Annotated in this window: 58 protein-coding genes, 1 tRNA gene and 2 pseudogenes (2 of these 61 cut by a window edge); 46 read left to right on the plus strand and 15 right to left on the minus strand. The window is 69.8% G+C overall.

The annotated features are described in order from the left end of the window. Window positions 1–5, minus strand: partial view of a polysaccharide deacetylase family protein gene (locus IE178_RS13190; protein ID WP_193512385.1) — the start only. Its footprint begins 769 nt before the window's first position; 5 of the gene's 774 nt are visible here — the first part of the coding sequence; its start codon is at window positions 3–5; its stop codon lies off the left edge, out of view. A 468-nt stretch (window positions 6–473) separates the two neighbouring features. Here IE178_RS13190 and IE178_RS13195 point away from each other — a divergent pair, with 468 nt between their 5' ends. From IE178_RS13195 to IE178_RS13230, 8 genes are all read left to right on the plus strand, one after another. Then, complete coding sequence (locus IE178_RS13195; RefSeq protein WP_184766224.1) at window positions 474–2516, plus strand: flavin monoamine oxidase family protein; 2043 nt, start codon at window positions 474–476, stop codon at window positions 2514–2516. After that, window positions 2513–4348: an alpha-keto acid decarboxylase family protein gene (locus IE178_RS13200; protein ID WP_193512386.1), complete on the plus strand. Its 1836-nt coding sequence runs from the start codon at window positions 2513–2515 to the stop codon at window positions 4346–4348. Before IE178_RS13195 ends, IE178_RS13200 begins: the two co-directional genes overlap by 4 nt. A 55-nt stretch (window positions 4349–4403) precedes the next feature. Beyond that, window positions 4404–4913 (plus strand): inclusion body family protein, encoded by a 510-nt coding sequence (locus IE178_RS13205; protein ID WP_193512387.1) that lies wholly within the window; start codon window positions 4404–4406, stop codon window positions 4911–4913. A gap of 629 nt (window positions 4914–5542) precedes the next feature. Beyond that, the gene (locus IE178_RS13210; protein WP_193512388.1) at window positions 5543–7603 is read left to right on the plus strand and encodes a flavin monoamine oxidase family protein; all 2061 of its coding nucleotides are present in this window, start codon (window positions 5543–5545) and stop codon (window positions 7601–7603) included. 364 nt (window positions 7604–7967) lie between these two features. Next, window positions 7968–8405, plus strand: a complete 438-nt coding sequence (locus IE178_RS13215) for an NfeD family protein (RefSeq protein ID WP_184766265.1) — start codon at window positions 7968–7970, stop codon at window positions 8403–8405. Between the two features lie 29 nt (window positions 8406–8434). Continuing rightward, on the plus strand, window positions 8435–9547 hold the full coding sequence (locus IE178_RS13220) for an SPFH domain-containing protein (protein ID WP_193512389.1): 1113 nt from the start codon (window positions 8435–8437) through the stop codon (window positions 9545–9547). A gap of 583 nt (window positions 9548–10130) precedes the next feature. After that, the gene (locus tag IE178_RS13225) at window positions 10131–10793 is read left to right on the plus strand and encodes a fascin domain-containing protein (RefSeq protein WP_193512390.1); all 663 of its coding nucleotides are present in this window, start codon (window positions 10131–10133) and stop codon (window positions 10791–10793) included. 329 nt (window positions 10794–11122) lie between these two features. Next, window positions 11123–11854 carry a flavodoxin family protein gene (locus IE178_RS13230; RefSeq protein ID WP_193512391.1) on the plus strand — a complete coding sequence of 244 codons (732 nt, stop codon included), beginning with the start codon at window positions 11123–11125 and terminating at the stop codon, window positions 11852–11854. A 241-nt stretch (window positions 11855–12095) separates the two neighbouring features. Here the strand turns inward: IE178_RS13230 and IE178_RS13235 are convergent, their stop codons facing one another. After that, window positions 12096–12401: a hypothetical protein gene (locus IE178_RS13235; protein WP_193512392.1), complete on the minus strand. Its 306-nt coding sequence runs from the start codon at window positions 12399–12401 to the stop codon at window positions 12096–12098. A gap of 268 nt (window positions 12402–12669) precedes the next feature. On the opposite strand from IE178_RS13235, the gene IE178_RS13240 reads away from it, so the two are divergent. Next, window positions 12670–13017 carry a DUF1330 domain-containing protein gene (locus IE178_RS13240; RefSeq protein ID WP_193512393.1) on the plus strand — a complete coding sequence of 116 codons (348 nt, stop codon included), beginning with the start codon at window positions 12670–12672 and terminating at the stop codon, window positions 13015–13017. A 217-nt stretch (window positions 13018–13234) separates the two neighbouring features. Here IE178_RS13240 and IE178_RS13245 read toward each other — a convergent pair whose 3' ends face one another. Continuing rightward, window positions 13235–14851: a serine hydrolase domain-containing protein gene (locus tag IE178_RS13245; protein WP_193512394.1), complete on the minus strand. Its 1617-nt coding sequence runs from the start codon at window positions 14849–14851 to the stop codon at window positions 13235–13237. A gap of 109 nt (window positions 14852–14960) precedes the next feature. Here IE178_RS13245 and IE178_RS13250 point away from each other — a divergent pair, with 109 nt between their 5' ends. The 4 genes from IE178_RS13250 (at window position 14961) to IE178_RS13265 (ending at window position 17999) form a co-directional block, all read left to right on the plus strand. Then, a complete protein-coding gene (locus IE178_RS13250) occupies window positions 14961–16181 on the plus strand; it encodes a sensor histidine kinase (RefSeq protein WP_193512395.1) in 1221 nt (406 codons plus the stop codon). Next, on the plus strand, window positions 16172–16819 hold the full coding sequence (locus IE178_RS13255; RefSeq protein WP_193512396.1) for a response regulator: 648 nt from the start codon (window positions 16172–16174) through the stop codon (window positions 16817–16819). The genes IE178_RS13250 and IE178_RS13255 overlap by 10 nt, the downstream gene beginning before the upstream one ends. Window positions 16820–16842: 23 nt before the next feature. Beyond that, the gene (locus IE178_RS13260; protein WP_438874370.1) at window positions 16843–17070 is read left to right on the plus strand and encodes a hypothetical protein; all 228 of its coding nucleotides are present in this window, start codon (window positions 16843–16845) and stop codon (window positions 17068–17070) included. Between the two features lie 182 nt (window positions 17071–17252). Beyond that, entirely contained in the window at window positions 17253–17999 is a 747-nt protein-coding gene (locus tag IE178_RS13265; protein ID WP_193512397.1) for a hypothetical protein, read from the plus strand. A 177-nt stretch (window positions 18000–18176) separates the two neighbouring features. Here the strand turns inward: IE178_RS13265 and IE178_RS13270 are convergent, their stop codons facing one another. Together IE178_RS13270 and IE178_RS13275 are read right to left on the minus strand one after the other, a co-directional pair. Further along, the gene (locus IE178_RS13270) at window positions 18177–18602 is read right to left on the minus strand and encodes a hypothetical protein (RefSeq protein WP_193512398.1); all 426 of its coding nucleotides are present in this window, start codon (window positions 18600–18602) and stop codon (window positions 18177–18179) included. Window positions 18603–19282: 680 nt separating this feature from the next. Next, window positions 19283–20043 (minus strand): annotated as a pseudogene (locus IE178_RS13275) (GntR family transcriptional regulator). A 391-nt stretch (window positions 20044–20434) separates the two neighbouring features. On the opposite strand from IE178_RS13275, the gene IE178_RS13280 reads away from it, so the two are divergent. The 16 genes and pseudogenes from IE178_RS13280 to IE178_RS13355 all read left to right on the plus strand — a co-directional run bounded on the left by IE178_RS13280 (window position 20435) and on the right by IE178_RS13355 (window position 29121). Beyond that, window positions 20435–20737 (plus strand): hypothetical protein, encoded by a 303-nt coding sequence (locus tag IE178_RS13280; protein WP_193512399.1) that lies wholly within the window; start codon window positions 20435–20437, stop codon window positions 20735–20737. Window positions 20738–20909: 172 nt separating this feature from the next. Beyond that, the gene (locus tag IE178_RS13285) at window positions 20910–21203 is read left to right on the plus strand and encodes a hypothetical protein (RefSeq protein WP_318280018.1); all 294 of its coding nucleotides are present in this window, start codon (window positions 20910–20912) and stop codon (window positions 21201–21203) included. Beyond that, window positions 21160–21366 (plus strand): annotated as a pseudogene (locus IE178_RS13290) (winged helix-turn-helix domain-containing protein); the annotation flags it as partial. The gene IE178_RS13285 and the pseudogene IE178_RS13290, both read left to right, overlap by 44 nt. Window positions 21367–21412: 46 nt before the next feature. Next, window positions 21413–21850, plus strand: a complete 438-nt coding sequence (locus IE178_RS13295; RefSeq protein ID WP_193512400.1) for an ATP-binding protein — start codon at window positions 21413–21415, stop codon at window positions 21848–21850. An 87-nt stretch (window positions 21851–21937) separates the two neighbouring features. Beyond that, on the plus strand, window positions 21938–22666 hold the full coding sequence (locus tag IE178_RS13300) for a GntR family transcriptional regulator (RefSeq protein WP_193512401.1): 729 nt from the start codon (window positions 21938–21940) through the stop codon (window positions 22664–22666). Window positions 22667–22794: 128 nt separating this feature from the next. Beyond that, the gene (locus IE178_RS13305) at window positions 22795–23145 is read left to right on the plus strand and encodes an SCO3933 family regulatory protein (RefSeq protein WP_142194138.1); all 351 of its coding nucleotides are present in this window, start codon (window positions 22795–22797) and stop codon (window positions 23143–23145) included. 5 nt (window positions 23146–23150) lie between these two features. Further along, the gene (locus tag IE178_RS13310) at window positions 23151–24530 is read left to right on the plus strand and encodes an FtsK/SpoIIIE domain-containing protein (RefSeq protein WP_193512402.1); all 1380 of its coding nucleotides are present in this window, start codon (window positions 23151–23153) and stop codon (window positions 24528–24530) included. A gap of 90 nt (window positions 24531–24620) precedes the next feature. Continuing rightward, window positions 24621–24830, plus strand: a complete 210-nt coding sequence (locus tag IE178_RS13315; RefSeq protein ID WP_193512403.1) for a hypothetical protein — start codon at window positions 24621–24623, stop codon at window positions 24828–24830. Next, window positions 24830–25441, plus strand: a complete 612-nt coding sequence (locus tag IE178_RS13320) for a DUF2637 domain-containing protein (RefSeq protein ID WP_193512404.1) — start codon at window positions 24830–24832, stop codon at window positions 25439–25441. Before IE178_RS13315 ends, IE178_RS13320 begins: the two co-directional genes overlap by 1 nt. 20 nt (window positions 25442–25461) lie before the next feature. Beyond that, entirely contained in the window at window positions 25462–25662 is a 201-nt protein-coding gene (locus IE178_RS13325; RefSeq protein WP_053216615.1) for a hypothetical protein, read from the plus strand. Further along, window positions 25662–25853: a mobile element transfer protein gene (locus tag IE178_RS13330; protein ID WP_193512405.1), complete on the plus strand. Its 192-nt coding sequence runs from the start codon at window positions 25662–25664 to the stop codon at window positions 25851–25853. Before IE178_RS13325 ends, IE178_RS13330 begins: the two co-directional genes overlap by 1 nt. A 9-nt stretch (window positions 25854–25862) precedes the next feature. Next, window positions 25863–26057 carry a hypothetical protein gene (locus IE178_RS13335; RefSeq protein WP_193512406.1) on the plus strand — a complete coding sequence of 65 codons (195 nt, stop codon included), beginning with the start codon at window positions 25863–25865 and terminating at the stop codon, window positions 26055–26057. A 14-nt stretch (window positions 26058–26071) separates the two neighbouring features. Further along, a complete protein-coding gene (locus tag IE178_RS13340; RefSeq protein ID WP_193512407.1) occupies window positions 26072–26311 on the plus strand; it encodes a SpdD protein in 240 nt (79 codons plus the stop codon). A 134-nt stretch (window positions 26312–26445) separates the two neighbouring features. Further along, the gene (locus IE178_RS13345) at window positions 26446–27759 is read left to right on the plus strand and encodes a replication initiator (protein ID WP_193512493.1); all 1314 of its coding nucleotides are present in this window, start codon (window positions 26446–26448) and stop codon (window positions 27757–27759) included. Further along, entirely contained in the window at window positions 27752–27964 is a 213-nt protein-coding gene (locus IE178_RS13350) for an excisionase family DNA-binding protein (RefSeq protein WP_193512408.1), read from the plus strand. The genes IE178_RS13345 and IE178_RS13350 overlap by 8 nt, the downstream gene beginning before the upstream one ends. Then, the gene (locus IE178_RS13355; RefSeq protein WP_193512409.1) at window positions 27964–29121 is read left to right on the plus strand and encodes a tyrosine-type recombinase/integrase; all 1158 of its coding nucleotides are present in this window, start codon (window positions 27964–27966) and stop codon (window positions 29119–29121) included. The genes IE178_RS13350 and IE178_RS13355 overlap by 1 nt, the downstream gene beginning before the upstream one ends. 45 nt (window positions 29122–29166) lie before the next feature. Here the strand turns inward: IE178_RS13355 and IE178_RS13360 are convergent, their stop codons facing one another. Next, window positions 29167–29478: a hypothetical protein gene (locus IE178_RS13360; RefSeq protein ID WP_193512410.1), complete on the minus strand. Its 312-nt coding sequence runs from the start codon at window positions 29476–29478 to the stop codon at window positions 29167–29169. A 110-nt stretch (window positions 29479–29588) separates the two neighbouring features. Beyond that, window positions 29589–29662: transfer RNA gene (locus tag IE178_RS13365), tRNA-Gly, on the minus strand. Between the two features lie 530 nt (window positions 29663–30192). Between IE178_RS13365 and dcd the strand changes: the two genes are divergently transcribed. Then, window positions 30193–30768: a dCTP deaminase gene (gene dcd / locus IE178_RS13370; protein ID WP_184766198.1), complete on the plus strand. Its 576-nt coding sequence runs from the start codon at window positions 30193–30195 to the stop codon at window positions 30766–30768. Between the two features lie 5 nt (window positions 30769–30773). After that, the gene (locus IE178_RS13375; protein ID WP_184766197.1) at window positions 30774–31262 is read left to right on the plus strand and encodes a phosphoribosyltransferase; all 489 of its coding nucleotides are present in this window, start codon (window positions 30774–30776) and stop codon (window positions 31260–31262) included. A gap of 74 nt (window positions 31263–31336) precedes the next feature. Here the strand turns inward: IE178_RS13375 and IE178_RS13380 are convergent, their stop codons facing one another. Continuing rightward, window positions 31337–31945: a TetR/AcrR family transcriptional regulator gene (locus IE178_RS13380; RefSeq protein ID WP_184766196.1), complete on the minus strand. Its 609-nt coding sequence runs from the start codon at window positions 31943–31945 to the stop codon at window positions 31337–31339. A gap of 92 nt (window positions 31946–32037) precedes the next feature. Between IE178_RS13380 and IE178_RS13385 the strand changes: the two genes are divergently transcribed. Next, window positions 32038–32784, plus strand: coding sequence for an SDR family oxidoreductase (locus tag IE178_RS13385; protein WP_184766195.1), 747 nt, complete (start codon window positions 32038–32040; stop codon window positions 32782–32784). A 90-nt stretch (window positions 32785–32874) separates the two neighbouring features. Here the strand turns inward: IE178_RS13385 and IE178_RS13390 are convergent, their stop codons facing one another. The 4 genes from IE178_RS13390 to IE178_RS13405 all read right to left on the minus strand — a co-directional run bounded on the left by IE178_RS13390 (window position 32875) and on the right by IE178_RS13405 (window position 39844). After that, the gene (locus IE178_RS13390) at window positions 32875–33894 is read right to left on the minus strand and encodes a Yip1 family protein (protein ID WP_193512411.1); all 1020 of its coding nucleotides are present in this window, start codon (window positions 33892–33894) and stop codon (window positions 32875–32877) included. A gap of 50 nt (window positions 33895–33944) precedes the next feature. Continuing rightward, complete coding sequence (locus IE178_RS13395) at window positions 33945–35396, minus strand: FG-GAP-like repeat-containing protein (RefSeq protein WP_193512412.1); 1452 nt, start codon at window positions 35394–35396, stop codon at window positions 33945–33947. 417 nt (window positions 35397–35813) lie between these two features. Next, window positions 35814–37268 (minus strand): FG-GAP-like repeat-containing protein, encoded by a 1455-nt coding sequence (locus tag IE178_RS13400; RefSeq protein WP_193512413.1) that lies wholly within the window; start codon window positions 37266–37268, stop codon window positions 35814–35816. A 293-nt stretch (window positions 37269–37561) separates the two neighbouring features. Further along, window positions 37562–39844, minus strand: coding sequence for a (Fe-S)-binding protein (locus IE178_RS13405; RefSeq protein WP_193512414.1), 2283 nt, complete (start codon window positions 39842–39844; stop codon window positions 37562–37564). A gap of 250 nt (window positions 39845–40094) precedes the next feature. On the opposite strand from IE178_RS13405, the gene IE178_RS13410 reads away from it, so the two are divergent. From IE178_RS13410 to IE178_RS13440, 7 genes are all read left to right on the plus strand, one after another. Next, entirely contained in the window at window positions 40095–41132 is a 1038-nt protein-coding gene (locus tag IE178_RS13410) for an MraY family glycosyltransferase (RefSeq protein WP_193512415.1), read from the plus strand. A 93-nt stretch (window positions 41133–41225) separates the two neighbouring features. Then, window positions 41226–43076: a molecular chaperone DnaK gene (gene dnaK / locus IE178_RS13415; protein ID WP_184766188.1), complete on the plus strand. Its 1851-nt coding sequence runs from the start codon at window positions 41226–41228 to the stop codon at window positions 43074–43076. Next, a complete protein-coding gene (gene grpE, locus IE178_RS13420; RefSeq protein ID WP_184766187.1) occupies window positions 43073–43759 on the plus strand; it encodes a nucleotide exchange factor GrpE in 687 nt (228 codons plus the stop codon). Before dnaK ends, grpE begins: the two co-directional genes overlap by 4 nt. Before the next feature lie 36 nt (window positions 43760–43795). Beyond that, window positions 43796–44974, plus strand: coding sequence for a molecular chaperone DnaJ (dnaJ, locus tag IE178_RS13425; RefSeq protein WP_184766186.1), 1179 nt, complete (start codon window positions 43796–43798; stop codon window positions 44972–44974). A gap of 6 nt (window positions 44975–44980) precedes the next feature. Further along, a complete protein-coding gene (locus tag IE178_RS13430; protein ID WP_145868172.1) occupies window positions 44981–45430 on the plus strand; it encodes a heat shock protein transcriptional repressor HspR in 450 nt (149 codons plus the stop codon). A gap of 277 nt (window positions 45431–45707) precedes the next feature. Further along, the gene (locus tag IE178_RS13435) at window positions 45708–46814 is read left to right on the plus strand and encodes a sugar ABC transporter substrate-binding protein (protein WP_318280019.1); all 1107 of its coding nucleotides are present in this window, start codon (window positions 45708–45710) and stop codon (window positions 46812–46814) included. Between the two features lie 129 nt (window positions 46815–46943). Continuing rightward, window positions 46944–47984 (plus strand): helix-turn-helix transcriptional regulator, encoded by a 1041-nt coding sequence (locus tag IE178_RS13440; RefSeq protein WP_184766263.1) that lies wholly within the window; start codon window positions 46944–46946, stop codon window positions 47982–47984. A 644-nt stretch (window positions 47985–48628) separates the two neighbouring features. Here the strand turns inward: IE178_RS13440 and IE178_RS13445 are convergent. Next, window positions 48629–49642, minus strand: coding sequence for a helix-turn-helix domain-containing protein (locus tag IE178_RS13445; RefSeq protein ID WP_184766184.1), 1014 nt, complete (start codon window positions 49640–49642; stop codon window positions 48629–48631). 105 nt (window positions 49643–49747) lie between these two features. Here IE178_RS13445 and IE178_RS13450 point away from each other — a divergent pair, with 105 nt between their 5' ends. Together IE178_RS13450 and IE178_RS13455 are read left to right on the plus strand one after the other, a co-directional pair. Continuing rightward, window positions 49748–49894, plus strand: coding sequence for a hypothetical protein (locus tag IE178_RS13450; protein WP_167531775.1), 147 nt, complete (start codon window positions 49748–49750; stop codon window positions 49892–49894). Between the two features lies 1 nt (window position 49895). After that, the gene (locus IE178_RS13455) at window positions 49896–50231 is read left to right on the plus strand and encodes a Rieske (2Fe-2S) protein (RefSeq protein ID WP_184766183.1); all 336 of its coding nucleotides are present in this window, start codon (window positions 49896–49898) and stop codon (window positions 50229–50231) included. Between the two features lie 169 nt (window positions 50232–50400). Here the strand turns inward: IE178_RS13455 and IE178_RS13460 are convergent, their stop codons facing one another. Continuing rightward, on the minus strand, window positions 50401–50817 hold the full coding sequence (locus IE178_RS13460) for a pyridoxamine 5'-phosphate oxidase family protein (RefSeq protein ID WP_193512417.1): 417 nt from the start codon (window positions 50815–50817) through the stop codon (window positions 50401–50403). A 126-nt stretch (window positions 50818–50943) separates the two neighbouring features. Here IE178_RS13460 and clpB point away from each other — a divergent pair, with 126 nt between their 5' ends. Together clpB and IE178_RS13470 are read left to right on the plus strand one after the other, a co-directional pair. Then, window positions 50944–53565: an ATP-dependent chaperone ClpB gene (gene clpB / locus IE178_RS13465; RefSeq protein WP_193512418.1), complete on the plus strand. Its 2622-nt coding sequence runs from the start codon at window positions 50944–50946 to the stop codon at window positions 53563–53565. A 175-nt stretch (window positions 53566–53740) separates the two neighbouring features. Beyond that, entirely contained in the window at window positions 53741–54268 is a 528-nt protein-coding gene (locus tag IE178_RS13470; protein ID WP_184766180.1) for a YbjN domain-containing protein, read from the plus strand. Window positions 54269–54408: 140 nt separating this feature from the next. Here the strand turns inward: IE178_RS13470 and IE178_RS13475 are convergent, their stop codons facing one another. Beyond that, window positions 54409–54888, minus strand: coding sequence for an ATP-binding protein (locus IE178_RS13475; RefSeq protein ID WP_318280020.1), 480 nt, complete (start codon window positions 54886–54888; stop codon window positions 54409–54411). 175 nt (window positions 54889–55063) lie between these two features. On the opposite strand from IE178_RS13475, the gene IE178_RS13480 reads away from it, so the two are divergent. From IE178_RS13480 to IE178_RS13485, 3 genes are all read left to right on the plus strand, one after another. After that, entirely contained in the window at window positions 55064–55978 is a 915-nt protein-coding gene (locus IE178_RS13480; RefSeq protein WP_193512420.1) for a helix-turn-helix domain-containing protein, read from the plus strand. Next, a complete protein-coding gene (locus tag IE178_RS35890) occupies window positions 55890–56072 on the plus strand; it encodes a DUF397 domain-containing protein (protein WP_318280021.1) in 183 nt (60 codons plus the stop codon). Before IE178_RS13480 ends, IE178_RS35890 begins: the two co-directional genes overlap by 89 nt. A 280-nt stretch (window positions 56073–56352) precedes the next feature. Further along, window positions 56353–56541, plus strand: partial view of a hypothetical protein gene (locus IE178_RS13485; protein ID WP_193512421.1) — the start only. Its footprint extends 678 nt past the window's final position; only the first 189 of its 867 coding nucleotides appear in the window; the start codon lies at window positions 56353–56355; its stop codon lies off the right edge, out of view.

Raw genomic sequence — 56541 nt, forward strand, 5'->3', positions numbered from 1 at the left:
GCCATGTCCGCCCCGCTTCCACGCAAGTTCCTCGTCGGTGCTCGGTCACTTCGAGACCACCTGGCAGGACGAAGGACAGGGGCCACGGGATGCGTCCGTTACCGATCACGGACAATCCCGGGGGCGTTCGCGGACAACTCGGCGAGCCGCGGCCGGCGGTTCCCGCGGCGGCATCGACGCCACCCGCGGTGTCGGCGGCGTCGGGCGGGGCGGAAAATCGCCGTCCCGGTGCTCTTTCCGCCCCGGCCGGATGGCGGGACCACCACCGTTGAGAACCAGGAATTCTCCACTCCATAAGCGGATTATCGATTCGGCGTCGTTCCTCTTTCCCCATCCGTCCCTGGCGGATCTGCCGTACGGCAAGGGGAATCCGGGCAAGTCGAATTCGCGTCAAGCAGTGCGATCAGTGTTTTTTGGACTTTGTCTTCCGGAGAAATCGAGAAACCGTTTCTCCATCTCTACGATCGCAAGCTATGACCGACATTTCACAAGAGAACTCGGCCATCCGTGCGCGCTGGCAGACCTGCCTGAAACTCGCCCGCGAACTCCTTCTCGTCGGACCGGACGACAAGGACCTCAAGCTCGGCTATCTCCACACCCTGATCGACACGGGCCACCTCGGCCCCACCCGCCACCCGCGCAAGAAGATCCTCGTCATCGGCGCCGGCATCACCGGCCTCGTCACCGGCCGCCTGCTCAAGGACGCCGGCCACGACGTCACCGTCCTCGAGGCCAACGCCGGCCGCGTCGGCGGACGCATCAAGACCTTCCGCACCACCGAGCACCAGCAGCCCTTCGCCGACCCCGCCCAATACGCCGAGGCCGGCGCCATGCGGCTGCCCGACTTCCACCCGCTCGTCCTCGCCCTCGTCGACAAACTCGGGCTCGGCCGCCGCCAGTTCTACAACGTGGACGTGGACCCCTCCACCGGCAGCGGCCCCGACGTCCCCGTCCCCCCGGTGACGTACACCTCCTTCACCGGCCGGACCTGGACCTACGGCGACGACAGCCCTGACTTCCGCGAGCCGGACAAACGCGGCAACTCCTGGATCCGCGCCAACCGCGTCCAGGTGCGGCGGGCCGACTACACCACCGGTCCCGAACGGATCAACGAGGAATTCCACCTCACCGACGACGAGGTCCGCGCCCCCGTGGTGAAGATGGTCGACGACGCGCTGGAGAGCGTGCGCGACTACTACTCCGACATCGTCGACGGAAAGCGTGTCAACAAACCGTTCGACGAGTGGGTCGAGGGCTGGGCCCGGGTGATCCGCGACTTCGACGGCTACTCGATGGGCGGCTTCCTGCGCGACCACGCAGGGCTCAGCGACGAGGCGATCGAGGCCGTCGGAACGCTGGAGAACATGTCCTCACGGCTGCACCTCTCCTTCTTCCACAGCTTCCTGAGCCGCAGCGACATCAACCCCGCCGTCCGCTACTGGGAGATCCCCGGCGGCAGTTGGCGCCTGCCGCACGCGCTCCACCAGGGCCTGCGCGACGAGGTGCGCTTCGGCCAGCGCATGATCCGCCTCGAATACCACGACCCCAGCCGCGACACCGACCCCGAGGGCACCGGCGCCGTCGGTCCCGACGGCTGGGGCGTGGCCGTACAGACCGTCGCCGAGGACGACCCGCAGGCCCCGCCGCGGCTGTGGACCGCGGACCTGGCGATCGTCACCATCCCGTTCTCCGCGCTGCGCTTCGTGGAGATCGTCCCCTCGATGTCGTACAAGAAGCGCCGCGCGATCATCGAGACGCACTACGACCAGGCCACCAAGGTGCTGCTGGAGTTCAGCCACCGGTGGTGGGAGTTCACCGAGGACGACTGGCGCAGCGAGCTGGAGAACATCGCGCCGGGCCTGTACGAGTACTACCGGCTCGGCGCCGACGCGGACGCCGGGCCGACCCGCGTCACGCTCCCCCAGCCGGAGGCCGGCCTGCTCGGCGCCGCGGTCAAGGACAGCGGCGTCACCGAGGAGATGCGGCGGCTCAACAGCACCCTGCCGCTGCGCGGCCCCGCCGTCCGCCCCGCCACCCACTGCTTCGGCGGGGGCTCCGCCGCCGACAACCCCAACCGGTTCATGTACTACCCCTCGCACCGGGTCGAGGGCAGCACCGGCGGCGTCGTCCTCGCCTCGTACTGCTGGTCCGACGACGCCGCGCGCTGGGACGCCATGCCCGACGCCGAACGCTACGTCTACGCCCTGCGCAACCTGCAGGCCCTGCACGGCCGCCGCATCGAGGTGTTCTTCAGCGGCCGGGGCGCCACCCAGAGCTGGGCCCGCGACCCGTACGCCTTCGGCGAGGCCGCCATCTACACCGCGCACCAGATGACCAGCTTCCACCTGGACGTCTCGCGGCCCGAAGGCCCCGTGCACTTCGCCGGGGAGCACACCTCCCTCAAGCATGCCTGGATCGAGGGCGCCCTGGAGAGCGCCGTCCGCGCCGCCGTCGCCGTCCACCAGGCCCCGCCGGTCACCACCCCGGGCCCTGACCGCAAGGAGTACGCGTCGTGATCGCGGTCGACCCCGGGTGCACGGTCGCCCGCTACCTCGCCCTGCGCCTGGCCGAGCTGGGCATCACCCATCTGTTCGGCGTCCCCGGCAACCACCTCGGCCCGTTCCTGACCACCCTGCGCGCCGAGGGCGACATCGAGTGGGTCGGCACCCCCACCGAGGGCGGTGCCGGCCAGGCCGCCGACGCCTACGCCCGCATCCACGGCATCGGCGCGGCCGCCGTCACCTACAGCGTCGGCGCCTTCAACCTGCTCAACGCCTGCGGCGGCGCCTACGTCGAGCGGGTCCCGCTCGTCGCCGTCAACGCCTCCCCGCCCTACGAGCAGTGGCAGAACCAGCGTGCCCTCGGCCTGCTCACCTCCCACATGAGCCCCCGCACGGAGAGCAACCTGGACGTCTACCGCCAGGTCACCGTGGACGCGCAGGTCATCTCCCACCCGGGCCTCGCCCCCGGCCAGATCGACGCCGCGCTCACCGCCTGCCTGACCGAGCGCAGGCCGGTCTACCTGGAGGTCATGGAGGACCTGTGGGACGAGCCCTGCGCCGAACCCGAGGCGCCGATCGTCCGCCGCGAACGGCCCTTCAGCGCCCGCAACCGCACGATGCTCGACAACGCCGTGCACGCGATCCTCACCCTGATCGAGGAACACCCCGGCCCGGACGGCAGGCCCCGCCCGATCGTGTGGGCCGGCGAGGAGACCGACCGGTTCCGCCTCGGCGGGCAGCTCACCGATCTGGTCGAGGCCACCGGTGTGCCGTTCTGCACCACCGTCGGCGCCAAGGCCGTCGTCGACGAGGACCAGCCGCAGTTCCACGGCGTCTACAACGGCCACGCCAGCCACCCGGACGTGCACTGGGTCTTCCGGGAGTGGGCCACCTGCCGGATCGGGCTCGGTGCCTGGTCCACGTCGAAGAACCTCGGCGGCGAGCAGTCCGTCGGCACCGACTGGGTGATGGCCGCGAACGGCGGCGTCAGCGTCGGCACCTCCTACTTCCCCGACGTCCAGCTCGAACAGCTGCTGCCCGCCCTCCAGGACGCGCTGGTCAAGACGTACGGCTCCGGTGGACTGACCGCCGACTACTACGCCGAGGCCCACGCCCACCACGGCGCGCCCGAACACCGTCCCGCCGCCCTGGAACACCTCCGGGCCTCACTCCGCGTCTCCCGCTCGGCGTCCCGGCACCCCGAACACCTCACCTACGACGGGGTGTTCGACCGGATCAACCACTTCCTGGGGCACGAGACCCGGGAGGACTGGACGGTCGTGTCCGACGCCGCGTTCTCCCTCATCGGCTCGATGAACCTGTCCCTGCCCGCGGGCGGGTTCCTCTCCCAGGTCAGCTGGCTGTCCATCGGCTGGTCGGTCGGCGCGGCCACCGGCGCCGCGCTCGCCCCCGAGCGCGCACCCGCCCGTCCGATGGTGTTCGTCGGCGACGGCGCCTTCCAGGAGACCTGCCAGGAGATCTCCACCCACACCCGGCTCGGACTGCCGTCGGTGGTGTTCGTCATGGACAACGGACACTTCTACGGCATCGAGCAGATGCTGGTCCACCCGTCCTACTACGCCGAACAGGACCGGGCCGACCCGGACTTCTACAACGTCCTCCACCCGTGGCACTACGACCGCCTCGCGGCCGTCTTCGCCGGCAAGGACACCCCGGCGAACGGGGTCCATGTCACGGACACCGCCGAGCTGGACGCCCTGCTGGCCCGCCTCGCCGACCCCGCCGACCCGGTCAACGCCGGACCGCTGCTGGTCCGCGTCCGCCTGCGCCGGCACGACTACCCGCGGGCGATGGCGTACAAGGTGCCGAACCCCACCACCACCTGACGGGCCTCCCGGCCCGGCAGGAGCAACGCGACCCGTATTCCGAAGGGGACAGGACATGGCTGAACTCAACGTACTGATCGCGTTCGACGCGGCCACGATCGTCGAACGCAACCCCAACGCGTCGAGGAACCCCGACGCGCCGACCTACGTCGACCAGAGCCTGATCTACATGACGACGCGCCAGGACCACATCATCGGCACCTCGGGCGCCGAGCTGAACCTCCGGGCCGAACCCGGGGACAGCGTCAAGTGGCGGGAGACGACGCTGTCGCTCGGCAGCGACTACAAGGCACTGCTGTACCGGTACGTGAGCAGCGACACCGGGCACGTGCTCATCAGGACGCCGGAGATCGAGGTGATCCAGGGCATCTACCCGATGCCGCAGGAGGGGACCGAGGGCACGCCGACGTTCACGACCCAGGAGTACGAGGACCACTACTGGCGGACGACGGTCAAGAGGACCGGCAAGGTCGTGTACCACTTCTACTTCCAGATCCTGGACCGCCACCGCGACCTGCGGGGCTACTTCCAGTGGGACCCCTTCATCACCATCGAGCGACCCTGACGGCCCCCTGACGATCCCGGCGTCATGCATCCGGCCCGCGACGACTGACCACCCCGCACAGCACGAAGGCCCGGGTCTGTGACCTGGGCCTTCGTCATGGATCGGGAAGCCGGTGCGTGGCGGGCTCGGTGTGTCGGTTCACGGTGAAGAAGTAGTCGTAGGGCGCCAGCCGGATGCCGGAGCGGGTCGTCGCGTAGACCGTGAGGTCGTACCAGCCGTCCGTGGCCGGGGTCCACTCGACGCTCGCGGTGTGGTCGGCTCCCGCGGGGACCGTGACCTCCGGGTCACCGTCGTTGAATGAGGATTACGGAGAGCCGAGCCGGCGACGGCGCGCACCCCGGGGAGACACCCGGGGTGAGCGGGACACGCTCTCGGCCCGGGGAGTTGACGGCGCGTGAGCGGCCGGCAGTCCCGTGCTCTGCCGCGCGGACCTCCCCTGCACCGGTGCGGCGGGCCCCGTCCCCATTGGATCCGGTGGGCTGTCGCCGGCTTGCCGGACGCTTCACCCGCGTGAGCGCGGCCCCTGGTGAACATGGGTACAAGCGGCGGACCCGGTTCGAGTGGTTTACGTGTCTCGTCCGTGTGAAGGCACTACCTCCGTGTCGCTCGTGCACCAAAAGTGATGCGCGATGAACACTCAGAATACGAACACCTCAGGCGGGAGCACGCCGTCCGCGAAGAATGCCCGCGCAGGGGTGGAGCAGCAGTCCGCTTCCGCCACTCACGACACGTCGCTCCGGCCACCGGCATCGCGTGTCACCACGCCGTCGCGGCGCTCCGTGGTCACGGCGACCGGCGCCTCGGCGCTCGCCGTCGGGCTCACCGCCGCCTCCGCCGCCTCCGCGACCGCGCTCAGTCCCGCCACCGCGCCCGCGATCACGCCGACCGCGGCACCGCCCGGCACCGACCCCGAGGCGTACAGGACGGTCGCCCGCGCCGTCGTCGTCCACGACGAAGACGACAAGCCCCTGGTCCCGGCCTATGTGAAGGCCGTCGACAACGGTCTGCCGGCCAGCCGGGCGAAGGCCACGAAGAGGGTCCTGATCGTCGGGGCCGGACCCGCCGGCCTGCTCGCCGCCGACCTGCTCAACCGGGCGGGCCACGACGTCGTCGTGATCGAGGCCAACGGCAACCGGGTCGGCGGCCGTATCAAGACCTTCCGCAAGGGCGGTCACGAGAAGGGCAGGCAGCCGTTCGCCGACCCCCGGCAGTACGCCGAGGCCGGGGCCATGCGGCTGCCCGACAGCCACCCGCTCCTCATGGCCCTGCTCAAGAAGTTCGACCTCCCCCGCCAGGAGTTCTACCTGGTGGACGTCGACCCCGACGACCCGGCGAAGCAGACCAACCGCACCTGGATCCACGTCAACGGCATCCGTGAGCGCCGGGCCGACTACGAGAAGAACCCGGAACGGGTCAACGACACCTTCGCCATCACCGGCGCCAACCGCAAGAAGACCGCCGCCTCCATCCTCGCCGACGCCCTCGAACCCGTACACCTGCTCGTCCGGGGCAAAGAGGGAACAGCCCTCGTCGACGGGTGGACCGAAGTCCTCGAGAAGTACGGACACTGGTCCATGTACCGCTACCTCACCGAAGCCGCAGGGCTCGATACCAAGACCATCGACCTGATCGGAACCATCCAGAACCTGACCTCGCGGCTGCACCTCTCCTTCCTGCACAGCTTCCTGTCCGCCGCACTGATCGACCCCAAGACCAAGTTCTGGGAGATCAAGGGCGGTACCGCGCTGCTCGCCGACGCGCTGTACGCGCCGGTGAAGGGCAAGGTACGGCTCGACCGGCGTGCCGTACGCATCGAACGCGTCGGCGGCAAGGTGCGGGTGCACGCCATCTCCGAGGACTGCCAGACGGGCAAGGGAGGCACCACGGAGGTCTTCGAGGGTGACGAGGCCATCGTCACCGTTCCCTTCTCCGGACTGCGTCACGTCACCTTCGACCCTCCGCTGTCGTACGGCAAGCGCCGGGCCATCACGGAGCTGCACTACGACTCGGCGACCAAGGTGCTGCTGGAATTCTCCCGGCGCTGGTGGGAGTTCACCGAGGCGCAGTGGAAGCAGGCCCTCGACGCCATCGAGGACGGCCTCTACGAGAAGTACCGGGCGGGCAAGGTCACGGACGCCCGGTATCTCGGCGCACACAAGTCCGTGAAGGACCTGGGGGTGACGATCCCCGACACGTACAAGCACTGCTTCGCCGCCTTCCGGCCCGCCATGGAGGGGGAGGTCGAGGCCGCGCACGTCCGCGGTGGCGGCTCCGTCAGCGACAACGCCAACCGCTTCATGTACTTCGAGCACGCCCACCCCATGGAGGGCAGCGACGGCGGCATCATGCTCGCCTCCTACAGCTGGGCCGACGACGCCCTCAAGTGGGACGCCTACGCCGACGAAGAGCGCTATCTGCGCGCCCTCGCCGGAGTGCAGGCGGTCTTCGGCCGCCGGTGCGAGGTCTTCTTCACCGGCAAGTGCCGGACACAGTCGTGGACGCGCGACCACTACGCCTACGGCGAGGCGTCCGTGCTCTTTCCGGGCCAGCACACGGAGCTGTTCCCCGACATCCCCACCTCCGAGGGACCACTGCACTTCGCGGGGGACCACACCTCGATCAAGCCCGCCTGGATCGAGGGCGCCCTCGAATCAGCCGTCCGTTCCGCCCTGAAGGTCCACACAGGCTGACCGAGGCGGGCGCGGCCCGCTCCAGGTCGCGTCCGTGCGCCGGGACGCGACCTGGAGCGGGCCCTCGGACACCGGGCCGTCAGGACGACGCCCGTGCCGCCGCCGCCTGCCAGCTCGCCGTTCAGCTGCAGCGACGCGTACGACAGGTCGGTGCCGCCGACGTTCTCCACCTTCATCGGCACCTTCGTCTTTGATCGTCTTCCCAGGCGATCACGACCACGGCGGTCGCGTTCAGCTGCCCGCCTACTACTGTCCGTCGATCAGGGCGAACTCCGCGCCGGGCGAGAACCCGGCCGGCATGTCTGTCTGCCCGGCGTTCCGGGAGGTAGCTTGGTGGAGAAAGCCCCTGCAGGAGGGCGATTCGATGCCGTGGTTCGTATGGCTGCTCACCGCCGCGGCCCTGGGGGCCGCGGAGTTCTTCACCCTGACACTGTTCTTCGGGTTGCTGGCGGGCGCCGCGTTGGTCGCCGCCGTGGTCGCTGGTTTCGGCATCGGCCTTTTCGGCCAGCTCGTGGCCCTGGCAGCGGCGGCGGCAGCGGGGCTCGTCATCGTTCGTCCCATCGCGGTGCGGCACATGGCAGAGCAACCCCTCACACGCGAGGGCAGTGACGCGCTGATCGGCAAGCGGGCCGAGGTCATGCAGGAGGTCACCGCGACCCGTGGCCTGATCAAACTCTCCGGCGAAGAATGGTCCGCCCGCGCCCTCGACGAGAGCCTGGTGATCCCGGTGGGCGCGTTGGTGGATGTCATGGCGATCGACGGCGCCAAGGCCGTCGTCTACCCCTGTCAGCTCCTTCCGTGAACGGCTGAACTCACAGCAACGGAGGCACTGTGGATCCAGTGGTCATCCCCATTCTCGTGGCGGCCCTTGTCGTCGTCTTCCTCGTGGCTTCCACTGTGCGGATCGTCCCGCAGGCCCGCCGCTACAACATCGAGCGGTTCGGACGGTACCGCCGGACGCTGCAACCCGGCCTGAACCTGGTCGTGCCCGTGGCGGACCGCATCAACACCAAACTCGACGTGCGCGAGCAGGTCTATTCGTCCGACCCCAGGCCGGTGATCACCGAGGACAACCTCGTGGTGAATATCGACACCGTGCTCTACTACCAGATCACGGACCCGCGGGCGGCTGCCTACGAGGTCGCCGACTACCTGCAGGCGATCGATCAGCTCACCGTGACCACGTTGCGCAACGTCATCGGCAGCATGGATCTGGAGGAGACGCTCACTTCCCGTGAGGAGATCAACTCCCGGCTCCGCGCCGTCCTCGACGACGCCACCGGCAAGTGGGGCATCCGGGTCAACCGCGTCGAGATCAAGGCCATCGATCCACCGCACACCATCAAGGAGGCGATGGAGAAGCAGATGCGGGCCGAGCGTGACAAGCGCGCGGCCATCCTGCACGCCGAAGGGGAGCGGCAAGCCAAGATCCTCACCGCGGAAGGCACGAAGCAGAAGGACATCCTGGAGGCCCAGGGCACACAGCAGGCCATGATCCTGCGGGCGGACGGCGAGGCGAAGGCGGTGGAGCTCGTCTTCCAGGCCGTCCATCGCAACAACGCGGACCCGAAGATCCTGGCCTACAAGTACCTGGAGACGCTTCCGCACTTGGCACGCAGCGACAACAACACCTTCTGGGTGATCCCGGGGGAGCTGACCGAGGCGGTGCGGACCGTCACCCGTGCGTTCGGTGACGACCAGTCGGAGGCAGGGCCTGCCAGGCCCGTGCCCTCCGGGAAGGAAGCCACCGCCGGCGTCGACGACACGTCGGACGACATCCGGACTCCGCCGCTCGACGCGGGCTCGACGGTTTCCCTCGACGCCGCCGCGGCTGCCGACGAGGCCGAGAAGCAGGCCGCCGCCGCGGTGAGCGACGCCAAGGCGGAGGCCGAGGCCGCGAGGTCGCCCCAGGTGCCGCGCCGGGGGCGGACGTCCGGCGACTGAGGGGTGGCCGGCCTGGGGGTCACGCATGGGGCGGGTGACGAGAATCGAACGCGCGCTCTCAGCTCGGGAAGCCGCGGCGCTCGTGCGGGTCGGCGGGGCCTGACCTACGCATACGTACCCCGAGCGCCTCTCTGAGACGTGGAACCGCACCACCGGTGGCCGTGACCGCCCGCTCCGACGGGCACGGCGAGGGCACGGAGCCGGGTTCGCCCGCAGCCGGGCCCAGCACGCGGAAATCTCCCTCTGAAAAAGAAAATGGGGGCGTCGGTCCTGTGATGAACCCTCACGTAATTCGAGGTTAAATAACTGCCGTGACGCCCGCCCCACCGTTTACGCTGGCGCGGCTACGCCACGTGGCGCAGCGGCTGCCGATGTGCCCGGGGAGGGGCACCGACCGCAGTTGTCGGGGGGCGAGAGATACGGGGGCCCGCTGCGCGTCAGGGACATTTCCCGACGCGCGTGAAGCGGCTTTGCTGTGCGTGCCGTGATCTGTCGAGAAACGGCCGGAAAACCCATCGTGGGCCCACCGTCTCGCCGTGCCCGGAATCCGTTCCATGAAGGGTGAGGAAAAGCTGTGAGACGTATGACCCCCGTCCTTTTGTCCCTCAGTGCCCTGCTGGCGGCCTCCGCCTGGGCCGCACCCGCGGCCGGAGCCGCCCCGCGGGCCGACCGGCCGGCGGCCGTCCCCAGCGGGTGGGAGAAGGTCGACGCCACCGAACTGACGCACATCGCCCGGAACACGGACGCCCGGCAGGCGCCGCTCGCCGCCGGCGACGACGTCTCCACGCAGGCCGAGGAGCCCGAGCTGCTGGCCATGCAGTCGCTCCGCAACGACAGGTTCGTCGCCACGGAGAAGACGTACCCCGCCCCCAACACCGGCGTGCTCCGGGCCCGTTCCGCCGAGTACAGCGGCTCCTGGGAGGGCTTCTCCTTCGAGTGGGACGAGACCACCGGTACGTACGCGCTGAAGTCCCTGGCCAATGACCGCTACGTCGCGGTCGAGAAGAACCTCACCGGCAGCGCGCAGAACGAGCTGCGCGCCCGCTCCACCAGCGTGGGCGGCTGGGAACGGTTCGTCCTCTACTACAACGAGAGCCTGGACCGCTGGGCGCTCCAGTCCACGTTGAACGGCCTCTTCGTCGCCATGGAGGACAACTACACCGGCTCGCTCCAGTACGTCCTGCGCGCCCGCTCCAGCGCGATCTCCGGCTGGGAGGAGTTCACCCTCTACAGCCTCGAAGCCTGACGCCCGCGCGTCCGGCCCAGGCGGTAGGGGGACCGCTGGGCGGATCATCCCCGTGAGGTGCGTGCAGGCGGGGATCAGGAGGAACGGCAAGAAGGCCCGGGTCAGTGATCCGGGCCTTCTCTCCGCAGCGGGTGACGAGAACCGAACCCGCGCTCTCAGCGAACCAAGGCGGCCCGCGGTGTGGGAACGATCCGACAGCAGCGTGCCGGGTGCGCAGGGGGAGCCGGTGATCGCGCCGACCAGCGGCCGAGCTCGCACGGCGTGACTCCGCCAGGCACACGAGGGTGTCGGACCGGGACAAACCGGAGGTCGCGCGAGACGCTTCCCGCATGGCAGCCTCACCCTCCACCGACGGCCCGTACCGCTTCGACGACCTGACCGCCCTGTACATCAACTGCACCCTCAAGCCATCGCCGCAGCTCAGCCATACCCAGGGTCTGATCGACAAGAGCGCGGCGATCATGATGTCGTGCGGTGTCACCACATCCGAGATCCGCGCCGTCGACCACGACATCGCGCCCGGCGTCTACCCGGACATGACCGAGCACGGCTTCGCGACGGACGAGTGGCCCGCGTTGTACGACCGGGTGATGGCCGCGGACATCCTGGTCATCGCCGGACCGATCTGGCTCGGTGACAACAGTTCCGTGACGAAGAAGGTGATCGAACGCCTCTACGCCTGCTCCAGCCTCCTCAACCCCCAAGGGCAGTACGCCTACTACGGCCGAGTCGGCGGCTGTCTGATCACCGGCAACGAGGACGGCGTGAAGCACTGCGCGATGAACGTCCTCTACAGCCTCCAGCACCTCGGCTATACGATCCCGCCCCAGGCGGACGCCGGTTGGATCGGCGCGGCCGGCCCCGGACCCTCCTACCTCGACCCGGACTCGGGCGGCCCGGAGAACGACTTCACCAACCGCAACACCAGCTTCATGACCTGGAACCTGATGCACATCGCCGCCCTGCTGAAGCGGGCTGGAGGCATCCCCGCCCGAGGCAACCAGCGCTCGGAGTGGGACGCCGGCTGCCGCCCGGGGGCGGACAACCCCGAGCACCGCTGACCGCTCCTGAGCCATGTCCGGCGGAGGTGGGGGTTTCGTCATCCCGACGCGGAAGGGCACCAGGTCGTGGCGTCACCGCAACCGGGTCGTGGCGTCACCGGACGCGATCACCGCACCTGGTTGACCAGTGCGAGCGGGGTGCCCACCATCAGGGCGTTCGGTAGGCACCACGACCACGAGTCCGCCCGACAACACCGTCGTCACGCGTCGCGGTGCCTCGCCGGCACTCATGCGCGCTCGCTCAGAGCCGCCCGTGACCGGCCCCTTCGGTCTCCACGCTGCTGAAGACGTAGTCGGCGGTCTCGCCGTACGACGGCTCGTAGCTCAGCCCGAAGGCGTCGGACCGACCAGTGGTCGTACCGACTTCGAATGCGGGCGCGAACCCGAACATGGCGTTCTTGATCTTCGTCGAGCTGCCGTCAGGGCCGGTGAGCGGCTGGTAGGAGAGTTCCGTCCTGCCCTCGACGGTGAGGCCGGGACTGTCCCCGCCCGTGAGGGACACCCTGGCCCGCTCCATGCCCAGGTACTCGCCGTAGAACCGCGACACGGACGCGATCCTCACCCTCGACCGCCGCGATGTCCGGGCCGTACGCCCCTCGGGCCACCACAAGGCGTTCCGGGTACTCCCCGACGACCTCCCGCTCCAGTGGGCGACATGTTCCCCCGCCCTGTGCCGTCCGATCGGGCACGCGGCGGGCCTGCGCGCCGCCAGTCCGGGGTGCGGGCGGGGTCCGCTTACCTGTCAGGTCATCGACCCCGGTGTGTCGGCATGCCATGCTCCCGGCGTACGGAGCTCGACCGACCGGAAGGACAGCATGCCCGCCTACGCCATAGCTCACCTGCACGAGGCCGCTCCGCACCCGGAGACCGTCGAGTACATCGAGCGCATCACCGCCACCTTCGAGCCGTACGGCGGGCGCTTCCTCGTGCACGCCACGCAGCACGAGGTGAAGGAGGGCAGCTGGCCCGGGCATGTCGTGATGATCGGCTTCCCCGGGATCACCGAGGCGCGGGCTTGGTGGGACTCACCCGCCTACCAGGAGATCGCACCGCTGCGCTCGCGGCACGTCGAGGGCGACATCATCCTGGTCGAAGGCGTCCCGGAGGGCTACGACCCGGCTGCCACCGCAAAGGCGATGCGAGAGGCCCTGCCTGCCGAGTAGCCCTCCGGCCCGGCCGTGGCGGCGGCCACGAGGCCGACAGCTCCGTGGAGGGGTGCCATAGACGCTCCCCGGCAAGGCGTACGACGGCGATGGCGCCTGTGCGATCGGTTGGCACGCGTGCTGCCTGAGGTGGGACCCGTGCCGCGTGCCACGGCGTGGGCGGCGGCCCGCCCGTCCCCATTCCCGCAGGACTGTGTGGACCTCCTGTCGGCGGCTGTCAGCTGTCCGTCGGCAGTGGCCTCGTGGTGGAGGTCGGACGTCGGACCGGGCGGGCAGCCCGATGACCGTCCCCTGCGCCGGGCGGTGTGCCGTCTTCGTCGCCTTCGGCCGTGTGCCCCGCGCGTCGGCGGCAGCGGAACAGGGCGATGGTCCGGGCGGTGAGGACCGCGCCGGAGGCGAGGCCCCCGGCTGCCGCGCACACGACGAGGGCCGGCCAGGCGTAGGCGGTCTGTGCCAGGGTTCCCGAGCGGTTCATCAGCAGACCGACCAACGCGGCGAGTTGAGTGACGAGGAGAATCGGGAGCGTCTGGGGCAGCAGACGCAGAGCCGTTCGCCCCCACGCCCGCCGTGCGGTGTTCCGCGCCCATCGGGGCGCGCGCAGGACACCGCGGACACCCAGGCCCGCCGCCAGCAGGGTCAGCGCCAAGAGGAACCAGTCGGCCGTCATCGAGAAGGGTTTCGCCACCTCGGGACTCCTGCCCCGCGCGAGGTCGACGAGGCCCAGCGAGATCTGGGCGGCGTCGTCCCCGGCGATCAGGCCGGTGTTGGTGACGACCGCGATGCCGACGCCGATCTCGGGCAGCAGTGTGGCCATGGCGTTGTGGGTGAGGAGTTGGCCGTTGTGCCGGATCTCCTCGGTACCGTCATCCTGCCGGTACCGCGCCCAGCCCATCGCGTAGTCCGTGTCCTTCGGGGGCCTCGGCGGAGTGTGCGTGAGCTCGATGGTGCGTGCGGTGGCGATACGGCGGCCCTCGGCGGACACGCCCTGGTTGTTCTGGACGACGAGCCACTGGGAGAGGTCGGCCGCGGTGGTGACGACACCGTGGCCGCCGGCGGTGAACCAGCGGGGGTGAGCACGGGAGAACGTTGTGCCGTAGGCGCGGACATGACCCCGGGCCCGGTCGGGCATCTCGGCGGTCGTGTCGACGGAGGCGGTGTGCGTCATGCGCAGCGGCTCGAAGAGCTCGGCGGACAGGTGGTCAGCGAAGGAGCGTCCGCTGACCACCTCGACCAGGCGTGCCGCGACGAAGTAGTTGGGGTTGTGGTAGCGGTGCCGGGTCCCCGGCGCGGCGGCGAGGGGCGCGTCGCGCATCGCGGCGACGGCCTCCGCGAGGGTGTGCGGTTGGGCTCGGGTCAGATCCGGGTAGGCGGAGTCGGCCATGCCGGAGGTCTGGGTCAGGAGCTGCCGGACGGTGATCTCCCGGTATCGCCGGTCGGCCATGGTGAACTCGGGCAGATAGTGGTGCACCGGCTGGTCGAGGCCGACCTCGCCCGCCTCGACCAGCTGCATGACGGCGAGTGCGGTCATGGACTTCGACAGGGACGCCACGGGCAGGCGCGTCCGTTCCGTCATGGCCTGCCCGGAGGCGGTGTGCCCGTACCCCGCGGTGTGGACGACCCGGTCGCCCTCGGTCACGGCGACCACCGCCCCCGGCAGACGGGTCTGCTCCAGGTAGTCGCGGACGAAACGGTCGATCGAGGCCGGCTCCAGGACGGCGGCGGACCGCGGGGCCGAGGAGGCCGGTACGGCGGTGCCCGCGACCGCGATACCGAGCGTGGCCAGTACGGTCGCGAGCTTGCGACGCGTGCCCGCAGGGACGGTGATCAGCTTCATGGAGCCCAGTGCACCGGTTTCACCCCCACCGGCGCACTGGCGCACACGCGAGTTCAGAGGTAGTGCACGCACTACTGTCCCAAGGCTTCCGGCTCGCTAGGTTCGAGTGATGCGACATCGGACCGCCTGGCAGGCGCTCGGCCAGAACCCGCTGAAGGTGCTCGGCTCCAGTTGGCCCTGGCGGTCCTTCGCCTACCTGCTGTCCGGTGTCGTCTTCGGCGCCGCCGCCTGCGTCGTCCTCGTGGTCGCGCTCGTCGCGGGAGCCGTCTCGCTCGTGGTGCTGGTGGGGGTGCCGATCCTGCTCGGCGTGGCACTGTCCGGTGTGGCCGTCACCCGTTTCGAGCGGTGGCGCCTGCGCCTGGTGGACCTCGACCCGGTGCGTGACCCGCATCGGGCCCCCGAACGCGCGGGCCTCCTCGGATGGGTACGAACCCGGCTGCGCGAGCCCGCGACCTGGCGCGAGCTGGGCTTCACCGCGGTGTCGGCGACCGCTCTGTGGTGGATGGACTGCCTCGTCCTGTGCTTCGCCCTCGTCGTCCCCGCGCTGGTGATCACCTCACCCCTCGATGACCCCGGGGCCTGGCCGCTGGTGATCGTCGGCCTCTGCCTGCTCGCCGCCGCGCCGTACACCATCACCGCCTGGGCCGGCGCCAGGGCGGCCGTCACCCGTCTCATGCTGGCGCCGCGCGACAGCGAACTGGGCCGTGAACTCACCGACGTACGGGCCTCCAGGGTGCGGCTGGTCGACGCCTTCGACGCGGAGCGGCGCCGGATCGAGCGGGACCTTCACGACGGGGCGCAGCAGCGGCTGGTCTCCCTGAACGTGATGCTCGGCCTGGCCGCCTTCGACACCGAGCCGGACTCACCCCTGGCCGGGCACCTCGCCAAGGCACAGGAACAGGTCGCGCTCGCTGTCGACGAGCTGCGTGAGCTCAGCCGCGGCGTCCATCCCAAGGCCCTCACCGACCACGGTCTGACCGCCGCGGTCGAGAACCTGGCGGGGCGTTCCGCATTGCCCGTCACGGTCGACATCCGCCTGCCTCGCCGTCTGCCACCCGCCGTGGAGACCGCGGCGTACTTCGTGATCGCCGAGGCTCTGACCAACGCCGTCAAGCACAGCGAGGCGACCCGAGTCGAGGTGCAAGCCCGCCTGCACACCGACGTTCTGGCCCTGTCGATCAGCGACGACGGCATCGGCGGCGCCGCGCCGGAGGCGGGTACCGGGCTCGCCGGCCTGGCCGACCGCGTCGCCGTGGCGGACGGCAGACTCCGTATCTCCAGCCCGCGGGGCGGGCCCACCCTGATGCACGTGGAGCTGCCGTGCCGCTGACCGTCGTACTCGCCGAGGACTCCCCGCTGATGCGGGACGGCCTGGTCGGCGTGCTCACCCGCTTCGGCCACCAGGTGCTCGCCGCCGTCGGCGACGCGGACGCCCTGATCACCGCCGTCCGGGAACACCGTCCCGACATCGTCGTCACCGACGTCCGGATGCCGCCGGACAACGCCGACGACGGCCTGCGCGCCGCCGTCACCCTGCGTCGAGAGCACCCCAGCCTGCCGGTCCTGGTGCTCAGCCAGTACATCGAGCAGTCCTACGCCGCCCATCTGCTCGACCTGGGCAGCGACACCGGGGTCGGCTACCTCCTCAAGGACCGCGTCAGCGCTGTCGGCGAGTTCGTCGACGCGGTCGCCCAGGTCGCCGCGGGCGCGACGGTCGTGGACCCCGAGGTGGTCCGCCAACTCCTCAACCGCCGCCGGGATCCCTTGCAACGCCTCACCCCCCGAGAACGCGAGGTCCTCGCCCTGATGGCCGAGGGACGCACCAACACCGCCATCGCCCGCGAGCTGTACGTCACTGAGGCGGCGGTCAACAAGCACGTCAGCAACATCCTCCAGAAACTCGAGCTCCACCTCGACGGCCGCGGACACCGCCGCGTCCTCGCCGTCCTCACCTACCTCCGGGGATGACCGGCGACGAACCGTCGTCAGGCGTGGCTACCGGGCCGGTCGGACCACGCCGGGCGGTGCCTCACCGGCGGCACGCGATCGAAGCGGAGGAGTTGTCGCCGGACTGCCAGGCGTTGATGACCGCCGCGGTCGAGGCGGGAGACGACCGGCTCGGCGCCCTGCGGGCGGCGGTGGTGCTCGGCGGGCGGCGGTGGTGCTCGGCTGGGACACTGCGTCCGCCCCCCACGTCGAGGGAGCCGGGGCACGGCTGAAGCGGCTGGTGGAACGAGGCCTACCGCTCGGAGCGGGAACGGCGCGACACCTTCCCCGGCCGGCCGCACACCTACCTACAATCACCACCGCGGACACACCGCGCTGAAAGGGCAACCACCCGCCAGCCGCGTCCCCGACCTCACGGGTCAGTACGGCTGGCCGGTCTGCTTGGATGCCAGAGATGACGACGAGTTCTTCCGTTCCCCGCGCAGACGGTGCCGATACCGACCGCCTGAAGGCCCTGCTGGAACAGGCCGCCACGGACCGGGACGGTCAGGCCTGGAGCGACCTCTGGACGGAGCTCTACCACAACGGCTCCCTGGATGTCGCCCATCCGCTGCTGTTCCACACGCTGGCCGACCTGGCGGAGGCCGACAAAGCCGGCACGGCAGCTTCGGCCCTCCACCTGGCCGGCGCCCTTCTCGTCCAGGCCGACCAGCGGCACGAGACCCGAAACCTGCGGCACCAGTACGCGCCGGAAGCCGCACGCCTACTGGGCGCCGCAAACCGGTGGCGGCAGGTCACCGCCGACCGGAACGACTACTGCCATCTGGTGGAGGCCATCCTGAACCTGGAGGGCGACATCCACTGGGCGGAAAGCTTGGTCCGGGGCGTCGTCAGCGAGGAATACGAGCTCGAGTGCCCCGATCCGGAAGGGTGCGCGTCGCTGTGGGTGATCCTCGGAGAGCGGGGCTACTTCTGCGCGGCGGAGGACTACGCCCTCTCCGACGACGTCGAGACCTTCCCTCTCCATCCGGCCGACCCTCGCGCACTGGAAGGCCTCGGCCGACGCCTCTACGACCTTGCCCTGTCCGACGGCCACGAGGAAGTCGCACGCGCCCTGACTTACGCCTTCGGTGAGGCGACCTGCCCGGAGTGCGAGCGGCGCTTCTCCGTCGTGGAGCAGGTCGCCGCCTGTTCCACCTGACAACCGCGTCGAGGTGGCGGGGTCTGAACCCACGACCTCGTCGTCCCGAAGCAACTTGAGTGGGGTGCCGCCTTGAGCTGATCTGGCTCTCACCTGTGCTGTTGGTCCGCAGACGTTCGCGGTTGTTCGCCGGTGTCCGGGGGCGTTGTCACGCAGTTAGACACTCACGGATGCCGCTCAGGCCAGGTCCGGCCTTGCCCCGTGGCGTTCGTAAAGCCGTCGTACCTGCTTGATCCAGAACCTGTCCTTCTCATCCTTCGACGCACTCATGGGCAGGAGTTGAAGCTCCTTTGCGAGTTGGTAGAAGCCGGGGCCAGCATCGTTGGCGGTCAGGTAGTTGACGAGAGCCGACAGCATCAGCGGGGGATCAGAGGGTGCGATCTGCTGGTCTCGTTCCACGATCAGACCGAGCAGATGTCCCATAGCTGCTCGCTCGTCGGCACGCTCAAAGTCGAAGAGCCGACAACCAGTTCGCCTGGCCAAAGTGACGTTGAGCTCGGTGTACGAAGTGAGCTTGCCCAACTTCGCCCGCTCAACGAGGAACTCGCGCCCTGAATCCACCAGGCAGTCCCACTCGCTGTCCTCGCGACCATATGCAGACATCCCGCCCCCTGTGTGTCGTACCGGTCCGTGCGAACGTACCCTGCCGGCCGAATGCTCACAATCACTCGATGGGCCTACCGAGCCTGCTGCTGAGACTCGGGGTGTCGCAGGCGATTGGGACGGACGTGTAGAGAAACATCCCATCTTGCCGGACAGCTATCCCCGGGGGAAACCCGATCGGGTGGGAGGCCCTGACCTGGGGTTTCGCTACTGGTGACTGCGGGAGGTCTGTCACTGACGGTCGCCGTCGAGTGGCCTCGGCGAACCTCGGACGGCCCAGAGACGGCCCAGCGTTAATCATCGCGGACGACCGGTTGACCGACGACGGACACCTTGGGTGCGGCTGGCCTGAACCTCAGCTGACGACAGCCAGCCACGACGGCGGGCATGCCGACCGGCCAGCCACGCGTGTGCCTCGCTGTACCCCCACCGGCCCCAGCCACGCTGCCGGCGCCGTCGACCAGAGCTAGCCGCGCCGGCCGGACCCGTGAAAACGAACATAGCTGATCGCCCAGCGAAGCCCTCAGCTTGGGAAGCTGCGGTCATTTGCGGCTGATTTGGCTGCTGAACTGCATGAACGGCCTGGGGGCCGCCTCGTCGGCCTCGGTGGCTTTCACCGTGGTTCCCCGCTGTTTCCCGCTCGGTCTGGTGCGCTTGTGGTGCGGGGAACGCGCGGACGGCTATCGAGAGATCGGAATCTCGTAGACGATCTCGCAGCGGGCGGCAGGAACCACGATGTCCGCCGTTTCCACGGGGCGGCCGTCGTCGCTGTAGTACGTCCCGTCCGCCGGATGTGCGTGACGAAAGCGCCCTTCTGGACGCCCAGGAGTGACGCCTCCTCGGCGGTCGCCTGCCGGGGCTCGGGCTGTTCCGTCGCCCGGCTGACCGTGATGCCGATCTCGGCCATGCGTCGCACCACGCCCATCCCCGCGAACGGTCCGCCCTCCGGCAGAACCGCGAGTGTCCCGGACGTGATGCTGTACGGCTCCCAACTCGTCGACAGCAGAACGGGTTTGCCGTCTGCCAGGTACTCGTACGACGTGCGCACGCAGTAGTCCGCCTCGGGGATGTCGAGACGCGCCGCGATGTCCGCCGGCGCCGACACCATCGCTTCGCTGCGGCTCTCCCACGTGCCCTTCTTGCCGAGCGCGGCCATCTCGGCGCGGAACAGCGAGCCGTCGGTGTGCTCGTGCTGCCGCGAGCGGACCATGCGCACCCGCTCTTGCGGCTCCGCGACGTAGGTTCCCGAGCCTGCGCGGCCCTCCAGGACACCCTGAGAGATCAGCATCTCCTGCGCGCGACGAACGACGGCTTCGCCCACTCCGCACTCTTGTGCCAGTTGCGCGCGGGACGGCAACCGGTCTCCCGCTACCCACTCCTGATCGGCGATGCGCTGTCGTAGCACGTCAACGATGTGAAGGTACGGCGGCTGCTCAGACATATGGAAAATCTAGACCACTACCTCTAATCTAGATAACTAGCTCGCTCTTAGCTAACTAGATCTTGAGGGGGGAAGGTGCAGCCGAAAGAGCGTCTGGTGTTACCCCCTGATGGTCGCGTCGACAGGATGACCGCACGTCTCGCAGTCCTGGGCATCGTGTCCACCGTGACGCGTGGCAAGGGTTGCGGTCGTGTGGAGGCGCACGTACCTCACGCCCTATCTCCTGAGCAGTGGCAAGAGCTCCTCGCAGCACTCGCGATGGCCGACGCGTTCGGACTCGTCGACAGCAGCGAGGACGGTCTCAGTGTCTGGGCCGGAGTCAACGACAAAACCCCCGCAGCGGTACCCGCCGCCCGGGGGCACGGCCATCAGCCCTGAGGAGCTGATCAGCATGTTCAACGGTATCCGTCGTGCCGTCCTGCTCGCCAGAGAGCGGCACTTCCCCAAGGGCAGGCACCGCCGCCCTTCGACGTATCCCCGTCCGATGACCGTCTTCGCGCGTCCTGAACCCACAGGCCGTTCCGCGGCCGACCGGGAGCGGTACCCGAACCGTGCGGGTCTGCTCGTGGGTGAAGACGTCGCGCTCGTCCGCCCGTACGTACTGGCCTGGGAACGACGCGCACGGCACCGCTCGGTCATCGTGGTGCCGCGTCTGTCGGCTGAGGCATGGTCGGCGCTCGTAGGGGGCCGCTGATGTCCTCCCGCCAACAGCCCTCCACCACCCAACCCGGGCCAGACTCCTACCGGTCGACCTTCTGCCGCATCGGCACGCACCACGCCTGTGCGGAGTCGTCCCCGGTCACCGCTCCGGTCGATGTGCCGGTGATCTATGAGGCCTGTGCCTGCTCGTGCCACACCATCGCCAAGTGCCCGGCACCAACGGAGGCGGCACGATGAGGGGAACGGAACTCGGCGGCGCGGTGCTCTCCCCTGTCGAGATCACTTCCAGCGTGCAGCGCGGTGACGTCATCGAGATCGGAGGCCAGCAGTGCCGGGTGACCGACCTCTTCCAACTGCGCGGCGGAGCGAAACGACTCGTGTTCGACTCGGGCGAGTTGCTGTCCATCCACACGGGGACCCGGCTCATTGCCCTGCGGCTCGTGCGAGCGAGAGGCGGTGAAACCACCCGTGCCCTCGCGACGCGACGCTATCGCCGATGACCTCCGGGAACGGATCGCCACCGGCCGGCTCAAGCCCGGTGACCGCCTCCCTTCTGAGGCGCATTTGGCCGCGCAGTACATGGTGAGCACGCCGACGCTACGAAACGCCCTCGCCGTGCTCCAGGCGGAAAGCCTGGTCGAAAAGGTTCACGGCAAGGGCAACGCGGCGCTGCCTCGACTGCGACGGCAGTGGCAAGGAGTGAGCGCGGATGACCTACCGGTTCAACCGCTTCCCCAGCGAGGAATCACCGTGGCTCGGGGCAATGACCCTGCATCCGGTTCCGGAGTCCGTCCCTCGGGCTCGACGCTGGTTCCGGAAGTTCATCGCCCCGTACAACCCGGCCTGCTCGGTCGACGACTGTGCGCTGATGATTTCCGAGCTGGTCACCAACGCCATCCTGTATGGACGGGCGGACGAGGAGTGGCGTGTACGCGTGGAGTGGTTCCGGGAGGAAACCTCGCTCCGCGTAGAGGTGCACAACCCCGGCTTTCCGGCGAACGTGCGTATGCGCCGGTCGGACGCGAATGACGCGCATGGGCGCGGGCTGCTGCTGGTCGACGCCATGGCCGAGTCGTGGCACTCCGGACCCAGTCGCTTCGGTGGGACGGTGGTCTCCTTCGTGATGGCTGATGCCTGGCCCGCATGAGCGGCAACCCCACCCTGGTGCATCTGTGGATGCGCAACGCTAGTCTGGTTGACCAGTTGACTTAGCCAATCGCGACGGGCGGCGTTCATGGGATATGAGGTGGAGGCCCCCAAGTACGTGCGCCTCGCGCAGACCCTGCAAGGTCGCATCGAGGACGGAACGTACCCGCCCGGTACCCGCGTCCCCAGCGAGAACCAACTTGTCCAGGCGTTCGGAATGTCCCGGCCCACGGTCGTGCGGGCCCTGGAGCTCCTGAAGCGTGACGGCTGGCTGGAGTCCCGGCAGGGGTACGGCACCATCGTGCGCGGTCGCCCTGCGGGCGCCGAGGAGAGAGAACGGCGCGGCCGTGACGTGCTCACGCGTGATGAGTCGCAGACGGCCGGGCGGCTCGTACAGGTCGCCGAAGTATCGGTACCGGCCCGAGTGGCCTCGGTCCTCGGGCTGCCGAAGCGTGCCAAGGCTCTCATGCGCCGCTTCCTGGTCGAGGAGGACGGGGAGGCCGTCGAACTGGTCTCCTCCTACTTCCCTGCCGGCCTGGTCGACGGCACCGATCTGGCGAGTGCCGAGGTGCTGGAGTCCGGTACGCGCACGCACCTGGAGACGCGCAAGAAGGTCCGCTTCGACCACGTGACGGAGCGCGTCTCCGCTCGCCTGCCTGACGCGACCGAACGTGAGCTGCTGGACCTGCCGGACGGCGTACCGGTCCTGAGTGTCCTCGTCATCGCCTGTGACGCCTCCGGGCAGGCACTGCAAGTCTCTGACGTGCTCCTGCCTGCCGACCGGCAGGAACTGGAAGACACCTACCGTCTGAACTGACCCCGGAAGCGGGCCCGTTCACCTCGAATGCCACTTGACAAGTCAACCTGGCATCCCTAGCTTCGAACTTGCTAAGTCAACTTGTCAGGTGACAGGTTGCGACTCTCAAGAAGCTCAAGGAGACATCTGTGCGTGTGATCCGTATCGACGCCTCATCCGCCACCGTCCTCCTCACCGAAGCGCCGGCGCCGAAGGTGCGCGACCGGAAGACCGGGGAGATCGCCAAGGACGCCGTGAGCGGTGAGGCCCTGATGACGGTCGGCGTCGTCTACATCGACGAGGGCGAATCGTCGCTGATCCAGGTCACCATCCCGGAGAGCGGAGTCACGGACGGTCTGACCGTCGGTGCGCCCGTCTCCCTGCCCGGCCTGGTGGCTCGTCCGTGGGAAAGCGTCTTCAACGGCCAGCAGCGGCACGGCATCGCCTACCGTGCCACCGCCGTCACCCCCGGCGCCTTCCCGATGGCGCAGGCGGGCTGACCGGCATGACCGACTGGATGACGGTGGCGGAGGTGGGCGGGTCGCTCGCCGCGATAGGCGGCGCGGCCTACGCCCGGCACGCCCACCCTGCCGCTTACTGGTCCGCCGTCGGGCTCCCGGCCTCGGTGGTCCGGCTGCTGGCCTCGTACTCCTCGACCATGGACGCCTGCGGCCTGACCGTCGAACCGCCTCGCTGGCGGGCCGTGGCGGTCAAGGCCACCACCCGCCGGGAGATCCGGCCGGTCCCGCCCCGCCGTGGTCTCATCCGGCTCACCGCGACCGGCCTGCGGATGCGGCTTCGGCTGGCTCCCGGGCAGGAACCTGCCGACATCGCCGCCTCGGCGGAGCGGCTGCGGCACGCCTGGGGCGTCCACGCCGTGTACGTACGTGACGTGAAGCCCGGGGTCGTCGAACTGCGGCTCGTCGGTTTCGACGTGCTGCGCGACGTACGGATGCCCCGGCGTGCTCGGGGCGGGCTGCTGCGGGTGCCGGTGGCGCTGCGGGAGGACGCGACCGCGTTCGTCCGGGACTACCGCGCCTTACCGCATGAACTCGTCCTCGGCGCCACGCTGTCCGGCAAGTCCATGTACCTGCGCAACCTCATCGCCGGACTGGCGACTCAGCCCGTGGTCCTGGTCGGCATCGACTGCAAGCGCGGTGTCGAACTGTCGCCCTTCGCCGACCGGTTCTCCGCTCTCGCCGTCGACCAGCAGCAGGCCGCTGACCTACTGCCCGTCCTCGTGGCCGAGATGGAGGACCGCTACGACCTGATCAAGGCCCGGCAGGGCATCGCCCCCAGCACCCCCGACGAACTGATCACCTCGGACATCTGGGGACTGCCCGACGAGGACCGGCCACCGCCCATCGTGCTGTTCATCGACGAGGTGGCGGAACTCTTCCTCGTCGCGAGTAGGAAGGACGAGGACCGGCGCGACGAGATGGTCACCCAGCTCATCCGCCTCGCCCAGCTCGGCCGCGCCGCCGGCATCCACCTGGAGGTCTGCGGACAGCGCTTCGGCGCCGAACTCGGCAAGGGCGCCACCATGCTCCGCGCCCAGCTCACCGGCCGCGTCTGCCACCGCGTCAACGACGAAGCCTCCGCCAAGATGGCGCTCGGCGACATCGCCCCGGAAGCCGCCTGGGCCGCCTGTTCCATCCCCTCTGAGCGGCCCGGCCTGGCCGTCGCCGGTGACACCTCGGGCGGCTGGTCCCGCATCCGCACCCCGAATCTCTCCCTCACCCACGCCGCCGCCGCCACCTGCCGCGCTGCGGCCGACTTCGCCCCCGAGGTACCGGCGCTCTCACCTTTCCGTCCGCACGCCCCGACGGGGGCGCCCGTAGCGACGTCCGGACCGATGGCTTCTCCTCAGCCGGTCACCGAGTAGCCGCACCTCTTCTAACGGCCGGCCCGGCCGTTCCGCGCCAAGTCCCTACCCCTGCCATGCCTGAAAGTGACCGAAAGGACGGCAACGCAGATGTCCGACCGCCCTACCCTCGACGAGATCTCGGCCCTCCTCACCGACCTCAAGACCGCCTGCACCATCGGCGGTAACTCCGCCGAGCTGGCTGACCGCAAAGCGGGGATGCTGGAGCGCGTCGCCGACGCCATGCCCGGTGACCAGGAAGCGGCCGACGTCGCCCGTACCGCTCGCGTGGCTGCCCACAGGGCCCGGGGCGGTGAGTGATGCGCATGGGCCGCGTCCGGGTTGATCCGGTGCTGGTTCAAGCGGTCATCGCCGCCGCGCTCTCCTTCGCCCACCTGCACGACCTGGCCTCGGCCGCGGGACAGCAGGGGTGGAAGGCGTGGGCCTATCCGGTCTCCGTCGACCTGCTGTTGGTGGCGGCCTGGCGACGGCTCCGTTCCGGCGGACCGAAGCCGGTCGCCTGGTGCTGGTTCCTCGTCGCGCTGACGGCATCCCTGGGAGCCAACGTCGCCACCGCGGGACTGCTCGATCTGAGTGCCGTACCCGACTGGCTGCGCATCCTCGTCGCCGGATGGCCGGCCGTTGCCTTCCTCGGCGGCACTCTCCTCGCCCACGGGGCGCAGACAGATGCCACCGCAGAGAGCGACGAGTCGGCCCCCGGCCCGGCCGCTGAAGCCGAACCTACGGCTCAGCGAGCGGAATCGGTGCCTTCACCTACCGCTCCTGTCCCGCCCGCCCTCGTCGCCCTGGCCCGGAAGGTCGCCGACGAACACCGGGCCCGGACAGGGGCCGCCATCGACACCTCGACCCTTCGCGCCCGGCTCGGCGTCCCGATGCCGCTCGCCGAAGCCATCGCCGCACACCTCACCTGATCTACGGAGGACCTCCGACCGTGCGACCGTCCACGCTCCGCGCGCTCAACCGCGCCGCCGAGCTGACCCGTCAGAACCGCCTCACCGAAGCAATGCTCATCGCCGAACCCGTGATCCTCACCGCCGACGAGTACGAGGGCGAAGAGATCCGGCGCTGGCTCCTCGACCACGTCACCGACTTCACCGGCGAGCACCACGAGGACCCGAAGGAGCTGCCCTGATGCCCCGCACCCCGCGCTTCCGCCGCGTCGTCCGCGTCGGCCCCGTCCAGGTCGCCACCTACTACGACGACCGGGGCCGCGAGAAGCACACCGCCGCCTGCACGGCCCCGGGCTGCGGCTTCGCCGCCGACTACGACAGCCGCGCCGCCGCCGAACTCGCCGCCCGTACCCACCGCTGCCGCGTCCGCTGAGGGAGCCCCGTGACCGTCTCGCTGCCGCTCGTCCTGGTCCTGGGCCTCATCGCCTGGGGCGCGGTCCGCTTCCTCGGCGTCCGCGTCTGGATCGTCGTCGTGATCGCGCTCTTCGGCTTCCTGCTCTCCCGGACCGTCCTCGCCCCGCTCATCGACTCCGGGACCCGCTCCGGGGTCGACGTCATCAACGGCACCCACGACTGACAAGGAGATCCGCCGTGTTCCGTCCCAAGCTGCCCGACGTCCCGACCCCGACCGCCCTCGACGGTCACCACGCCCACAACCCGGTGCCCTCCGCCGGCCGCACCCTCGCCCCGTACGTCGGCCCGGTCGCCGCCGTGGTCGTCGTCGGCGTCGTCCTCACCGCGCTCCTGGCGGCGGTCGCCGTCACGGCCGTCTCGGTGGCCGTCGCCGCCGTCGTCCTGCGCTCCCTCGTCACCAGCGCGACCAAGCGCTGACCGGCCACCGGGGCGGCAACAAGCCGCCAAGCATCCCGCCGCCCCGGGGCCGTCCCTCCCAACCGTCGTAACAGCCGAAAGGAACCCCCATCATCACCCGGCAGACTCCGCCCCCGCTGGCGGAACTCTCCAAGCTGGCCTCACTCGGCAACCTCCCCCAGCTCGCCCACCAACTCTCCGGACTGGGCGGCTGCACCCACCCGATCCGCCTCGACGGCCACCGCACCGAGTACGCCGTCGACACCCGAACCGGCGAGATCGGCAACCGACTCCACCACCTCGACTCCTCCAGCCTCCCGGCCGGTCACCTCCTGGTCCGCTGCAACAACCGCCGCACGACCCGGTGCGCGGCCTGCGCCGAGGTGTACCGCCGCGACACCTTCCACCTGATCACCTCCGGACTGCGCGGCGGCAAGGGAGTCCCCGAACGCGTCGCTACCCACCCGCGCGTCTTCGCCACCTTCACCGCCCCCGGCTTCGGCCCGGTCCACAACCGCCCCACCGGCCCGGCACGGACCGTTCGCCGCTGCCGCTGCGGCGCGCTTCACGACCAGGACGACCCCGCCCTCGGCACCCCGCTCGACCCGGACACCTACGACTACGAAGCGGCCGTGCTCTGGAACGCGCACGCCGGTCCGCTGTGGCGGCGCTTCTCGATCTACCTGCGACGGGAGGTCGCCAAGCGCGCCGGGCTTACGCAACGGGCCTTCCGCGAGTACGCCCGGGTGTCCTTCGCCAAGGTCGCCGAGTACCAGAAGCGCGGAGCCGTCCACTTCCACGCCGTCATCCGCATCGACGGCCCGGAAGGCGGCGACACCCGGCCCCCGGCCTGGGCCACCGCCGCACTGCTGACCGACGCCATCCGGGCCGCCGCCACCGCCGCCCGCGTGGACGGCCCCGTGATCGACGGCCGGGCGCACACCTTCGCCTTCGGCCGTCAGCTCGACGTACGCACCATCCGCTCCGCCGACTTCGACGGCGGCCAGGAGCTGACCGAGCGGGCCGTCGCCGCGTACATCGCCAAGTACGCCACCAAGGGCGCCGAAACCGCGACCGGTGCCCTCGACCGCCCGCTGAAGTTCCTCGCCGAACTCGCCCAGCTCGACATCACCGAACACGTACGACGCCTCATCCGTACCGCCTGGACCCTCGGCGCGCGCAAGGACCTCGAACACCTCCGCCTGCGCGCCTGGGCCCACATGCTTGGCTTCCGCGGCCACTTCTCCACCAAGTCCCGCCGCTACTCCACCACCCTCGGCGCCCTCCGCGACGCCCGCACCGAATGGCGCCGCGCACAAGCCCTGGAAGCGGACGGGACGGCCTCGGGCACGACCCTCGTCCTCGCGCACTGGGTCTACGCCGGAACCGGCCTCACCGACGCCGAAACCTGGCTCGCCGAAACCCTCGAACCCGCTCCCGGAACGGAAGGAGAACCCACCCGTGGCTGAGCGCTATCTCTCCGTCGACCAAGTCGCCGAACTGCTCGGCACCACGGTCCGCTTCCCTCGACGGCTGATCGAGGAGCGACGCATCCGCTACGTCAAGGTCGGTCGGCACGTACGCATCCCGGAGAGCGCCCTTGCCGACTTCATCTCGTCTCACACGGTCGAGCCGATCAGGCGGCCCCGTGCTCGATACGGGAGGGCTGCCTGATGGCCAACAGCAGGGGCAGGCGCCGCCGCTTCGGAGCGATCAGACGGCTGCCTTCCGGTCGGTACCAGGCGCGTTACCCGGGCCCGGACGGTGTGATGCGTCCGGCTCCCTTCACCTTCGAGACGACGGCCGACGCGGATGACTGGCTCGCCGAGAAGCAGACGGAGATCCGCCGGGGCGAGTGGAGGGACCCGGAGGCCGGCGCGGTGGGTTTCCGGGCCTACGCCGACAAGTGGGTGGAGGAACGCGAGTTGGCTCCGCTGACCCGGGATCTCTACCGCTACCTCCTCGACAAGCACCTGACCGCCTTCGCGGACCTCGACCTCGACGAGATCACCGCACCCCGCGTACGCGAGTGGCGTGCCGAACGGCTCCGGACCACGAACGCCAAGACGATGACGGCAAAGGCGTACCGCCTCCTGAAAGCCATCATGGAGACGGCCGTCGACGACGAGCTGATCCAGCGCAACCCGTGCCGGATCAAGGGCGCCGGTAAGGAGAAGGCGACTGAGCGGCGCATCGCCACTGTTGCCCAGGTCGATGCCCTCGCCAATGCGGTGGGGATGCGGTGGCGGCTGATGGTGTACCTCGGTGCCTACGGCCCGATGCGGCCGGAGGAACTGGCCGGCCTCCGCCGCCGGGACGTCGACGTCGACAACCTGCGCGTCCGGATCCGCCTCGCCGAGCCGGAGCGGATGAATGGGCGGCGCGTCCAGGGCGACACCAAGTCGGAGGCCGGGACCCGGACTGTGATTCTTCCCGCGTTCCTCCGCCGGGAGCTCCGTTGGCATCTGGAGAGCTACGCAGAGCCGGGCCCCGATGGGCTGATCTTCGTCGGGGAGAAGGGGGCTCCGTTCCGGCGCAGCACCTTCGGGCGGAAGTGGCGGCGGGCGCGGGAGGTCGTAGGGATGCCGGAGGGCTTCCGGTTCTACGATCTCCGGCACACTGGGCACACGCTGTCCACGCGGTCCGGTGCCACGCTCAAAGACACCATGGTCCGTGCCGGGCAGTCCTCGGAGAAGGCGGCGTTGATCTACCAGCACTCCGACGACGAGCGACAGCAGGAAGTCGCTGCGGGACTCGACGCGACTGTCCGCAAGGCACGTCAGGCTGCACGGGAAGCTGCTGCCGTGCCAGATACGTCAGAAGAGCGCTGACTCGCCAAGGACAAGGTTTCGGACGCCTGGGGGACAACACGGTAGTCAGATGCTGGCGAATGCGGACAGCAGAGTGTCGGTTCGGAGCTGGAGCTCAGGCGTCTCGATGCCGGTGACGCTGACGGACATCACCTCGCTGCCGACAGAGCGGGCGAGGCCGACTTCCAGGGTGGCGCTCGTGCCGGCGAGCGGATACGAGTACCAGCCGTCGGACTTCTCGTCGTCGGTGTCCCAGACACCGTTTTCGATGGTGTCCCAGTCGGTGTCATCGAATGCATAGTCGACGTAGCGGGACAGCAGCTCCAGGAAGGCGCGCAGGTTGCGATCCATGATCCATCCGGCGATCTGCTTGCTCATGTCCTCCCCCAGCGATCCAGACGATCAGTGTTCTGGCACGAATCTGGCACGCGGCGAGTGATCACAGCGGACAGCAAAACGGCCCAGGTCTTTGACCTGGGCCTTCTTCGTGGAGCGGGTGACGAGAATCGAACTCGCGCTCTCAGCTTGGGAAGCTGATGTTCTACCATTAAACTACACCCGCGTAAGATCCAGACCCCCTCACCCGAGTGGTGTCCGGACGCCCGCTTACTTTACCCCATGCCAGGCCCCCGGTGTTCAAGCCCGGGGGCCTGACTGTGTTTCAGGGGATGGATGCGGCTGCGGGGGGCAGAAGTTGGGGCGTACGGTGGAGGGGTCGGGCGGGGTTCGGATCGGTACCGGGGTGCCGCCTGGAGGGGTGTCTCTTTGATCCCGTAATGTGCCGTTCGTCGTCAGGGCAGTTAGCCAGACGCGGCTCTTGGGGAAGGGACTCTTGGACTTGATGGAGCGCACCGTCGTCCGCTGTGCCGATGGGCACGTGTTCACCGCCGCCTCGTTTCCGATGCAGCAGGCCGAGCGACTCGGCCCCGGCCGGCTTGTGCGGTGTCCGCGCTGTGCGCGGCTTCGCAGTGTCGTGCCGGTGACCCTCCAGAAGCGGTAGCGAGGGGCACGGGAGAGCGGCAGAGACAGAGGGCGTGGGCGCGCGGGGCGGCCGGTTGTGGGCGTTCCGCGCGCCTTGCGTATTCTCGGGGCGTGCTTCTCTCAGACAAGGACATCCGGGCCGAGATCGACGCCGGGCGGGTGCGGATCGATCCCTACGACGCATCCATGGTGCAGCCGTCCAGCATCGACGTACGTCTCGACCGCTTCTTCCGGGTGTTCGAGAATCACCGCTATCCCCACATCGACCCCTCCGTCGAGCAGGCGGATCTGACCCGGCTCGTGGAGCCGGAGGGGGACGAGCCGTTCATTCTGCATCCGGGTGAGTTCGTGCTGGCCAGTACGTACGAGGTCATCACGCTGCCCGATGATCTCGCCTCGCGGCTGGAGGGGAAGAGCTCGCTGGGGCGGCTCGGGCTGGTCACCCACTCCACCGCCGGGTTCATCGATCCCGGGTTCTCCGGGCACGTGACCCTGGAGCTCAGCAATCTCGCGACGCTGCCGATCAAGCTGTGGCCCGGGATGAAGATCGGCCAGCTGTGCATGTTCCGGCTCAGCTCGCCGGCCGAGCACCCGTACGGCAGTGAGCGGTACGGGTCGCGGTACCAGGGGCAGCGTGGGCCGACCGCCTCCCGCTCCTTCTTGAACTTCCACCGGACGCGGGTGTGAGCGGCATGCGGGAGAACCTGACTTACGAGCAGTTCGGGGTGGCCGTGCGCGAGCTCGCGCAGGCCGTCGCCGACGACGGGTACGAGCCCGACGTGGTGCTGAGCATCGCGCGCGGCGGTGTCTTCGTCGCCGGTGGACTCGCCTACGCCCTCGACTGCAAGAACATCCACCTGGTGAACGTCGAGTTCTACACCGGCGTGGGGACCACCCTCGAGATGCCGGTCATGCTGGCGCCCGTGCCCAACGTCATCGACTTCACCGACAAGAAGGTGCTGATCGCGGACGACGTCGCCGACACCGGCAAGACGCTGAAGCTCGTCCGCGACTTCTGCCTCGACGCCGTCGCCGAGGTGCGCAGCGCCGTCGTCTACGAGAAGACGCAGTCGCTGGTGAAGTGCGAGTACGTGTGGAAGCGGACCGACGAGTGGATCAATTTCCCGTGGTCCGTCCAAGCGCCGGTGGTCAGGCGGTCCGGGCAGGTGCTCGACTCCTAGAACCAGGCGCAGTGACCTTGAGCGTCGAGGGCGTTCCTGGTTCCGCGTCCGTACGCTCCCGCGCGGGCAGGGTGTCAGGCGGGTGGCCAGTTGCGCAGCGCCGCGTCGGCCACCTGCTGGAGTTCGGGGCGGGTGGCGCCGCCCGCGGCCTGGACGGCGATGCCGTTGGCCACGGTCATGAGGTACCGGGCGAGCAGTTCCGGGTCCGTGTCCGGGGGCAGATCGCCCTCGTCGACCGCCCGCTGGAACCGGTCGCGGAGGCGGGCGCGGCCGTCGTCGCGCCAGGCGGTCAGGGTGTCCTGCGCCACCCGTCCGGAGTCGCCGGCGGCCAGTGAGCCCTGCACGCCCAGGCATCCGGCGGGGCAGCCGGGGCGGGTCGTCGCCCGGACCGAGCCGGTGAGGAACGCCGTGGCCACCTCCCGGGCGCTCGGCAGCTCCATCGCGCGGTCCGCGTAGGAGGCGGGGCCTTCGGTGTAGCGGTCCAGGGCCTTGCGGAACAGTTCCTCCTTGTTGCCGAAGGCCGCGTACATGCTCTTGCGGGTGATGCCCATGGCGCCGGTCAGGTCGGTCAGGCTGGCGCCTTCGTAGCCCTGTTCCCAGAAGACCCTCATGGCCCGCTCCAGGGCCTCGTCGGCGTCGAAGCCTCTGGGCCGGCCGAGCGGCGCTTTCCGGGTGATCTCCACAGCCCCATCCTACCTCCTCGATACCGATCGGTGCAGAAGTGCTACGGTTCTATTCTGCACCGATCGGTATCTAAGTTTTGGGAGCTCAGGCTATGGGACAGCTGGAAGGCAAGACCGCCGTCGTCACCGGCGGCGGCACCGGGATCGGCCTGGCCACCGCCGCGCGGCTGGTGTCCGAGGGGGCCCACGTGTTCATCACCGGCCGGCGCGAGGACGTGCTCGACCGGGCCGTCGAGTCGATCGGCTCCGCGGTCACCGCGGTGCCGGGCGACATAGCGGAGCCGGCCGATCTTGACCGGCTGTACGACGCGGTCCGTGACCGGGGGCGGGGCCTGGACGTGGTGTTCGCCAACGCGGCCTCGGCCACGTTCGCGCCCCTGGCGCAGGCCACCGGGGAACAGTTCGACCAGATCTTCGGCGTCAACGTCCGGGGCACGCTGCTCACCGTGCAGAAGGCGCTGCCGCTGCTCAACGACGGTGCCTCGGTGATCCTGAACGCCTCCGTCCGCGCCGACGACGGCTGGGAGGACTACGGCCTGTACGCGGCCTCGAAGGCCGCGGTCCGGTCCCTCGCGCGGACCTGGGCCAACGAGCTGAAGGGCAGGGGCGTCCGGGTCAACGCGGTCTCGCCGGGCGCGATCGACACCCCCGGGATCGACACCGCCGTCGGAGAGGAGAACGCGGCGGCCGTCAAGGCGGATCTCGCGACGGGAGTGCCGGTCGGCCGGATCGGACGCCCGGAGGAGGTCGCCGCCGCCGTGGCCTTCCTCGCCTCCGCGGACAGCAGCTTCATGCTCGGCACCACCCTGTACGTCGACGGCGGCGAGAAGCAGTTCTGAGAAGAGGGACGGGACAGGAAGAACGAGGCGAACACGGAGAAGGGGGCTCCCGGTCGGACCGGGAGCCCCCTTCCGCTGACGGCCGAGAGGTCAGAACGTGCCCAGCTTCACGATCGACAGCAGGGCGATCAGCTGGATCGCGGACGCGCCCAGGGCCTTCGGCCAGGGGAGGTCGTGCGAGCGGCTGACCATGAGGGTGAGCAGGGCGCCGGCCGCCACCCAGGTGGCCCAGCCGAGGACCTGGACGAAGGCGGCGTCGCCGCCGGCGAACATGGCGAAGATCAGGCGGGGGGCGTCCGTGATGGACATGATCAGCATGGAGAGGCCGACCGTGGGCTGCCAGGCGCCGTCGCCGCCGAGCTGGCGGGCCAGGGTGTGGGTGACCACGCCGAGGACGAACGCGCTGAGCACCATCGCGACGGCGGTCGTCAGGACGATCGGGACGGCGTTCGCCAGGGTGGCGTTGATCGCGTCCGCGCGGGCGCCGTCGAAGCCGAAGACGGCGAGCAGGCCGTAGAGGAAGCCGACGATGAGGGCGGGGCCCCACATCGTGTAGTCGCGCATCCGCAGGAACGTCTGGGCCGGGGACAGGACGATGCCCTTGAGCAGGTCCTTCCAGCGCAGGCGGGGGCCGACCGGTCCGGGGGCCGGGGCCGAGCCGGCACGGTAGGTGTCGCCCTGCTGGTAGGGGTCCTCGCCGATGGAGAAGGCCTGGGTGTGGCCCGGGTTGTTGGCCGCGTACGGGTCGTGCGGGCCCTGGGGGCCGCCGTGGGCCCCGGGCGGGTACGCGCCGTCACCGAAGTACTCGGGTTCGCCGTGACCGCCGTGACCGCCGTGGCCGCCGGTCGCGTGCGGCCACGGGCCGCCGCCACCGCCGCCGTACGACGGCTGCTGCGGGTACGGCTGCGGCGGCTGCGGGTAGCCGTACGACGGCCCCGGCGGCGTCTGCTGTCCGTGCGGGGGGTGTTGCGGTCGCGCGTGAGGAGCGCCGTTGTTGTTCCGGCCGCGTCCGATCCTGAATCCAGCCACGCCTTCGAACGTACCTGGTCCCGCGAGGTGACGTGCCGGGCCCCGGCTTTCGGGCCCGGCTTTGCGGCCGAGCTGTGACATCCCCTAAGGGACAGTCAGCTCCTCGTCCTTCCTGGCTGCCGTGCCGTCGATCACTGCAGCATCGAGAAGCCCAGGCGCGGGGAGCCGGACGTGGAGACGCCGGAGGAGGCCGGGCCGTAGAGGACCGCGCCGGTCGTCGTCACGCCGCTGGACGCGCCCCGCAGGTTCCACAGGGCGCCGTCGGCGTCGTTCTCCCCGTCGGCGCCGATGGAGAGGTCCGCCCTGTTGTCGCCGGTGAGGTCGGAGAGGCGGACGGCCGAGCCGAAGTGGTCGTTGGCCTCGGCGGCGCCGGGGACGCCGGCCGTGTCCTGGGTGAAGGACTGGACGCCGGTGGTGGTCAGGCCGGTGGCCGAGCCGCGCAGGACGGTGACGCTGCCGGTCAGGGTGACGGTGCCGACGGCCTCGTAGTTGGCGGAGACGGCCAGGTCGTCGTAGCCGTCGCCGTTGATGTCGCCGGTGGCGAGGGCGTGGCCGAACCAGTCGTCGTCCTCGGAGGCGCCGGGGACGCCCTCGGTGTCCTGGTCGATGGTCCGCTGGGGCGTGCCGCGCACGCCGGAGGCGCTGCCGAGGTAGGTGCTGATCGAGCCGCCGTCGCCCGGGCGGGCGGTGTCGGGGGCCGCGCCGGTGACGACGTCGTCGTAGCCGTCGCCGTTGAGGTCGCCCACGGTGGCCGTGCGCCAGGCGCCGCTCTTCAGGACGGTCTGGAGGGTGAGGCCGGAGCCGGAGCCCAGGTAGATCAGCTGGCCGTCGTCGTAGGTGAAGTCGTCGGGGTGGTGGGTGCCGGTGATCACGAGGTCGTCGGTGCCGTCGCCGTTGACGTCGCCGGCGGCGAGGGACTGGGCTCCGTAGAGGTTGATGGACCCGGTCTGCAGGTCGGTGACGAGTTCCTGGCGGGAGGCGGGTCCGGAGGCCTTGGTGAAGCCGCCGGCGTGGATCCAGACGTCCTTGCCGGAGCTGCCGACGGCGAGGTCGGCGCGGCCGTCCCCGGTGAAGTCGCCGACGGCGAGGGAGGAGCCGAATCCGTCGTGGGCGGAGACGGCCGGGTCGGGGATGTTCAGGCCGCCGGAGAGGCCGTTCGCGCCGCCCCAGACGATCGCCACGTAGCCGCCGTCGGCGTCGGAGCCGACGTCCTCGCGGTCCGCTCCGATCACGAGGTCGGCGTAGCCGTCGTTGTTGAGGTCGCCGGAGGCGGTGGTCCGGCCGAACTCGTCCTGCTCCTCCGCGCTGTCGGGGACGCCCGCGCTGTTCTGGGTGATCACGGTGCGGTCGGTGGCGGTGATGCCGTTCGCCGAGCCGTAGTGGACGACGACGGCGCCGGCGTAGTCCTTGCCGTCGACGGTGGCCATGGGGGCGGCGGTGACGAGGTCGCGGTAGCCGTCTCCGTTGAAGTCGTCGGCGTGCCGGGCGGCGGCGGCGGAGGCGGGGGTGAGGAGAAGTATGGGGGTCAGGCCCGTCGTCAGGAGGGTGACGGCCAGGGCGGTGGCGGTGGTGCGTGTGCGCATGCGCTCTCCTGTGTGGTCAGCCGGTTGTGCCGGTTGTACCGGTTGTGCCGGGTCAGTCCGTTCGGCCGGTCCGGTCGATGAGGTGGGCGCCGAACGCGCCATGGGTGCGGGACCGGCCGAGGCTGCCCGGCCCGAAGCGGCGGGGGATCGGCCGTCGCGCCGGCCGTCGCGCCGGCCGTCGCGCCGGCCGTCGTGCCGCGCGGCGACCGGAGGCCGCCGTCCCCGGGGTCTCGCCCGGTGCGTCCTGCCGTGCGTGGGACGCCCGTTCACCCGGAGGTTCGGTTGTTGTCGATCATGGTCTGCGTCGGAGTGTAGAGGCCTCGCGTGCGTGGTGTGTGGGATTTTCGTGCGCCGCGGGCCGGGGCCGTCCCTGGTGGACGGTCCCGGCCCGCGGGTCGTTCAAGAGGCCTGGGCGGCTCAGCCGTTGATGTGGAAGCCGAAGATCGGGTAGCCCGCCGACGAGATGCCGGCGGCGGTCAGGCCGATGCCGCGGCCGGTGGTGTCGATCTTCGTGCCGTCGGAGTTGAAGGTGACGGCGTAGCCGTCGGAGTTGTTCTCCGCCGGCGAGCCGACGGTCAGGTCGGCCTTCCCGTCGCCGGTGACGTCGGAGAGGAAGACCTCGCCGCCGAAGCCGTCGTTCGCCTCGTTGCCGCCGGGGACGCCCGGGGTGTCCTGGTGCAGTGCCTGGGTGCCGGTCTCGGAGAGGCCGCCGCTCCAGCCGTAGATCACGGAGACCATGCCCGCGTCCTCGAACCCGTCCAGGTCCTCGCCCGGCGCGCCGATCACGAGGTCGTCGTGGCCGTCGCCGTTGATGTCGCCGAGGGAGACCTCGTAGCCGAAGCCGTCACCGGTCTCGTTGCTGCCGGGCACGCCGGCGGTGTTCTGGCTGATGGTCTCGGCGGCGCCGTCGGGGCCGTACGACGTGCCGTAGACGATCTCCACGGCGCCGCCCTTGGCGGTGCCGGCGCTGTTCGTGCCGGCGTCCCACTGGTTGCCGATGACGATGTCGCCGTAGCCGTCGCCGTCCACGTCGCCGATGTCGGAGATGACCCCGGCGGGGAGCTTCTGGGCGCCCGAGGTGGTGATGCCGGAGGAGGAGCCGGGCAGCCAGTAGTTGGCGTTGTACGAGTACTCGCCGTCGCTGTCGCCCTCGTAGCCGTCCACGACCAGGTCGGTGCGGCCGTCGGTGTCGATGTCGCCCGGGGTGAGGTTGAAGATGTCGATGCCCTTCACCGCCAGGATGGGCGTGGTGACGGTGTAACGGCCGCCGGTGGAGCCGGACTTGGTGAAGCCGCCGCGGTAGATGTCGACCTTGTTGACGTCCGAGGCGATCGCCAGGTCGTCTCGGCCGTCGCCGTTGTAGTCGCCGGCCGCGACGACCTGGCCGAACCAGTCGTGGCTGGAGCGGGAGGGGTCGGAGACGGTGGTGCCGCCGGACAGGCCGGCGGAGCCTCCCCACAGGATGACCACGGTGCCGCCGTTGGCGTCGTCGCCCGCGTCCTCACCCGGGGCGCCCACGGCCAGGTCGGTGTAGCCGTCGCCGTTGTAGTCGCCGGGCGCGGTGTGGGAGCCGAACTGGTCGTCGGTCTCGGCGGCGCCGGGGACGCCCGTGCTGTTCTGGGTGAGGGTCTGGGTTCTCGCCGCGCCGGCGCCGTTCGGGGAGCCGTAGAGGATCGTGACGGCGCCGGCCTTGGCCTTGCCGCCGACGGAGGCCAGGGGCGCGGTGACGGCGATGTCCCGGTAGCCGTCGCCGTTGAAGTCGCCCTCGGTGCCGGGGGCGGCGGCCGCGGGTCCGGCCATGGCGACGAGCAGCCCGCCGGTGAGTGCGGCCGCGGTGGCGGTCGCCAGAGCTGTGCGGAGGTTCTTGCGCAAGTGGGTCTCCTGGCGTGTACGGGACGGCCGCCGGGAACGGTCGTCCACGGGTCTGGGGCGATGTCTCACCCGTGTTCGCCCTGAGTTGTCCTGGGGTTCACGGGTGATCGCCGATCAAGAGACCTGCGACAGGGCCGGAGGGTTGTACGTGAACATGGCGGAGAAACACGACGACGGGAGCCTGACGAAGGGGCCGTGGCGACGGGAGCCTGACGAAGGGGCCGTGGCGACGGGAGCATGACGAAGGGCCGCCCGAGTCGAGTGGGCGGCCCCTTCGTCCTCGTGTCGTGGCGTTACTTCACGGGCTCCGGCTCCGGAGCGCTCTCGCTCTCCTCGTCGCCCGTCGGGTCGGCCGGGGTCTTGACGGACTGCAGCAGCAGCTGGGCCACGTCGACGACCTGGATGGACTCCTTGGCCTTGCCGTCGTTCTTCTTGCCGTTGACCGAGTCGGTCAGCATGACCAGGCAGAAGGGGCAGGCGGTGGAGACGATGTCCGGGTTCAGGGACAGGGCCTCGTCGACGCGCTCGTTGTTGATGCGCTTGCCGATCCGCTCCTCCATCCACATCCGGGCGCCGCCGGCGCCGCAGCAGAAGCCGCGCTCCTTGTGGCGGTGCATCTCCTCGTTGCGCAGGCCCGGGACCTTGCCGATGATCTCGCGCGGGGGCGTGTAGATCTTGTTGTGGCGGCCCAGGTAGCACGGGTCGTGGTAGGTGATGAGGCCCTCGACCGGGGTGACCGGGATCAGCTTGCCCTCGTCCACCAGGTGCTGGAGCAGCTGGGTGTGGTGGATGACCTCGTAGTCGCCGCCGAGCTGCGGGTACTCGTTGCCGAGGGTGTTGAGGCAGTGCGGGCAGGTGGCGACGATCTTCTTCGCCGACTTGGGCTTCTTCGACTCCTCCGTCACCTTGCCGTCGTCGTCCATCTCCTCGCCGAAGGCGGCGTTGAGGGACATGACGTTCTCCATGCCGAGCTCCTGGAACAGCGGCTCGTTGCCCAGCCGCCGTGCCGAGTCACCCGTGCACTTCTCGTCGCCGCCCATGATCGCGAACTTGACGCCCGCGATGTGCAGCAGCTCGGCGAAGGCCTTGGTCGTCTTCTTGGCGCGGTCCTCCAGCGCACCCGCGCAGCCCACCCAGTACAGGTACTCGACCTCGGACAGGTCCTCGATGTCCTTGCCGACGACCGGGACCTCGAAGTCGACCTCCTTGGTCCACTCCAGGCGCTGCTTCTTGGCCAGACCCCAGGGGTTGCCCTTCTTCTCCAGGTTCTTGAGCATCGTGCCCGCCTCGGAGGGGAAGGCGCTCTCGATCATGACCTGGTAGCGGCGCATGTCGACGATGTGGTCGACGTGCTCGATGTCGACGGGGCACTGCTCGACGCAGGCGCCGCAGGTGGTGCAGGACCACAGGACGTCCGGGTCGATGACGCCGTTCTCCTCGGCGGTGCCGATCAGCGGGCGCTCGGCCTCGGCGAGGGCGGCGGCGGGCACGCCGGCCAGCTGCTCCTCGGAGGCCTTCTCCTCGCCCTCCACGGTCTTGCCGCCGCCGGCCAGCAGGTAGGGGGCCTTGGCGTGGGCGTGGTCGCGGAGCGACATGATCAGCAGCTTGGGGGAGAGCGGCTTGCCGGTGTTCCAGGCGGGGCACTGCGACTGGCAGCGTCCGCACTCGGTGCAGGTGGAGAAGTCGAGCAGGCCCTTCCAGGAGAAGTGCTCGACCTGGGAGACGCCGAAGACGTCGTCGTCACCGGGGTCGGTGAAGTCGATCGGCTTGCCGCCGCTCGTCATCGGCAGCAGCGCGCCCAGCGAGGTGTCGCCGTTCGCCTTGCGCTTGAACCAGATGTTCGGGAAGCCCAGGAAGCGGTGCCAGGCGATGCCCATGTCGGTCTTGAGGGCGACCGTGATCATCCAGATGAAGGAGGTCGCGATCTTCAGGCCCGCGAAGAAGTAGGTGAGGTTCTGGAGCGTGGAGACGTCCATGCCCTCCAGCCACGACACCACCGGGTAGGAGATGAAGAACGACGCCTCGTAGCCGTCCACATGGTGCTGCGCGCCCTCGAGCGCGTGCAGCATGAAGATGCAGACGCCGACGACGAGGATGACGGTCTCGACGAAGTAGGCCTGGCCGGTGTTGGAGCCCGCGAAGCGGGACTTGCGGCCCGGCTTGTCCGGCCGGGACAGCTGCCGGATGGCGATCAGCGTGAGGATGCCGACGATCGTCATGGTGCCGATGAACTCGACGAAGACGTTGTACGGCGCCCAGTTGCCGATGACCGGCAGCACCCAGTCGGCCCGGAACAGCTGGCCGATGGCGTTGACGATGGTCAGGAGCAGTGTGTAGAAGCCGATCGCCACGAACCAGTGCGCGATGCCGACGACGCCCCAGCGGTTCATCCTGGTGTGGCCGAGGAACTCCCTGGCCACGGTGATGGTGCGCAGCACGGGGTCGTTGGTCCGCGACCCGGCCGGCAGTGGCTGGCCGAGCGTCATGAAGCGGAAGATCTGCACGATGGCACGGCCGAACAGGGCGACGCCGACTGCCATGAGGACCATCGACACGATGATCGCGGCGAGTTGCATTTCGGGGCTCCTCGGGCCTGCGAGGGGATACGTCGGGGCTCCACTACGGCTTCCCCGAGATTACTAAGCGGTAACTTATGCAGTCCGTTCGAGACTACCCCCATCTTCGGCCGCACTGTAGCCGGGCACGGGGTGATCTGAATCGCTGAGGGTTGCCTACTCCGGCAATCAGGGGGGAGTCCCGGATGGCGTCCGGGATTCGATCGTGTTATTCACGCTAAATCGCTCCATATGCACCTAACTTATATCCGTGCTCTATGGGATCGTCGCCGCCGCCATCGCCCTGCTGCTGTCCGCCTTCCTCACGGGGCTGCTGCGGGTCCCCGCCCTGCGCCTGGAAATCGTGGACCGCAGGCGGCGATGGCCGGTGCCGCTGTCCGGGGGAATGGCCGTCGCGCTCACCACCGGGCTGGTCGCGGGCGTCGGCGACCGGGTGGGGGCCGCCCCGCTCGGCACCGGCGTCGGGTCGCTGCTGGCCGCCGGGGCCGGTGTCGGAGTCATCGGGCTCGCCGCCGATCTGTGGCGGCTGCGGTGGTGGGTCCCGCTCGCCGGTACGACCGTGGCGGCGGCGTTCGTCGTGCCGTACGGGGAGACCGGGGTGCCGGGCGGGGTGCTCGCCGTGGGGTGGATCGCGGCCGTCACCGTCGCCTTCCGGGGGCTCGACCACGCCGACGGGCTGGCCGGCACCGTGGGGGCGGTGACCGCCTTCGGGGTGGCGGCCTGCGCGGCGGTCGAGTTGATGGACGGGATCGCGGTACTGCTGAGCGTCCTGGCCGCCGCGCTCACCGGGTTCCTCCTGCACAACTGGCATCCCGCGCGGGCGGCCCTCGGGGCGGGCGGCTCGCTCTTCGTGGGGTTCGTCATCGCCTCGGCGGCGGTGTTCGCGCGGGCAGGGCAGGGAATGGGGGTCGGCGCCGGGGTGTTGTTCGCCCTGACCGCCGTGGCGTGTGCCGACGCCGTGCTGGTGGTCCTCGGGCGGCGGCTGGCCCGCTGGCCCGTGACGCGCGGGCGGCCGGACCATCTCGGGCACCGGCTGCGGCGGCTCGGGCTCGCCCCCCGCGCGGTGACCGTGCTGCTCGGCGCCGGAGCGCTGGGCGGGGTACTGGTGGGTGTGTGGGCGCACACCGGACGGATGTCCGGGGGTGCGGTGCTGTGGGTGGCGGCGGTGGCCGCGGTGGTCGTCCTGGTGCTCGTACGCCTTCCCGTCACCCCCGTTTTTCGTCCTCGCCAACGATCTTCCGATGCATCGCCGCAGGTCACGACCCAGTTGCGTGTTAGGAACGGATAAGAGTTGAGTCTGCTCGACTCAGCTCTGTTGACCCTGCGCCGGGCGTCATGCATGCTTGAGTCCGTTCCACTCAAGTCAGCTGGAGGAATCGAAATGGCACGTGCGGTCGGCATCGACCTGGGCACGACTAACTCCGTCGTCAGCGTTCTGGAGGGCGGCGAGCCCACCGTCATCACCAACGCCGAGGGCGCCAGGACCACGCCGTCCGTCGTCGCCTTCGCCAAGAACGGTGAGGTGCTGGTCGGCGAGGTGGCCAAGCGTCAGGCGGTCACGAACGTCGACAGGACCATCCGGTCGGTCAAGCGTCACATGGGCACCGACTGGAAGATCGAGCTCGACGGGAAGCCCTTCAACCCGCAGCAGATCAGCGCCTTCGTGCTGCAGAAGCTGAAGCGCGACGCCGAGGCCTACCTGGGCGAGAAGGTCACGGACGCGGTCATCACCGTCCCGGCGTACTTCAACGACGCCGAGCGCCAGGCGACCAAGGAAGCCGGCGAGATCGCCGGTCTGAACGTGCTGCGCATCGTCAACGAGCCGACGGCCGCCGCGCTGGCGTACGGCCTCGACAAGGACGACCAGACCATCCTCGTCTTCGACCTCGGTGGCGGTACCTTCGACGTCTCCCTCCTGGAGATCGGCGACGGTGTCGTCGAGGTGAAGGCCACCAACGGTGACAACAACCTCGGTGGTGACGACTGGGACCAGCGCGTCGTCGACTACCTGGTCAAGCAGTTCCAGTCCGGCCACGGCGTGGACCTCGGCAAGGACAAGATGGCCCTCCAGCGCCTGCGGGAGGCCGCCGAGAAGGCCAAGATCGAGCTGTCCTCGTCCACCGAGACCTCGATCAACCTCCCCTACATCACCGCGTCCGCCGAGGGTCCCCTGCACCTCGACGAGAAGCTGACCCGCGCCCAGTTCCAGCAGCTGACCGCGGACCTGCTCGAGCGCTGCAAGACGCCGTTCCACAACGTCATCAAGGACGCCGGCATCCAGCTGTCCGAGATCGACCACGTCGTTCTCGTCGGTGGCTCCACCCGTATGCCCGCCGTCGCCGAGCTCGTCAAGGAGATGACCGGCGGCAAGGAGGCCAACAAGGGCGTCAACCCGGACGAGGTCGTCTCGATCGGTGCCGCTCTCCAGGCCGGTGTCCTCAAGGGCGAGGTCAAGGACGTCCTGCTGCTCGACGTCACCCCGCTGTCCCTCGGTATCGAGACCAAGGGCGGCATCATGACCAAGCTGATCGAGCGCAACACCACGATCCCGACGAAGCGCTCCGAGATCTTCACCACGGCCGAGGACAACCAGCCGTCCGTGCAGATCCAGGTCTACCAGGGCGAGCGCGAGATCGCGGCGTACAACAAGAAGCTCGGCATGTTCGAGCTGACCGGTCTGCCCCCGGCGCCGCGCGGCGTCCCGCAGATCGAGGTCTCCTTCGACATCGACGCCAACGGCATCATGCACGTCACGGCGAAGGACCTCGGCACCGGCAAGGAGCAGAAGATGACCGTCACCGGCGGCTCCTCGCTGCCGAAGGACGAGGTCGACCGCATGCGCGAGGAGGCCGAGCGCTACGCGGAGGAGGACCACAAGCGCCGCGAGGCCGCCGAGTCCCGCAACCAGGGCGAGCAGCTCGTCTACCAGACCGAGAAGTTCCTCGCGGACAACGAGGACAAGGTCCCCGGTGAGGTCAAGACCGAGGTCGAGGCCGCCGTCGCCGAGCTGAAGGAGAAGCTCAAGGGCGAGGACAGCGCCGAGATCCGCACCGCCACGGAGAAGGTCGCGGCCGTCTCCCAGAAGCTGGGCCAGGCCATGTACGCCGACGCCCAGGGCGCCCAGGCGGCCGGTGGCGCGTCCGCCGGTGCCGGTGCCGGTCAGGCCAAGGCCGACGACGATGTCGTCGACGCGGAGATCGTCGACGACGAGCGCAAGGACGGTGCCGCGTGACGGAGGAGACCCCGGGCTTCGACGAGCAGCAGTCGCAGCAGCCCGACGTCCCCTCCGGCGCCCCTTCCGACGACGCCGAGCCGAAGGCCGCCCCCACCCCCTCCGCGGAGGAGGGGGCGGCCCCGGCCGGGGACACGGGCCAGGACGCGGCCCTGGTGGCCCAGCTGGACCAGACCCGCACGGCGCTCGGTGAGCGCACGGCGGACCTCCAGCGCCTCCAGGCCGAGTTCCAGAACTACCGCCGCCGGGTCGAGCGCGACCGCATCGCGGTCAAGGAGATCGCCGTCGCGAACCTCCTGACCGAGCTGCTTCCCGTGCTCGACGACGTCGGCCGCGCGCGGGAACACGGCGAGCTGGTCGGCGGCTTCAAGTCCGTCGCGGAGTCGCTGGAGACCATCATCGCCAAGATGGGCCTGCAGCAGTTCGGCAAGGAGGGCGAGCCCTTCGACCCGACGATCCACGAGGCCCTGATGCACAGCTACGCGCCGGACGTCACCGAGACGACCTGCGTGGCGATCCTGCAGCCGGGGTATCGCATCGGCGAGCGCACCATCCGCCCCGCGCGGGTGGCCGTCGCCGAGCCGCAGCCGGGCGCGCAGACGGTCAAGCCGGCCGAGGAGAGCTCCGAGGCGAAGGCGGACACGGCGGAGGACAAGGAGAGCGGTGGCCCGGAGGAGGGCTGACGTCGACACTCACGCAGGGAAGGAGGGGCGTCGGGGATGAGCACCAAGGACTTCATCGAGAAGGACTACTACAAGGTCCTCGGCGTCCCCAAGGACGCCACCGAGGCCGAGATCAAGAAGGCGTACCGGAAGCTCGCCCGCGAGTACCACCCGGACGCCAACAAGGGCAACGTCAAGGCGGAGGAGCGGTTCAAGGAGATCTCCGAGGCGAACGACATCCTCGGTGACCCCAAGAAGCGCAAGGAGTACGACGAGGCGCGCGCGCTCTTCGGCAACGGCGGCTTCCGTCCGGGGCCGGGCGCGGGCCCCGGCGGCTCCTTCAACTTCGACCTGGGCGACCTGTTCGGCGGTCAGGCCGGCCAGCAGGCGGGCGGCGGCTTCGGCGGCGGCCTCGGTGACGTCTTCGGGGGCCTGTTCAACCGGGGCGGCGCGGGCACCACGCGCACGCAGCCGAGGCGCGGCCAGGACATCGAGTCCGAGGTGACGCTCAGCTTCACCGAGGCGATCGAGGGCGCGACCGTCCCGCTGCGGATGTCGTCGCAGGCGCCCTGCAAGGCCTGCTCGGGCACCGGCGACAAGAACGGCACACCGCGCGTGTGCCCGACCTGTGTCGGCACCGGCCAGGTGGCGCGGGGCTCCGGCGGTGGCTTCTCGCTCACCGACCCCTGCCCCGACTGCAAGGGCCGCGGTCTGATCGCGGAGGAGCCCTGCGACATCTGCAAGGGCAGCGGCCGGGCCAAGTCCTCGCGGACCATGCAGGTGCGCATCCCCGCGGGTGTCAGCGACGGCCAGCGGATCCGGCTGCGCGGCAAGGGCGCGCCGGGCGAGCGCGGCGGCGCCGCCGGTGACCTGTACGTCGTCGTGCACGTCGGCACCCACCCGGTGTTCGGCCGCAAGGACGACAACCTCACCATCACCGTCCCGGTCACGTATGCCGAGGCGGCGCTCGGCGGCGAGGTGCGGGTCCCGACGCTCGGCGGCCCCCCGGTCACGCTGAAGCTGCCGCCGGGCACGCCCAACGGCCGCACCATGCGGGCCCGGGGCAAGGGCGCGGTCCGCAAGGACGGCACCCGCGGCGATCTGCTGGTCACCGTGGAGGTGAGTGTTCCCAAGGACCTGACGGGGAAGGCTCGTGACGCGCTGGAGGCGTATCGCGAGGCGACCGCGGACGAGGATCCGCGGGCGGAGCTGTTCCAGGCCGCGAAGGGAGCTTGATTTCGGATGGACGGCCGTCGACGTAATCCGTATGAACTGACCCAGGACACCCCGGTCTACGTCATTTCGGTGGCGGCCCAGCTCTCAGGCCTGCACCCGCAGACGCTGCGTCAGTACGACCGGCTGGGGCTCGTGTCGCCGGACCGCACGGCCGGCCGGGGCCGGCGTTACTCGGCCCGTGACATCGAACTGCTCCGTCAGGTCCAGCAGTTGTCGCAGGACGAGGGCATCAACCTGGCCGGGATCAAGCGCATCATCGAACTGGAGAACCAGGTCGCCGCCCTCCAGGCCCGCGTGGCCGAGATGCAGGACGCCCTGGACGGCGCGGCGGCGGCGATGCGGCAGCGCGAGGCCGCGGTGCACGCCTCGTACCGCCGCGATCTGGTCCCCTACCAGGAAGTGCAGCAGACCAGCGCACTCGTGGTGTGGAGGCCGAAGCGGCAGCAGTCCGACTGACCGCGGATGTGAAGTGCTGTGCGGGGCCCGGAGGTTCACCGAATCCTCCGGGCCCCGCCCCTTTCGCGGCGACACATCTGTGGCGACGGTGTGTCCGCGTGTCCGCAGGATGTGCTCAGGGTGTCCGCATGTTCCTCGCGAGTTCAGCGCACGGTGCTGTGTCCATCTCGTTAAGTGGTTGCCCTTGACGTCGGTGGGGGCTGAAGCGTTGGCTTTTCAGTCACATGGGCCACAAAGCTGTGCCCACGTCCGGAACGCACCTGAAGTGAGCCCCCGCATGCGTCGTATCGCCATATCCGTGGCCGCCACCTCGATGTCCGTCATGCTCGCCGGCTGCGGCGTGCTCAGCGCGACGGGGAGCAGCGACGACGCGAGCCCGGCCAAGGGGGACGACATCACCGTCGGGCTGCTGCTCCCGGAGAAGGCCAACACCCGGTACGAGCAGTTCGACTACCCCATCTTCAAGTCGCGGGTGGAAGCCCTCACCAACGGCAAGGGCAGCGTCGAGTACGCCAATGCCGAGGCGGACGCCGGAAAGCAGGCGACCCAGCTGCAGCAGATGATCGACGGCAAGGTCGACGTCATCGTGCTGGACGCGGTCGACGCGCACGCCATCGGGGACGGCGTGCAGAAGGCCAAGGACGCGGGCATCCCGGTGATCGCCTACGACCGGCTGGCCGAGGGGCCGATCGACGCCTACATCTCCTTCGACAACGGGCTGGTCGGCGAGGTGCAGGGCCGCTCCCTGCTGGAGTCCCTCGGGGACGACCTCAGCATCACCGACAAGGTCGTGATGATGAACGGCTCGCCGACCGACCCGAACGCCAAGCAGTTCAAGGCGGGCGCGATGTCCGAGCTCAAGGGCAGGGTGACGATCTCCAAGTCCTTCGACACCAAGGACTGGAAGCCGGAGAACGCCCAGGCCAACATGACCGAGGCGATCAACGCGATCGGCGCGGAGAACATCGACGCGGTCTACTCCGCCAACGACGGCATGGCGGGCGGCATCGTCAAGGCGCTCAAAGCCGCCGGCGTGACCGACCTGCCCCCGATCACCGGCCAGGACGCGGAGCTCCCGGCGGTGCAGCGGATCCTCACCGGCGAGCAGTACATGAGCGTGTACAAGTCCTACCCGGAGGAGGCCGAGAGCGCCGCCGAGATGGCCGTGGCCAAGGTCCAGGGCCGGGACATCCAGTTCGACGCGCTGACCCGCGACCGGGTGGACAGTCCCACCACCAAGGACATCCCGGCGCAGCTGGTGCCCGTGGTCGCGCTGACCAAGGAGAACATCGCGGACACCGTGATCGCCGACAGGATCTACGAGGTGTCGGACATCTGCACCGCGGAGTTCAAGGCGGCCTGTGCGGCGATCAAGCTGAAGTAGCCTGCCCGGCGATATTCGGCCACCTCGCCGGTTTCCCGACCGGCACCGGGCGGAGGTGTGTTGCACAGCCGGTTCCGGCCGCGCATAGTTGCGCTGCGGAAAGTGGCTGAACCGGGGGTGGGATGGGCGATGGCCGGGCACGGGACGGACGAGCATCCACACGGTGCTGACCGACTGTGCGAGGCCGGGGATCGTGTGTATTCCCGGGCCGTGCGGCGCGGACGCCTGCCGCGCCGGGACGCGGGGCCGGTGCCCTGCCTGCTGGAACTGGCCCTGCTGCACCCGGACCCCGACGACATGGACTGGCTGGTGCCGACCCCACCGCAGGAGGTCATGACCCGGTTGCTGCGCGGGATGTACGACGAGATCAGCGCGAGTCAGAGCCGGGTCGGCTCGGCCGTCGAGGCCTTCGAGTGGTACGCCGGTCTCGGCCACCGCGTGCCCGCCTCGCCCCCCGCCGCGGAGGGCCCGGCGATCCGGGTCCTGGACGGGCTGGCCCGGATCCAGGCGGCGATGGACGAGGCGACGCAGGCGTGCACCACCGAGGTGCTCACCGTGCAGCCGGGCGGCATCCGGCGCGAGGCGGAGCTGTCGGAGGGGCTGCACCGGGCGATGGCGCTGCGTGGCCGCGGGGTGCGGATGCGGGACCTGTACACGCATGTGGCCCGGCACGGGCACGGGCTGTTCACCTATCTGGAGCTGATGGGCGACGCGGTGGAGGCGCGCACGCTGGACGAGGTGATCGACCGGCTGATCCTGTTCGACCGGACGGTGGCCTTCGTCCCCGCCAACGCCGAGCGCACCATGGCGCTGGAGCTGCGGCACCCGGCGCTGGTGGAGTACCTCGGCACCGTCTTCGACCGCCTGTGGCGGCTCGCCATCCCGCTCACCGCCCCGCTGCCCGACACGGGCATCGAGGGCATCTCGCACCGTGAGCAGTCCATCGCCGCGCTGCTGGCGGAGGGCCACCAGGACGCGGTGATCGCGGAGCGGCTGGGCATCAGCGTGCGCACCTGCCGGGCCCACATCGCCCGGCTGTCGGAGACCTTGGGCGCGGTAAGCCGTACCCAGCTGGGTGTCCGGATCGCGCAGGCCGGTCTGGACGGCCCGCGCCGCTCCGCGCAGGTGTCCCACGCGCTTCCGGATCAGGGATCCGGCGACGTCCGGTGAGGCGCCCGAGCCGGGCCGGGCCGGGCCCGGCTCCGGCTGCCCGGGGTCGCGCGGCGCGACGGGTGACGCGCGGTGCGCGGTGTGACGGGTGACGCGGGGTGCGCTCGGGGCGTGCGGTGTGAGGGGTGACGCGGGGTGCGCTCGGGGGCGTGCGGTGTGAGGGGTGACGCGCGGTGCGCGGTGCGACGGGTGACGCGGGGTGCGCTCGGGGGCGTGCGGTGCGAGGGGTGACGCGGGGTGCGCTCGGGGCGTGCGGTGTGAGGGGTGACGCGGGGTGCGCTCGGGGCGTGCGGTGTGAGGGGTGACGCGGGGTGCGCTCGGGGGCGTGCGGTGTGACGGGTGACGCGGGGTGCGCTCGGGGGCGTGCGGTGTGACGGGTGTCGGCCGGTCCGGGGCGTCGAGGGCCGGGGGCGGCGGGCCGAGGCGGACGGGGGCTGGGGTCGGCGGGCCGGGGCGCACAGGGGCCGGGGTCGGCGGGCCGGGCCTCGACGGTCGTACGGGCCGGTGTGCGGCCCTGCCGGAGGGTCCGGGTGTTACAGGTCCGGGCCGGTCCCGCCCGGCGCCCGCAGGGCGTCGTCGTGCGCGTCGCCGCTCCCGCGTGGCTCGCTCCCGCGTGGCTCGCTCCCGCGTGGCTCGCTCCCGGTTCACTCCTCCTGCTGCAGGATCCCCGACTGTGCGATGAGGTAGCCCAGTTGGGCGCGGCTGCCGCTGCCCAGGGTGGCGGCGAGCTTGGCGATGTGGGCGCGGCAGGTGCGGACGTTCATGCCGAGCCGGCGGGCGATGGCCTCGTCGACGTGGCCCTCGACGAGGAGTTTGGCGATGGAGTGCTGGATGTCGGTGATGCCGCCGGGGGCGGTCTCGTAGGGCGCGCCGGCGGTCAGCGGCACCGCCCGGCTCCACATGAACTCGAACACCTTGATCAGGTAGCGGACGAGGCCGGGCTGGCGGATCTCCAGGGCGACCTGCTGGTCGTCCCGGGTGGGTATGAAGGCGACCGACTCGTCGCAGACGATGAGGCGTTCCACCACCTCGTCGATGGTCCGGTACTCCACCCGGCCCGCGGAGAGCTGCTCCACGTAGGCCCGCTTCTCCGGGCTGTAGCGGGCGGTGTGCTGATAGAGCGTCCTGATGCGCACGCCGCGTTCGATGAGGGGCTTGTCCCGTTCCAGTCCCTGGATGATGCTGCGCTCGGAGAAGCGGTCGTCACTGGGCTGGATGGTGAGCATCTCGGTGCGGCACTGCGTGACGGCCAGGTCGAGCGCGGCGTTGATCCGCTCGCTGCCCTCGAGCACGGTGATCGAGTTCTCACTGGTCACGGCCTGGGTGCCCAGGGCCATGAACGGCTCGAAGGCGTCCGCGAGCCGGACCGACAGCCGCCGGCGTTCGGCGATGTCGCGCTCGATGGGGTGGAGGCGCTGGGCCAGGGCGACCGCCGGCGGCACCGGGCGCAGCCAGTTCTTGTCGTCCGGGTCGGGGTGGAGCAGGGCGAGTTCCCTCAGGCAGGGGGCGGCTTCCGCTTCTTCCCGTGCGACCCTCCCCACACGCAGGGCGTTGGCATAAAGTCGGCCGCCTGCCTCGCACAGTTCCGTGACCGCATGGGGATGCTCCGCCTTAGTCTGATTTGCCACGAAATCTCCACCCCCCAGGGTCCTGAACATGCAGGAACATGATGCACCGATTGTGTGGCCATGACGTGTTCGAATGAGCCATCGTCTTATCTGACGGGGGAACGAGGAGACTTTCACGTGAGGACGAAGCCGACTATGCGCAAGAGACTGCTTCGCTCGGTGCTCGCAGCCGCCCTCTCCGCCGTCGCGGCCTTCGGAGCGCTGAGCGGTTACTCCGACGCGAAGAGCGGGACACAGGCCGACAGCCACTGGCCGTCGATCGTCGTCGACTCGGGGCGTTGATGTGACCACTCCACCCGACGACCGCTCCTTCCGCAGGGAGATGGCGACCGCCTACCGGTCCGGCTGGCACTTCATCGACCTGGTCACCGCCATCCCCCACAGCGGTGACTCGTTGATGGTGACCGTCTTCGGTGAGCCGGTCGTCGTCACCCGCGACGAGGACGGGGACGTACGGGCGTACCGGTGCCTGCGGCGGCCCCGGGGGGCGCCGAAGCCCGTGCGGTGTGCCATCCGGTACGGAATGATCTTTGTGAACCTGGACCAGCGGGACCACCGGCAGGTGGAGTCCGACTCCCCTGCCCCCCGGACCTTCTCTGCCACCCCCCGCAGTGCCTGACGCGATTCCCCCGTCGTAACAGATCGCTCAGGTGCTTCCCCCCGCAGCGGCGTCACCGTGACCTGAACACGGTGACGCCGCTGCAGTTTTGCGGGGAATTCCCGGGTATTGGCCAGATCGCGCTATGGCTGAAAAACAGTGGCTCGGCGAGTGAACGGCCCCTCGGGCCTCACCCTCGCCCCATGGCGCGCGTGAGCGCGATCTCGATGACCACCCGAGCGGGATTCGGCGACGGCGTCCGGCCGTAGCGCTCCGCGTACCGCCGCTCCGCCTCCGCGACGCGCTCCGCTTCGGTGCGGACCACGGCCCGCCCCTCCAGGGTCGCCCACCGCCGGCCGTCCACCTGGCACGCCGCCACGGCCGCGCCCTCCGGCCCCGCCGCCAGCACGTGCCGCACCTTCGCGCTCGACTTGTTCGCGACCACCCGGGCCAGCCGTGCCTCCGGGTCGTAGGTCACCGCGACCGGCACGACGTGCGGCGTGCCGTCCGGACGGAGGGTGGTCAGTGTGCACAGGTGCTTCTCGCGCCAGAAGCTGAGATACGACGCGTCCGGATCGCCCGGATCTACGGAGTACGTGGTGGCCATGGACCGGAACTTAGCCGGTGTGACCCTCCCGGCCCACACCTTGAGTGGAATAGACTCAAGTTTGTGTACGTTGACCGAGTCAGCCACGAAGGCCGCTGAAAGGTCACCAAGGAGGGAAACGCGAACGTGGACGCCGAGCTGACCAACCGGAGCCGGGAAGCGATCAACGCCGCCGGGAACCGGGCCGTGACCGAGGGGCACCCCGACCTCACCCCCGCCCATCTGCTGCTTGCCCTGCTCGCCGGGCAGGAGAACGAGAACATCACGGACCTGCTCGCCGCGGTCGACACCGACCAGGCCGCCGTACGCTCCGGGGCCGAGCGGGTCCTCGCCGGTCTGCCGAGCGTGACCGGGTCCACCGTCGCACCGCCCCAGCCCAACCGCGAGCTGCTCGCCGTCATCGCGGACGCCCAGGCCCGCGCCCGCGACCTCGGCGACGAGTACCTCTCCACCGAACACCTCCTCATCGGCATCGCCGCCAAGGGCGGAGCCGCCGGCGAGGTGCTCTCCCGGCAGGGCGCCACCGCGAAGAAGCTGCAGGACGCCTTCCAGAAGGCGAGGGGAGCACGCAGGGTGACCACCGCCGACCCGGAGGGCCAGTACAAGGCCCTGGAGAAGTTCGGCACCGACTTCACCGACGCCGCCCGCGAGGGCAAGCTCGATCCCGTCATCGGACGGGACCAGGAGATCCGGCGTGTCGTCCAGGTGCTGTCCCGCCGCACCAAGAACAACCCCGTCCTCATCGGCGAACCCGGCGTCGGCAAGACCGCCGTCGTCGAGGGGCTCGCCCAGCGGATCGTCAAGGGCGACGTCCCCGAGTCGCTGAAGGACAAGCGGCTCGTCGCCCTCGACCTCGGCGCCATGGTCGCCGGGGCCAAGTACCGCGGCGAGTTCGAGGAGCGCCTGAAGACGGTCCTCGCCGAGATCAAGGACTCCGACGGCCAGATCATCACCTTCATCGACGAACTGCACACGGTCGTCGGCGCGGGCGCCGGCGGCGACTCGGCGATGGACGCCGGCAACATGCTCAAGCCGATGCTCGCGCGCGGCGAACTCCGCATGGTCGGCGCCACCACCCTCGACGAGTACCGCGAGCGGATCGAGAAGGACCCGGCGCTGGAACGGCGCTTCCAGCAGGTGCTGGTCGCCGAGCCGACCGTCGAGGACTCCATCGCGATCCTGCGCGGACTCAAGGGCCGCTACGAGGCCCACCACAAGGTCCAGATCGCCGACAGCGCGCTCGTGGCCGCCGCCACCCTCTCCGACCGCTACATCACCTCCCGCTTCCTCCCCGACAAGGCCATCGACCTCGTCGACGAGGCCGCGAGCCGCCTCCGTATGGAGATCGACTCCTCGCCCGTCGAGATCGACGAACTCCAGCGCGCCGTCGACCGGCTGAAGATGGAGGAGCTGGCCATCGGCAAGGAGACCGACGCCGCCTCCCTCGAACGCCTGGAGAAGCTGCGCCGCGACCTCGCCGACAAGGAGGAGGAGCTGCGCGGCCTCAACGCCCGCTGGGAGAAGGAGAAGCAGTCCCTCAACCGGGTCGGTGCGCTGAAGGAGAAGCTCGACGACCTGCGCGGCCAGGCCGAACGCGCCCAGCGCGACGGCGACTTCGACACCGCCTCCAAGCTGCTGTACGGCGAGATCCCGGCCGTGGAGCGCGACCTGGAGGCCGCCTCCGAGGCCGAGGAGGCGTTGACATCTTCCGCCTCCGGCGGGGCCGCGAAGGACACCATGGTCAAGGAGGAGGTCGGCGCCGACGACATCGCCGACGTCGTCGCCTCCTGGACCGGTATCCCGGCCGGCCGCCTGCTGGAGGGCGAGACCCAGAAGCTCCTGCGCATGGAGGACGAGCTCGGCAAGCGCCTCATCGGCCAGACCGAGGCCGTACGGGCCGTCTCGGACGCCGTACGACGCTCCCGCGCCGGGATCGCCGACCCCGACCGGCCCACCGGCTCCTTCCTCTTCCTCGGCCCCACCGGCGTCGGCAAGACCGAACTGGCCAAGGCCCTCGCCGACTTCCTCTTCGACGACGAGCGGGCCATGATCCGCATCGACATGTCGGAGTACGGCGAGAAGCACTCCGTCGCCCGCCTCGTCGGCGCGCCCCCCGGCTACGTCGGCTACGAGGAGGGCGGCCAGCTCACCGAGGCGGTCCGCCGCCGCCCGTACAGCGTGGTGCTCCTGGACGAGGTGGAGAAGGCCCACCCCGAGGTCTTCGACATCCTGCTCCAGGTGCTCGACGACGGCCGGCTCACCGACGGCCAGGGCCGCACCGTCGACTTCCGCAACACCATCCTGGTGCTGACCTCCAACCTGGGCAGCCAGTACTTGGTCGACCCGATCAGCACCGAGGCGGAGAAGAAGGAGCAGGTCCTGGAAGTGGTCCGGGCCTCCTTCAAGCCCGAGTTCCTCAACCGCCTCGACGACCTCGTGGTCTTCTCCGCGCTCACCAAGCCCGAACTGGAACGCATCGCGAAGCTCCAGACCGACCGCCTGGCCGTGCGGCTCGCCGAACGCCGCCTCGCCCTGGACATCACCCCCGAGGCCCTGGCCTGGCTGGCCGAGGAGGGCATGGACCCCGCCTACGGCGCCCGGCCCCTGCGCCGCCTGGTGCAGACCGCCATCGGCGACCGGCTCGCCAGGGAGATCCTCTCCGGCGAGATCAAGGACGGCGACACGGTCCGCGTGGACCGCTTCGAGAACGGCCTCCTCGTGGGCCCCGCCACCGGGAAGTCACTCTGAGTGACATCATAGGATTTCGGGCCCGACGTCCCCGTGGACGTTGGGCCCGTCCCGCACCGGGTACCCCGGGATTGACCGGATCGAGTCAGCCCTCGGCTGACAGGCCCGTCGGGGCTTGCCACCCCCCTCCCCGCATGGGGGAGGATGGCGGGATCCGTACGAAGGGAAAATCACGGTGACCATCGACCCGTCCTCGATTCCGAATTTCGGGGGCCAGCCCGAGCCGCAGCCGCAAGGACCGGCGGGCCCCGTCGTCCCGGATCAGGACCTCGTGAAGCAGCTCCTCGACCAGATGGAGCTCAAGTACGTCGTCGACGACGAGGGTGACCTCGCGGCGCCGTGGGAGCAGTTCCGCACCTACTTCATGTTCCGTGGGGAAGGCGACCAGCAGATCTTCTCCGTGCGGACGTTCTACGACCGCCCCCACAAGATCGACGAGAAGCCGCAGCTGCTCGAGTCCATCGACGACTGGAACCGGCGCACCCTGTGGCCCAAGGTGTACACCCACACCCATGACGACGGCACCGTCCGTCTCATCGGTGAGGCGCAGATGCTCATCGGCATGGGCGTCAGCCTGGAGCACTTCGTCTCCTCCACGGTCAGCTGGGTGCGGGCCGCGATCGAGTTCGACAAGTGGCTCGTCGAGCAGCTGGGCCTGGAACAGGAGATCAACGAGGCGGACAAGCCCGAGGACGACGAGTAGGGCGTCCCGAGCACGGCGTTCGGCGGGTACGGAAACGTACGCGGCGTCCGTAGCAAATGCCCGGCCCTGGGCGACGGCCATCACCGGTGGCTGTCCGAGGGCCGGGCTTTCGTGTGCCGTGCCGTGGCGACCGAGTCGGTCTACAGGTGAGTCGGCGTCCGGGTGGGCACCTCCGCCCACACCGTCTTGCCCACGGGGTGGCGAGGTGTCGACCCCCAGCGCACCGCCAGCGCTTCCACCAGGAGCAGCCCACGGCCGGACTCACCTTCCGGAGGGGCCGTGGGCGTGGAGGCGGGAAGCCGCTTCGCGGAGGCGGCGTCCGCGACCTCGACCCGTACCAGGCCCGCCCTCTCGTCGAGGAAGAGCCGGAGGCCGAAGGCCCGTCCGGGGACCCGGCCGTGCCGCACGGCGTTCGCCGCGAGTTCACCGACGACGAGGGCGACCGTGCACGACGCGTCGGACGCCGGCGGGTGGCCCCACTCCTCCATCCATCGCACAGCGCGACGCCGGGCGAGCTGCGCGCCTCGCGGTGAGCAGGCGAACTGTTCGCGTGCCGCCGCGGCGACGGGGGCGGTGCTCGGTCGCGGCTCGTCTTCGTGGGTGGTCGTTCCTGTCAGCACGGCTTTCCGTCCTTGCGTGTCGAGCACAGACGTCTCGCGGCGTACACGAGTCATCACATTCCGTGCTCAAGGATCGTCCGATCGCCCTACGCTCAACAGGTGGCGCAGCATTACCTTTCAGGCCATAAGGAACGGAAGTGACGCTTTGGCCAACGCAATTGACCCCAGCGCGTCCATGGCCGCCCTGTTCGGCGCGCGGGTGCGCAGGCTCCGTACGGCGGCCGGGCTGACCCAGGCCGAGCTCGGCGCCAGGACGCACGTGGTGAGCACGCGGATCACGCAGATCGAGCGGGCGTCGGGAGCGAAGCCGACGCTGGAGCTGGCGCGTGCGCTGGATGCCGCCCTCGGTGCGGACGATCTGCTCGTCGAGCTCTGGCCGTACGTGTACCGGGAGGCGTTCCCGGACTGGTCGCGGAAGTTCATGGAGTACTCGGAGCGGGCGGTGGCCATCCATGAGTACGCCGCGCATGTGGTGCCCGGTCTGTTGCAGACCAGGGATTACGCGAGAGCCGTGCTGAGCGTCGGCCTGACGCTCAGCGGCGACGAGCAGTTGGAAGAACGGCTCGCCGTCCGCATGACGCGACAGGAACGGCTCGCTTCGCCCGACCGGCCGGACTTGTGGGTGGTGCTCGACGAGGCGGTCCTCAGGCGTCCGATCGGCGGGTGCGGTGTGATGCAAGCACAGTTGGAACTGCTGCTCTGTGTGGCAGCGGACCACGACGTCACCGTCCAAGTGCTGCCGTTCGACCAGGGTGAGCACGATGCGATGGGTGGTTCCCTGACAGTGCTGACGCTGCCGGACGGCTCCGAAGTCGCCTACACGGAGGGTGCGCACTACGGCCAACTCATCGAGGATCCGGCCGAGGTCAAGCGCTTCACAGTGACCTACGATCGGCTACGGGCGAATGCCCTGCCCCCGCTCATGTCGCTCGACATGATCCGATCTGCGATGGAGGGCTACAACCGTGGAGCGAGAGTCCCGTCCCGATCTGAGCGCCGCCGTGTGGCGCAAGAGCAGCTACAGCAATCAGGAGGGCGGCAACTGCGTGGAGGTGGCCGACGGGTTCCGGGCCGTCGTCCCCGTCCGTGACAGCAAGGTCCCGCACGGTCCGGCGCTGTGCTTCGAAGCCGCTTCCTGGGGCGCCTTCATAGGTGAGCTGAAGGCGGAACACCACCGTCCCTGAGTGGGCCGGACTCCGGTCGCCGCCCGTCTTCCGGGCCCACCGAACCCTCGTCCGCGAGGGTCCGGTGGGCCACTGACCTCCCCAAAGAACCGGGAGAAAGAACTACCCGCCCACCCACCCTCCCCGCCGGAAGGCCCGCGTCACCCGTGCGAGTGACCGGCTTGCAGGCGCGGGACGCGGACGGTTACGTTCGCCGCGACAACCACAAACAAATACGGCCCCCGGCCGGGACGGCAATCCCGAACGAGGGCCTGACCTATCAGGAAGCACAACCTTCCCAATGGCTGACTCGCAGTCTAACGCGCGCCTGCGCGCCGACGCCGGAGCTCCGACTTCCGGCGTGATCCATGTACGCACCCGGCTCACCGCCGACTTCACGGTGATCTCCAACGTCCTCGCCCAGCGGCGCGGCAGCGCGGTCACCGTCGGCGTCGCGGTCTACATCCTCTCCCTGCCCACCGGCACCCCC

The sequence above is a fragment of the Streptomyces griseoloalbus genome (genome assembly GCA_014650015.1).
In the GTDB taxonomy this organism is placed as follows: Bacteria; Actinomycetota; Actinomycetes; order Streptomycetales; family Streptomycetaceae; genus Streptomyces; species Streptomyces griseoloalbus.

Coding starts and splice junctions, on each gene's coding strand:
- IE178_RS13280 (WP_193512399.1), top strand. CDS start 20,435: ATGTTCAACGGTATCCGTCGTGCCGTCCTGCTCGCCAGAGAGCGGCAC.
- IE178_RS13360 (WP_193512410.1), bottom strand. CDS start 29,478: ATGAGCAAGCAGATCGCCGGATGGATCATGGATCGCAACCTGCGCGCC.
- IE178_RS13330 (WP_193512405.1), top strand. CDS start 25,662: ATGCCCCGCACCCCGCGCTTCCGCCGCGTCGTCCGCGTCGGCCCCGTC.
- IE178_RS13315 (WP_193512403.1), top strand. CDS start 24,621: ATGTCCGACCGCCCTACCCTCGACGAGATCTCGGCCCTCCTCACCGAC.
- IE178_RS13205 (WP_193512387.1), top strand. CDS start 4,404: ATGGCTGAACTCAACGTACTGATCGCGTTCGACGCGGCCACGATCGTC.
- IE178_RS13435 (WP_318280019.1), top strand. CDS start 45,708: ATGCGTCGTATCGCCATATCCGTGGCCGCCACCTCGATGTCCGTCATG.
- IE178_RS13240 (WP_193512393.1), top strand. CDS start 12,670: ATGCCCGCCTACGCCATAGCTCACCTGCACGAGGCCGCTCCGCACCCG.
- dnaK (WP_184766188.1), top strand. CDS start 41,226: ATGGCACGTGCGGTCGGCATCGACCTGGGCACGACTAACTCCGTCGTC.
- IE178_RS13225 (WP_193512390.1), top strand. CDS start 10,131: ATGACCCCCGTCCTTTTGTCCCTCAGTGCCCTGCTGGCGGCCTCCGCC.
- IE178_RS13245 (WP_193512394.1), bottom strand. CDS start 14,851: ATGAAGCTGATCACCGTCCCTGCGGGCACGCGTCGCAAGCTCGCGACC.
- IE178_RS13450 (WP_167531775.1), top strand. CDS start 49,748: ATGCGCAAGAGACTGCTTCGCTCGGTGCTCGCAGCCGCCCTCTCCGCC.
- IE178_RS13385 (WP_184766195.1), top strand. CDS start 32,038: ATGGGACAGCTGGAAGGCAAGACCGCCGTCGTCACCGGCGGCGGCACC.
- IE178_RS13250 (WP_193512395.1), top strand. CDS start 14,961: ATGCGACATCGGACCGCCTGGCAGGCGCTCGGCCAGAACCCGCTGAAG.
- dnaJ (WP_184766186.1), top strand. CDS start 43,796: ATGAGCACCAAGGACTTCATCGAGAAGGACTACTACAAGGTCCTCGGC.
- IE178_RS13320 (WP_193512404.1), top strand. CDS start 24,830: ATGCGCATGGGCCGCGTCCGGGTTGATCCGGTGCTGGTTCAAGCGGTC.
- IE178_RS13195 (WP_184766224.1), top strand. CDS start 474: ATGACCGACATTTCACAAGAGAACTCGGCCATCCGTGCGCGCTGGCAG.
- IE178_RS13310 (WP_193512402.1), top strand. CDS start 23,151: ATGACCGACTGGATGACGGTGGCGGAGGTGGGCGGGTCGCTCGCCGCG.
- IE178_RS13230 (WP_193512391.1), top strand. CDS start 11,123: ATGGCAGCCTCACCCTCCACCGACGGCCCGTACCGCTTCGACGACCTG.
- IE178_RS13430 (WP_145868172.1), top strand. CDS start 44,981: ATGGACGGCCGTCGACGTAATCCGTATGAACTGACCCAGGACACCCCG.
- IE178_RS13395 (WP_193512412.1), bottom strand. CDS start 35,396: ATGCGCACACGCACCACCGCCACCGCCCTGGCCGTCACCCTCCTGACG.
- IE178_RS13480 (WP_193512420.1), top strand. CDS start 55,064: ATGGCCGCCCTGTTCGGCGCGCGGGTGCGCAGGCTCCGTACGGCGGCC.
- IE178_RS13375 (WP_184766197.1), top strand. CDS start 30,774: ATGCGGGAGAACCTGACTTACGAGCAGTTCGGGGTGGCCGTGCGCGAG.
- IE178_RS13390 (WP_193512411.1), bottom strand. CDS start 33,894: ATGTCACAGCTCGGCCGCAAAGCCGGGCCCGAAAGCCGGGGCCCGGCA.
- IE178_RS13210 (WP_193512388.1), top strand. CDS start 5,543: ATGAACACTCAGAATACGAACACCTCAGGCGGGAGCACGCCGTCCGCG.
- IE178_RS13445 (WP_184766184.1), bottom strand. CDS start 49,642: ATGTTCAGGACCCTGGGGGGTGGAGATTTCGTGGCAAATCAGACTAAG.
- IE178_RS13295 (WP_193512400.1), top strand. CDS start 21,413: ATGACCTACCGGTTCAACCGCTTCCCCAGCGAGGAATCACCGTGGCTC.
- IE178_RS13355 (WP_193512409.1), top strand. CDS start 27,964: ATGGCCAACAGCAGGGGCAGGCGCCGCCGCTTCGGAGCGATCAGACGG.
- IE178_RS13440 (WP_184766263.1), top strand. CDS start 46,944: ATGGCCGGGCACGGGACGGACGAGCATCCACACGGTGCTGACCGACTG.
- IE178_RS13300 (WP_193512401.1), top strand. CDS start 21,938: ATGGGATATGAGGTGGAGGCCCCCAAGTACGTGCGCCTCGCGCAGACC.
- IE178_RS13460 (WP_193512417.1), bottom strand. CDS start 50,817: ATGGCCACCACGTACTCCGTAGATCCGGGCGATCCGGACGCGTCGTAT.
- IE178_RS13265 (WP_193512397.1), top strand. CDS start 17,253: ATGACGACGAGTTCTTCCGTTCCCCGCGCAGACGGTGCCGATACCGAC.
- IE178_RS13270 (WP_193512398.1), bottom strand. CDS start 18,602: ATGTCTGCATATGGTCGCGAGGACAGCGAGTGGGACTGCCTGGTGGAT.
- IE178_RS13215 (WP_184766265.1), top strand. CDS start 7,968: ATGCCGTGGTTCGTATGGCTGCTCACCGCCGCGGCCCTGGGGGCCGCG.
- IE178_RS13405 (WP_193512414.1), bottom strand. CDS start 39,844: ATGCAACTCGCCGCGATCATCGTGTCGATGGTCCTCATGGCAGTCGGC.